This is a genomic window from Roseateles microcysteis, from assembly GCF_036880965.1.
Taxonomy (GTDB): domain Bacteria; phylum Pseudomonadota; class Gammaproteobacteria; order Burkholderiales; family Burkholderiaceae_C; genus JAUASW01.
Genome location: NZ_JBAJMV010000003.1, coordinates 224,759 through 282,290, shown reverse-complemented (window position 1 = coordinate 282,290; position 57,532 = coordinate 224,759). Strand labels below are relative to the sequence as shown.

Annotated in this window: 47 protein-coding genes (2 of these 47 cut by a window edge); 26 read left to right on the top strand and 21 right to left on the bottom strand. The window is 67.1% G+C overall.

Annotated elements, in window-relative coordinates:
• The 3 genes in view from V3596_RS10265 to V3596_RS10255 are tightly spaced (at most 14 nt apart) and all read right to left on the bottom strand, a layout consistent with a single transcriptional unit that may run on beyond the window.
• Window positions 1-181: the start of an ABC transporter permease gene (locus V3596_RS10265; RefSeq protein ID WP_334277625.1), read on the bottom strand. It extends 629 nt beyond the left edge of the window; only the first 181 of its 810 coding nucleotides appear in the window; it begins with the start codon at window positions 179-181; its stop codon lies beyond the left edge, outside the window.
• Complete coding sequence (locus V3596_RS10260; protein WP_334277624.1) at window positions 178-1,140, bottom strand: ABC transporter permease; 963 nt, start codon at window positions 1,138-1,140, stop codon at window positions 178-180. Before V3596_RS10260 ends, V3596_RS10265 begins: the two co-directional genes overlap by 4 nt.
• A 14-nt stretch (window positions 1,141-1,154) precedes the next feature.
• Window positions 1,155-1,856 (bottom strand): GntR family transcriptional regulator, encoded by a 702-nt coding sequence (locus tag V3596_RS10255; RefSeq protein WP_334277623.1) that lies wholly within the window; start codon window positions 1,854-1,856, stop codon window positions 1,155-1,157.
• 161 nt (window positions 1,857-2,017) lie between these two features.
• Here V3596_RS10255 and V3596_RS10250 point away from each other — a divergent pair, with 161 nt between their 5' ends.
• The 4 genes from V3596_RS10250 to V3596_RS10235 all read left to right on the top strand — a co-directional run bounded on the left by V3596_RS10250 (window position 2,018) and on the right by V3596_RS10235 (window position 7,829).
• Window positions 2,018-3,916: a HAMP domain-containing sensor histidine kinase gene (locus V3596_RS10250; protein WP_334277622.1), complete on the top strand. Its 1,899-nt coding sequence runs from the start codon at window positions 2,018-2,020 to the stop codon at window positions 3,914-3,916.
• Between the two features lie 335 nt (window positions 3,917-4,251).
• Window positions 4,252-4,875 (top strand): Lcl C-terminal domain-containing protein, encoded by a 624-nt coding sequence (locus V3596_RS10245; protein ID WP_334277621.1) that lies wholly within the window; start codon window positions 4,252-4,254, stop codon window positions 4,873-4,875.
• A 56-nt stretch (window positions 4,876-4,931) separates the two neighbouring features.
• Window positions 4,932-7,016, top strand: coding sequence for an SH3 domain-containing protein (locus V3596_RS10240; protein WP_334277620.1), 2,085 nt, complete (start codon window positions 4,932-4,934; stop codon window positions 7,014-7,016).
• Between the two features lie 15 nt (window positions 7,017-7,031).
• A complete protein-coding gene (locus V3596_RS10235; protein WP_334277619.1) occupies window positions 7,032-7,829 on the top strand; it encodes a hypothetical protein in 798 nt (265 codons plus the stop codon).
• Between the two features lie 78 nt (window positions 7,830-7,907).
• Here the strand turns inward: V3596_RS10235 and V3596_RS10230 are convergent, their stop codons facing one another.
• The 4 genes from V3596_RS10230 to bufA2 all read right to left on the bottom strand — a co-directional run bounded on the left by V3596_RS10230 (window position 7,908) and on the right by bufA2 (window position 10,506).
• The gene (locus tag V3596_RS10230) at window positions 7,908-8,441 is read right to left on the bottom strand and encodes a peroxiredoxin (RefSeq protein WP_334277618.1); all 534 of its coding nucleotides are present in this window, start codon (window positions 8,439-8,441) and stop codon (window positions 7,908-7,910) included.
• 33 nt (window positions 8,442-8,474) lie between these two features.
• On the bottom strand, window positions 8,475-9,254 hold the full coding sequence (locus V3596_RS10225) for a DNA-binding domain-containing protein (RefSeq protein ID WP_334277617.1): 780 nt from the start codon (window positions 9,252-9,254) through the stop codon (window positions 8,475-8,477).
• Window positions 9,251-10,096, bottom strand: a complete 846-nt coding sequence (gene bufB / locus V3596_RS10220; RefSeq protein ID WP_334277616.1) for an MNIO family bufferin maturase — start codon at window positions 10,094-10,096, stop codon at window positions 9,251-9,253. The genes V3596_RS10225 and bufB overlap by 4 nt, the downstream gene beginning before the upstream one ends.
• Window positions 10,097-10,245: 149 nt before the next feature.
• Window positions 10,246-10,506, bottom strand: coding sequence for a BufA2 family periplasmic bufferin-type metallophore (bufA2, locus tag V3596_RS10215; RefSeq protein ID WP_334277615.1), 261 nt, complete (start codon window positions 10,504-10,506; stop codon window positions 10,246-10,248).
• A gap of 256 nt (window positions 10,507-10,762) precedes the next feature.
• On the opposite strand from bufA2, the gene V3596_RS10210 reads away from it, so the two are divergent.
• From V3596_RS10210 to V3596_RS10190, 5 genes are all read left to right on the top strand, one after another.
• Window positions 10,763-11,644 carry an N-acetylmuramic acid 6-phosphate etherase gene (locus V3596_RS10210; RefSeq protein WP_334277614.1) on the top strand — a complete coding sequence of 294 codons (882 nt, stop codon included), beginning with the start codon at window positions 10,763-10,765 and terminating at the stop codon, window positions 11,642-11,644.
• 8 nt (window positions 11,645-11,652) lie between these two features.
• Entirely contained in the window at window positions 11,653-11,943 is a 291-nt protein-coding gene (locus V3596_RS10205) for a transposase (RefSeq protein ID WP_334277613.1), read from the top strand.
• A complete protein-coding gene (locus V3596_RS10200) occupies window positions 11,940-13,223 on the top strand; it encodes an MFS transporter (protein ID WP_334277612.1) in 1,284 nt (427 codons plus the stop codon). The genes V3596_RS10205 and V3596_RS10200 overlap by 4 nt, the downstream gene beginning before the upstream one ends.
• Before the next feature lie 73 nt (window positions 13,224-13,296).
• Window positions 13,297-14,427, top strand: coding sequence for an acyltransferase family protein (locus V3596_RS10195; protein WP_334277611.1), 1,131 nt, complete (start codon window positions 13,297-13,299; stop codon window positions 14,425-14,427).
• 4 nt (window positions 14,428-14,431) lie between these two features.
• Entirely contained in the window at window positions 14,432-15,961 is a 1,530-nt protein-coding gene (locus V3596_RS10190) for a glycoside hydrolase family 10-like protein (RefSeq protein WP_334277610.1), read from the top strand.
• Here V3596_RS10190 and V3596_RS10185 read toward each other — a convergent pair.
• Together V3596_RS10185 and V3596_RS10180 are read right to left on the bottom strand one after the other, a co-directional pair.
• Window positions 15,949-16,494 carry a GNAT family N-acetyltransferase gene (locus tag V3596_RS10185; protein WP_334277609.1) on the bottom strand — a complete coding sequence of 182 codons (546 nt, stop codon included), beginning with the start codon at window positions 16,492-16,494 and terminating at the stop codon, window positions 15,949-15,951. The genes V3596_RS10190 and V3596_RS10185 overlap by 13 nt on opposite strands.
• 8 nt (window positions 16,495-16,502) lie before the next feature.
• A complete protein-coding gene (locus V3596_RS10180) occupies window positions 16,503-17,687 on the bottom strand; it encodes a serine hydrolase domain-containing protein (RefSeq protein WP_334277608.1) in 1,185 nt (394 codons plus the stop codon).
• A 180-nt stretch (window positions 17,688-17,867) separates the two neighbouring features.
• On the opposite strand from V3596_RS10180, the gene V3596_RS10175 reads away from it, so the two are divergent.
• The 7 genes from V3596_RS10175 (at window position 17,868) to V3596_RS10145 (ending at window position 26,718) form a co-directional block, all read left to right on the top strand.
• A complete protein-coding gene (locus V3596_RS10175) occupies window positions 17,868-18,815 on the top strand; it encodes an N-acetylglucosamine kinase (RefSeq protein ID WP_334277607.1) in 948 nt (315 codons plus the stop codon).
• Window positions 18,812-19,666 carry an N-acetylmuramoyl-L-alanine amidase gene (locus V3596_RS10170; protein WP_334277606.1) on the top strand — a complete coding sequence of 285 codons (855 nt, stop codon included), beginning with the start codon at window positions 18,812-18,814 and terminating at the stop codon, window positions 19,664-19,666. Before V3596_RS10175 ends, V3596_RS10170 begins: the two co-directional genes overlap by 4 nt.
• Window positions 19,666-20,676 (top strand): ABC transporter permease subunit, encoded by a 1,011-nt coding sequence (locus tag V3596_RS10165; protein ID WP_334277605.1) that lies wholly within the window; start codon window positions 19,666-19,668, stop codon window positions 20,674-20,676. The genes V3596_RS10170 and V3596_RS10165 overlap by 1 nt, the downstream gene beginning before the upstream one ends.
• The gene (locus V3596_RS10160; RefSeq protein ID WP_334277604.1) at window positions 20,673-21,554 is read left to right on the top strand and encodes an ABC transporter permease subunit; all 882 of its coding nucleotides are present in this window, start codon (window positions 20,673-20,675) and stop codon (window positions 21,552-21,554) included. The genes V3596_RS10165 and V3596_RS10160 overlap by 4 nt, the downstream gene beginning before the upstream one ends.
• Window positions 21,554-22,555 (top strand): ABC transporter ATP-binding protein, encoded by a 1,002-nt coding sequence (locus V3596_RS10155; protein ID WP_334277603.1) that lies wholly within the window; start codon window positions 21,554-21,556, stop codon window positions 22,553-22,555. Before V3596_RS10160 ends, V3596_RS10155 begins: the two co-directional genes overlap by 1 nt.
• Entirely contained in the window at window positions 22,548-23,516 is a 969-nt protein-coding gene (locus V3596_RS10150; RefSeq protein ID WP_334277602.1) for a peptide ABC transporter ATP-binding protein, read from the top strand. Before V3596_RS10155 ends, V3596_RS10150 begins: the two co-directional genes overlap by 8 nt.
• Window positions 23,517-23,709: 193 nt before the next feature.
• Window positions 23,710-26,718, top strand: coding sequence for a TonB-dependent receptor (locus tag V3596_RS10145; protein WP_334277601.1), 3,009 nt, complete (start codon window positions 23,710-23,712; stop codon window positions 26,716-26,718).
• A gap of 287 nt (window positions 26,719-27,005) precedes the next feature.
• Here V3596_RS10145 and V3596_RS10140 read toward each other — a convergent pair whose 3' ends face one another.
• Window positions 27,006-28,877, bottom strand: coding sequence for a sensor histidine kinase (locus V3596_RS10140; protein ID WP_334277600.1), 1,872 nt, complete (start codon window positions 28,875-28,877; stop codon window positions 27,006-27,008).
• Window positions 28,861-29,523: a response regulator transcription factor gene (locus tag V3596_RS10135; protein WP_334277599.1), complete on the bottom strand. Its 663-nt coding sequence runs from the start codon at window positions 29,521-29,523 to the stop codon at window positions 28,861-28,863. The genes V3596_RS10140 and V3596_RS10135 overlap by 17 nt, the downstream gene beginning before the upstream one ends.
• A gap of 187 nt (window positions 29,524-29,710) precedes the next feature.
• Between V3596_RS10135 and V3596_RS10130 the strand changes: the two genes are divergently transcribed.
• Both V3596_RS10130 and V3596_RS10125 read left to right on the top strand, forming a co-directional pair.
• Window positions 29,711-30,397 carry a helix-turn-helix transcriptional regulator gene (locus tag V3596_RS10130; RefSeq protein ID WP_334277598.1) on the top strand — a complete coding sequence of 229 codons (687 nt, stop codon included), beginning with the start codon at window positions 29,711-29,713 and terminating at the stop codon, window positions 30,395-30,397.
• 71 nt (window positions 30,398-30,468) lie between these two features.
• The gene (locus tag V3596_RS10125) at window positions 30,469-33,828 is read left to right on the top strand and encodes a ligand-binding sensor domain-containing diguanylate cyclase (protein ID WP_334277597.1); all 3,360 of its coding nucleotides are present in this window, start codon (window positions 30,469-30,471) and stop codon (window positions 33,826-33,828) included.
• 30 nt (window positions 33,829-33,858) lie between these two features.
• On the opposite strand, the gene V3596_RS10120 is transcribed toward V3596_RS10125, so the two are convergent.
• Together V3596_RS10120 and V3596_RS10115 are read right to left on the bottom strand one after the other, a co-directional pair.
• Entirely contained in the window at window positions 33,859-34,767 is a 909-nt protein-coding gene (locus tag V3596_RS10120) for a DUF2145 domain-containing protein (protein ID WP_334277596.1), read from the bottom strand.
• A complete protein-coding gene (locus V3596_RS10115; RefSeq protein WP_334277595.1) occupies window positions 34,767-35,225 on the bottom strand; it encodes a hypothetical protein in 459 nt (152 codons plus the stop codon). Before V3596_RS10115 ends, V3596_RS10120 begins: the two co-directional genes overlap by 1 nt.
• Window positions 35,226-35,379: 154 nt before the next feature.
• On the opposite strand from V3596_RS10115, the gene V3596_RS10110 reads away from it, so the two are divergent.
• From V3596_RS10110 to V3596_RS10090, 5 genes are read left to right on the top strand one after another with little or no spacing between them, the layout of a single operon-like run.
• On the top strand, window positions 35,380-36,966 hold the full coding sequence (locus tag V3596_RS10110; protein WP_334277594.1) for an ABC transporter substrate-binding protein: 1,587 nt from the start codon (window positions 35,380-35,382) through the stop codon (window positions 36,964-36,966).
• A 9-nt stretch (window positions 36,967-36,975) separates the two neighbouring features.
• Complete coding sequence (locus tag V3596_RS10105) at window positions 36,976-37,881, top strand: LysR family transcriptional regulator (RefSeq protein WP_334277593.1); 906 nt, start codon at window positions 36,976-36,978, stop codon at window positions 37,879-37,881.
• Window positions 37,878-38,480 carry a M15 family metallopeptidase gene (locus tag V3596_RS10100; RefSeq protein ID WP_334277592.1) on the top strand — a complete coding sequence of 201 codons (603 nt, stop codon included), beginning with the start codon at window positions 37,878-37,880 and terminating at the stop codon, window positions 38,478-38,480. The genes V3596_RS10105 and V3596_RS10100 overlap by 4 nt, the downstream gene beginning before the upstream one ends.
• Window positions 38,481-38,510: 30 nt before the next feature.
• A complete protein-coding gene (locus tag V3596_RS10095; RefSeq protein ID WP_334277591.1) occupies window positions 38,511-39,572 on the top strand; it encodes a S66 peptidase family protein in 1,062 nt (353 codons plus the stop codon).
• A 5-nt stretch (window positions 39,573-39,577) separates the two neighbouring features.
• Window positions 39,578-40,495 carry an alpha/beta hydrolase gene (locus V3596_RS10090; protein WP_334277590.1) on the top strand — a complete coding sequence of 306 codons (918 nt, stop codon included), beginning with the start codon at window positions 39,578-39,580 and terminating at the stop codon, window positions 40,493-40,495.
• Between the two features lie 23 nt (window positions 40,496-40,518).
• Here the strand turns inward: V3596_RS10090 and dacB are convergent, their stop codons facing one another.
• Both dacB and V3596_RS10080 read right to left on the bottom strand, forming a co-directional pair.
• Window positions 40,519-41,955 carry a D-alanyl-D-alanine carboxypeptidase/D-alanyl-D-alanine endopeptidase gene (dacB, locus tag V3596_RS10085; protein WP_334277589.1) on the bottom strand — a complete coding sequence of 479 codons (1,437 nt, stop codon included), beginning with the start codon at window positions 41,953-41,955 and terminating at the stop codon, window positions 40,519-40,521.
• Window positions 41,952-42,875 (bottom strand): ornithine cyclodeaminase family protein, encoded by a 924-nt coding sequence (locus V3596_RS10080; protein WP_334277588.1) that lies wholly within the window; start codon window positions 42,873-42,875, stop codon window positions 41,952-41,954. Before V3596_RS10080 ends, dacB begins: the two co-directional genes overlap by 4 nt.
• Before the next feature lie 278 nt (window positions 42,876-43,153).
• Here V3596_RS10080 and V3596_RS10075 point away from each other — a divergent pair, with 278 nt between their 5' ends.
• Window positions 43,154-45,979, top strand: a complete 2,826-nt coding sequence (locus V3596_RS10075) for a TonB-dependent receptor domain-containing protein (RefSeq protein ID WP_334277587.1) — start codon at window positions 43,154-43,156, stop codon at window positions 45,977-45,979.
• Between the two features lie 102 nt (window positions 45,980-46,081).
• On the opposite strand, the gene V3596_RS10070 is transcribed toward V3596_RS10075, so the two are convergent.
• The 6 genes from V3596_RS10070 to V3596_RS10045 all read right to left on the bottom strand — a co-directional run bounded on the left by V3596_RS10070 (window position 46,082) and on the right by V3596_RS10045 (window position 52,717).
• A complete protein-coding gene (locus V3596_RS10070; RefSeq protein WP_334277586.1) occupies window positions 46,082-46,978 on the bottom strand; it encodes a S66 peptidase family protein in 897 nt (298 codons plus the stop codon).
• 4 nt (window positions 46,979-46,982) lie between these two features.
• On the bottom strand, window positions 46,983-48,212 hold the full coding sequence (locus V3596_RS10065; protein ID WP_334277585.1) for a serine hydrolase: 1,230 nt from the start codon (window positions 48,210-48,212) through the stop codon (window positions 46,983-46,985).
• Entirely contained in the window at window positions 48,209-49,462 is a 1,254-nt protein-coding gene (locus V3596_RS10060; RefSeq protein WP_334277584.1) for a D-amino acid dehydrogenase, read from the bottom strand. Before V3596_RS10060 ends, V3596_RS10065 begins: the two co-directional genes overlap by 4 nt.
• A gap of 121 nt (window positions 49,463-49,583) precedes the next feature.
• On the bottom strand, window positions 49,584-50,471 hold the full coding sequence (locus V3596_RS10055; protein WP_334277583.1) for a hypothetical protein: 888 nt from the start codon (window positions 50,469-50,471) through the stop codon (window positions 49,584-49,586).
• A gap of 10 nt (window positions 50,472-50,481) precedes the next feature.
• Entirely contained in the window at window positions 50,482-51,675 is a 1,194-nt protein-coding gene (locus V3596_RS10050) for an amino acid aminotransferase (protein ID WP_334277582.1), read from the bottom strand.
• Window positions 51,676-51,754: 79 nt separating this feature from the next.
• Window positions 51,755-52,717, bottom strand: a complete 963-nt coding sequence (locus V3596_RS10045) for a LysR family transcriptional regulator (protein WP_334277581.1) — start codon at window positions 52,715-52,717, stop codon at window positions 51,755-51,757.
• A gap of 587 nt (window positions 52,718-53,304) precedes the next feature.
• Between V3596_RS10045 and V3596_RS10040 the strand changes: the two genes are divergently transcribed.
• Window positions 53,305-56,250: a TonB-dependent receptor plug domain-containing protein gene (locus V3596_RS10040; protein ID WP_334277580.1), complete on the top strand. Its 2,946-nt coding sequence runs from the start codon at window positions 53,305-53,307 to the stop codon at window positions 56,248-56,250.
• Window positions 56,251-56,404: 154 nt separating this feature from the next.
• Window positions 56,405-57,532, top strand: the 5' portion of a protein-coding gene (locus V3596_RS10035) for a potassium transporter Kup (RefSeq protein WP_334277579.1). It continues 759 nt past the right edge of the window; 1,128 of the gene's 1,887 nt are visible here — the first part of the coding sequence; the start codon lies at window positions 56,405-56,407; its stop codon lies beyond the right edge, outside the window.

Here is a 57,532-nt window from a genome sequence, read left to right as displayed (position 1 = left end):
GGAGGCTCAGCACGTCGCGACCCAGCGCGTCGGTGCCCAGCCAGTGGTTGGCGCTGGCGGGCAGCAGCCGGGCCTGCATGTCCACTTCGACAAGCGATCCCGGCGTCCAGAAGAAGGAAAGGGCGGCCACCGCCAGCACGCACAGGCTCAGGGTCGCTCCGATACGCAGGGCCGCCTTCATAGCCGGCCTCCGCCACGCAGCCGCGGATCGATCCACAGATAGAGCAGGTCGACGATGAAATTGATGACAAGCACCGCCGCCACCAGGAACATCACCGCGTTGCGCACCAGGGCGAGGTCGCGGTTGGCAATGGCCTGGAAGATCAGGCGGCCGAGGCCGGGCAGGGTGAAGACGTTTTCCACCACGATGGCTCCGGCCAGCAGATTGGCGAACTGCAGACCGGCGATGGTCAGCACCGGCAGCAGTGCATTGCGCAGCACCGGCCCCCACAGCAGCGCACGCCGGCTCATGCCCTGGGCCCGCGCATTGCGGACGAAGTCGTCGCGCAGCAGTTCGACGAGGGCCGAACGGCTGACGCGTGCCAGGATCGCGCCCTGCACCAGTGCCAGCGCGAGCGCCGGCAAGAGCAGGGCTTGCAGTGCGGCCGTCCAGCCGCCTTCGCCGCGCCAGCCCGGGAAGCCGCCGGCCGGCAGCCATTGCAGCTGCACCGAGAACAGCAGCGTCAGCAGGATGCCCAGCCAGAAGCTGGGCAAGGCGATGCCCAGCTGGCTGATGCCCATCACCAGGAGATCGCCGGTGCGGCCCTGGCGGCTTGCCGCGAACACGGCCGCCGGCAGTGCGACAGCCAAGGCCAGCATGAAAGCGAAGAACGACAGCGGCAGCGTCACCGCCAGCCGCTCAAGCATCAGCGGCCACACCGGCGCGCCGCCATAGCTGGCACTCTCGCCCAGCTCGCCCTGCAGGAGTCCGCCTGTCCATTGCAGGTAGCGCTGGAGGGCGCTCTGGTCCAGCCCGAGCTGGCGGCTCAGGGCCTCGACCGCTTCAGGCGCAGCATCCGGCCCCAGGAGCACCTGGGCCGCGTTGCCGGGCAGCAGGTCCAGGAGGCCGAAGATCAGCGCCGAGGCGGCTGCCAGCGTGGCCAGCAGCCAGAGCAAGCGACGCAGCAGGGCCAGGCTCATCGCTCTGCTGCTCTTCAGCGCCGGCGCGGTGGCAGGCTGGTGGGCGGGTCCTGCTGGTAGCGTGCCGCCTGCTTCAGGCAGCCCAGCGTGGCGCGGATATGGCTGCGGGCGGCTTGCTCGGCGGCGTCGCCATTGCCGGCCGCGATGGCTTGGGCGATGGCGCGGTGCTCGGCAATGGCCGGATGCGCGCGGTCCTTGGAAATCAGCACGGCCGGCGCGAAGACCTGCGAGGTCTTGCGCACCAGGGCCATCTGGCTGTCCAGGAACTCGTTGTCGGCCAGCTCCACGATGGCCGCGTGGAAGTCGACATTGCTTTGCGCATAGTCGCTGGGCGACCAGGGCGTGAGTGCCGCTTCCTGGCGCGCCAGCAGCGGTGTCAGCAGCTCGGCGGCGCGCTCGCTTCCGCGCTCGGCGGCCTGGCGCGCGGCCAGCGCATCGAGCATCTCGCGCATCGCATAGGCATCCATCAGCCGGCGGTGGTCGGCCCGGGCGACGCAGACGCCGCGCACGCTGTCGGCCTCCACCAGGCCTTCGGACTGCAGCATGCGCAAGGCTTCGCGCAGCGGCGTGCGGCTGACCTTGAGGTCGGCTGCCAGTTGTACCTGTCGCAGCATTTCACCGGGTGGGTAGTGGCCCATGTAAATCCGCTGGCGCAAGACCTGCGCCACTTCATCGACGAGCCTCACGCGGCCTCGCCATTCGGTCTGTTCTGTCACTTGTCCCTCGACATCCCGTCCCGGGCCTGCTGCATTCTTGTTGATGCTGATTGGCGCCGGAATGGTTGGATACTTGGCTTACCCTTGGGCGCGAATGATAGCCGCCATGCGCTGACACCAGCGCAGGCATCCAGGGCGAGTGCTGAAGCAAGGTTTTCAAGATGCTGCTGGACGAGTTCGATCTCCTGCTGCGCTCTCTGGACGAGTCTCTGGACGCTGTCGACGTTCAGACGGCGCGGCGTCTGCTCGACAACCTCAAGGACCTCGCCTTCGACGATTCTCGCCACGCCCGCCTGGCCTGTCGCCAGCTGGTGCTCGAGATGCACAGCCGCGAGCAGGAGCCCGAGCTTGATCCGGCCTACGCGCTGCTGAATGCGGCCCGTCGTGCCCTGGACCTGCCGGCCCAGGCCGACGCCCTGGTGGCGCTGGCCCGCCTGCAGTCGCGAGCGCGCATGGTGACGCAGGCGCTGGAGTCCTTTGGGGAAGCCGAGGCGCTGTACGAGCAACTCGGCGACCCCGCAAGCGTCGCCCTGGCCAAGGTGCGCGCCAGCAGTGCCCTGTACGAGGGCGAGCTGTTCGCCGAGCTGTTGCAGCGCTTCGAACCTCTGGCCGCCGACCTTGGGCAGCTGGCCCTGCTGCCGTCCGCCGCGAGGCACAGCCTGATGACCAACATCGGCGCGGCCTACTCCTTCCTGGACCGCTATGAGGAAGCTGCCGCCATCTCGCAGCGGCTCTATGAGGAGTCGCTGCAGTCGGGCACGCCGACGGCGCGGATGCGCGACACGGTCAATCTGGCGAACCAATACCTTTGGCTGGGCAAGCTGGATGCGGTTGAACGGCTGCTGCGCGAGGCGGGCGAACTGCTGGCTGGCGGCGAGGTGCTGGAGCGGCAGCAGATCTTCTACTTCCAGAATTGCGCCCTGCTGGCCTGGAAGCGCGGCCGGCACCTGGAGGCCTTGCCCTTGTTTGATCGGGCCTGGGCGCTGGCCCTGCCGCATCCGATGATGCCCATCCGCGGCCGCATCCTGATGCGCAAGGCCGAATGTGCCGAAGAGGCCGGTCTGTTCGAAACCGCGCTGGCCGCACGCAAGGCGCAGGTCAGCCTGGTGCAGGAGCGGGCCCGCCACCAGGCCAGGTCCTTCGGCCTGACGCTGGAGCGCGTCAGCAGCCATGCCCGCATGCAAGGTCAGAACGAGTACCTGCGCCGCCAGGGCAGCCAGCTGGAGCGCGAGCTGGCCGAGGCGCGCGATGCGCTGGAGCTGAAGGTCGAGCAGCGCAATCGCGAGCTGGAGCGCGCCGTGCGCATGCTGCTGGAGCGCGAGAAGCAGGCCGCCCTGACGCACCTCGTGGCCGGCGTGGCTCATGAGCTGAACACGCCGCTGGGCAACGCGCTGCTGGCGATCGGCACGATGGCCGCAGTCATCGACCAGAACAAGCAGGCTTTTGAGGAGGGGCGGCTGTCGCGGCGAGATATCCATGAGTTGCACGGCGGCCTGGAAGAGGGCCTGGCGCTGGCTCAGCGCGGCCTGGAGCGCGCGAGCGCCCTGGTGCGCAGCTTCAAGGCGCTCGCGCTGGAGCAGGCCGGTATGGAGCCGGTCGACTTCCATCCGAGCGATGTGGTCGAGAACACGCTGGCCGTGATGGATCGTGGCTTGCGTGAGGCCGGTGTCGAGGTGGAATTGCAATGCCCGGGCGGTCAGGTGCTGCATGGCAACCCCGGCGCGCTGGGCCAAGTGCTGGCCCAGCTGTTCGAGAACAGCCTGGTGCATGCCTTCAGGGGTTGGCAGGGCGAGCGGCGCTTGCGCATCAGTGCCAGCCTGCAGGGCGACGACTACTGCCTGGAGGTCGGCGACAGCGGACACGGCATTGCGCAGGCCAACCGCCCCCGCGTGTTCGATCCCTTCTTCACGACGCGGCTTGGCCAGGGCTCCTCGGGCCTCGGGCTGCACCTGGCTTACCGCCTGGTGACGCAGCGCCTGGGCGGTGAGATCCGTCTGCTCGAAGCGCCGGGCGGTGGCGCGCTGTTCGAACTGCGCTTGCCGCGCCGGCTCAGCCACTGAACCTGGCGCAGCTGCCGCAGGCAAGACCTGCCCCCCTTCGGAGGGGCAAGGCATTCCTTCCGTGCATGGATGCCCCTCAATTCGTGATGAAGTTCACAGGTTTGCCCTATGTACCAATTGGTCTAGTGGCGACGACCATTGCTGCGAGTTGGCACTGATCATCAGGGTTAGCTCCTGGCGACGCTCATGCGTCGACCTCAATGTCGCGCTTGCTGCTCGCTGGCTTGCTGGCCCTGTGCCCGCATGGACGCGCTCGTCTGCTGCATGTCGCGTTTCGGCCCTTGAGGCGCCCGGCCTGACCGGTGTGCCGGGCGCGCTTTTGGAACGAGATGACCATGACGATGAAGACCCTGAAATCTGCATTTGCCTGCCTCGCACTGGGTGCCCTGCTGGCACCCGCCCAGGCCTCGCTGCAACTGCGCGGCGGCAACAACGACATGGTGTACGACACCGCCACCGGCCTGACCTGGGTGCGCAATGCCAGCCTGGGCGGCATGCGCAGCTGGTCCGATGCCAAGGCCTGGGCCGAGGCGTTGGAGTTCGGTGGCCGCGATGACTGGCGTCTGCCGGGCCTCACACCGGTCAATGGCACAGCGCTCAATCTCGATTTCTCGGATGACGGCAGCACCGACAGCGGCTTCAACAACAGCGGCTTGAACAGCGAACTGGGCTACCTCTTCTACACCAGCCTGGGCAACAACGCCTTCGACGGACTGACCCAGACCGGCCCCTTCCAGGATCTTGCCGCCTGGGCTTACTGGACCGGCACGGCCTCGCTCTATGAAGGCGAGGCGATGCACTTCTTCACTGCCTTTGGCGACCAGGGCAGCTCCTCCACGGACAACCTCTATTACGCCTGGGCGGTGCGCGTCGGTGATGTGCCGGAGCCGCAGACCGCGGGGCTGGCGCTGGCTGCCCTTGCCGCGCTGTCGCTGACCCGCCGCCGCAGCCGCCGTTGATCGGCCTGGCAGCGTTTCGCTTCCCCCATCCACCTCCGCTCAGGGAGTCCTGTGCCATGAAGAAACTGCTATCTCGTCTCGCCCTGCTGGCCTGTGGCCTCTTGGGCCTGGGCCAGGCCCAGGCCGGCTATACGCCGACGATCGACTTCTGGGAATGTGCCAACAAGGTCGGCGGTACCTTCACGCACGGCCGCGTGCCCAGCGGCTGTGATGTGGCCTCGTTCGGCCCCGACAGCTTCGTGCGCGGCAATTACGGCCAGGCCATCTTCAACGATGCGGCCTACAACACGGCCAACTCGAGCGACCCGATCAGCGTGGCCGAGCGCAAGCGCTACATGCAGGAGATGTACCCCATCATCCGCGATGCAACGGAGCGCTATCTGAAGGCGCGCAAGCCCGGCGTGCTGCCCGATGAACTGGCGGCCTATCAGCGCGGCGTCTTTGCCCTGCTGCGCCAGGAGAGCTTCTGGTCGCATTACCGCGACGCGCAGCTCGCCGCCGGCCAGGCCTTCCTGCTGAAGATGGTTCGCGGCGACAACGGCCATGGCCACGGGATGATGCAGCTGGATGACCGCTACCACCTGGTACCGCTGCAAGAGGGCAAGGGCTGGAACATGCTCCAGAACTTTACCTACGCGATCGACATCTACTACGACGCCTGGCAAAAGGCGCCGGCAAGCTGCCTCGGCGGCGCCACAACCGGGACCGGCACGCAGGCGCAGATCGACGAGTACTGGCGCAGCCGCGCGCGCTCGGCCTGGTCGGCCTACAACGGAGGCCCGACCAAGGTCTGCCGCTGGCAGAACACGGCCGATGCCAATGTGGCCAAGGACAATGGCTATCGCGACAACTACGACCTGCGCCGCTGGCTGCCGGACGTGAGCGACCTGAACAAGGTCGCCAGCATCGACGTGCCCTGCCTGATGGACATGGGCGCTTCCTGCCCGTTGCCCACCTCGGGCGGCCCCTTGCCAAACACGCTGATGAAGCTCGGCAGCGCCGCCTGCGTGCTGGTGGGCGACAAGCTGGAATGCGTGGACGACATGCGCGACGCCGCTTGCCTGGGCTCGCGCACCACGTTTGACGACAGTGTCGCCACCACGATCTACGCCGCCGCCGTCTCCGGCCGCGCTCGCGTCGATCACAACCGCCATCAGCTCTGCCGTGCCGGCACGCCGGGCCTGCAGTCGCTGGGCAGCGCGATTGCTACCAGCAGCCCGCTGGAACTGCGCTCGGCCGTTGGCGGCATGGTGCTGGGCACCTTGCCCGCCGGCAACTACCAGGTGCTGGACTTCGAAGTGCGCGGCGTGCTGAAGCAGGACCGCTACTACCGTGTTCGCGGCGCATTGACCACCGGCGCGCAGCAGGACGGCTGGATCCTCGCTGGCGACAGCAGCAACCACGCCGGCATCGCGGCCGCCGCGGCGCCCACCGCTGCGGGCGCCATTGCCTATCCAGGCGACTGGGTGGCGGTCAACGTCACCACCAGCCTGAACCTGCGCGCCTCGCCGCCCAGCGGCACCGTCCTCACCACGATGCCTCGCGGCGCCGTGGTGCAGGTCAAGGAGGTCTATGGCACGGCATCTGCCAACAATCTCTACTACCGCACCGAGTACCTGGGCAAGGATGGCTGGTTCTTCGCCGGCAATCTCTACCCGAGCTCGACGCTGGCCAACTGGGCGATTCCGGCTGCGACGCCGGCCTCGCCGACCAAGCATGCACATTGCCCGGCCGGCACGCGCTACGACATCCACAGCCGCCAGTGCATGAGCGCCAGCGCGGTCTACGGCCCGTTCACGGCCGCAGCGACCCAGGCCTGCCTGGACAGCGGTGCCGGCGCGGTCTGCACGGCCGGTCGCGGGGTGGTGGTCGACGGTGCCCTGCTGCAAGTGCAGCTCTGGAACAAAGCGACCAACACGGCGGCTGTCGGCAATGGCGACTGCCCGCGCGGCGCCTCGCGCTCGGTCGCGCATCGATTCCATTGCACGGAAGCCGTGGTGCGCGGCGGTGCGCCCGAGACCGATGTCTACGGCCCGTTCGGCACGACGCTGGTCAATGCCTGCCTGGCCGCCAATGCCAACGCCGCCTTCTGCCGCAGCAACCGCTGGCCCGGCAGCGTCTACACGGCATTGCAGCCCTGACGAAAGAGGTGCGGCATGAACGCGAGGCAGCGAAATGCGCTGATGGCTGCGGTGCTCGTGCTGGCTGCGGCAGTGGCTGCCTTCGCCTGGCTGGGGCCGGACGCCGCGGTCGCCGAGCAGCCAGGCCCGAGCCAGCTGCTCGCCTCACCGGGCTCGGCCACGGCAGTCATGCCTTCCGCCGCTGCGGCGCTTGACGCAGCCAGTGCGGCGGCTTCAGCGGCAGCGCCGGGCCAGCTCGCCGTTGCTGGCACCATGCCCGCGGCAGCCGCGCTGAGGCTGCTCAAGCAGTGCTACTACGCCGACAACTGCGGCCTGGCCGGCAGCGAGGGGCTCGATGCCCATTTCGCGGCGTCGCGCGCCATCGTTGCCCAGCTCAAGGCCTTGCCGGCGCAGGCCAGCACGGCCGAGCAGGCACAGCTGGTGCGGGAGTTCCTGGCCTTTCCTGATGGGCATGTCCAGGCCGAGGCCCTGGCCATGGCAGCGCGCCTGCCGCCCGACGCGGCCACGGTGCAGGCCGCGGTGGCGGCGCTGCGCGAGAGCTACGACTCGGTGCTGTTCCAGAAGGCCTTCCCTGTCCTGCAGCAATGGCAGCGGCAGGGCTTGAGCGTGGGCTATGAGGACATGCTGGCCGAGGTGCTGCACACCGGCGGCTGGCATGCCGCTCAGGCCGTGGCGGAGAACCTCACGCCCTTCCTGACCGACAGCAATTTCGCTCGCTTCGAAGCGCTGCGCGGCCAGCTGGCCGAGGGCGCCCGCAAGGCGGCCCTGACCCGCTCGCTGGCCGACTATCGCCTGCAGCAAACGGGTGGCTGAACCTGCACTCATGATCCGGAAGGATCATGAGGCTGGCGAAGGCCTGGACGCGATACCGGCGGCCGGGCCGGATAGGCCTCAGCGCTTGGCCTTGAGCTGCTCGGCCGCCTTCAGCATGCTCTCGATATGGCCCTCGGGCTTCATCGCAGCGTGGACCGCGGCGATGCGGCCATCGCTGCTGATCAGGTAGGAGATGCGGTCGGCCATGTCGATGGGCTTGAGCAGCTTGGCGTCGTAGTCCCTCATCACCTTGGCACCGGCATCGGCGGCGACGGCGAACTTGTTGCGGCAGGCCTCGACCGAAAACTTTTTCAGGGTGTCGATGCTGTCGTTGGAGATGCCGACCACGGTGGCGCCGAGGGCCTCGAACTTCTCGCTCGCCTCGGCGAACAGATGGGCCTCGACGGTGCAGCCGCTGGTGAAAGCCTTGGGATAGAAGTACAGGACCACCGGCCCCTTCTTCAAGGCCGCAGCCAGGCTGAACTTGTAGGGCTGGCCGCCGAGTGCGGCTTCGGCCGTGAAGTCAGGCGCCGGGGCACCGACGGGCAGGGCTGCCTGGGCCAGGCCGGCGATCATCAGCGCGGAAAGAGTCAGGGCATGCTTGAAGAACATCGGAAATCCTGCAGCGGTAGGGAAGGTGCCGCATCATGCCTCGCCAACGAAAATTTCGCTGGACAGCAACTCGTCGGCCAGCCATTGCTGCAGGCAGGCGATGACGGCGGCGGCAGCGCCTCCTTCGCCCTGGCTTTGCGCGGCTTGCTCGCAAAGGTCGGCAAAGCTGGCGCCACCCTGCAGCGCTTGCAGCAGCGAGGCCTCCAGCGGAGGAAAGGTCCGCCAGCGCGTCTCCAGCCCCTGGCGCCAGACCAGCAGGACATGCGGACCAGCCACCGGCGCCGCCAGCTCGGGCAACTCGGTGTCGCACTCGGCGGCCCGCAGCGCCGCCCATGCCGGCTCGATCACCCAGTCCATCTCGAGCAGGCCCGTGCCCGGCTGCAGATGGAGCCGCAGGCCCGGCCAGCTTTCGCCGGCGAGTGAGGCCAGGTCGGCCCCTGCCAGCGGGGTGTTGTCGGCGGCATCAAAGGCTGCTCGCAGGGCCCAGTCCATGCGGGCGATGTCGATGAGGGAAGGGTGTTCCACCTGCGCCGCACCGGCGCCAGCCATGAAGCCGGCCAGGCCGTCGCCGAACCAGCGGATCGAGCGGTGGCGGGAGGGCTGGGCTTCGATATAGGCCAGGGCCAGGGCCTCGAAGGCCGCGTCGCCCATGGCCCGGTACAGCACCTCGTGGTTGTCGCGCAGCGCGGCTATCAAACGGGCGCGGTAGGCATGGGCATAGACATCGATGCGCGAGCCGGCCTTCAGGAGACCGGCCGCATCGCCGCCCGTCCGGATCGCCAACTGCAAGGCTTGCTGCAGCGCTGCATTCATGCCGGCACCAGCGCTTGTGCCAACGTGGCGGCGGCCAGGGCGCGCGCCTGGTCCAGCTCGGCGAGCAGCTCGGGCAAGGGCGGCATGTGGTCGTCGCGTTCGATCATGCTGGGGCGCGGGCCCATGCGGCGCAGGGTGTAGGCATAGAGCTGCCACACCGCATTGCAGATCGGGTGGTCGTGGGTGTCTATCACCAGCCCGCCCTGGTCCTCATGGCCGGCCAGATGAATTTGCACGACGGACTCGGCCGGGATGGTGTCGATATAGGCTTGTGCATCGAAGCCGTGGTTGCGGCTCGACACATAGACGTTGTTCACGTCCAGCAGCAGACCGCAGCCGCTGCGCCGGGCCAGCTCGGCAATGAACTGCGCCTCACCCTGCGCGTCGGCTTCGAACTGCAGGTAGCTGGAGACGTTTTCCAGCACGAGCCGCCGGCCGAGCAGCTCCTGCACCTGCGCGATGCGCGGCAAGAGATGCTCCAGCGTCGCGCGGTTCAGGGCCAGCGGCAGCAGGTCGTGCAGGTTGCGATGGTCGACGCCGGTCCAGCACAGGTGGTCGGAGATCCAGGCGGGCTCGATGCGATCCGCCAGTGCGCGCAGCTCGCGCAGGTAGCCCAGGTCCAGCGGGTCGGCGCTGCCGATGGACATCGACACCCCATGCATCACCACCGGGTAATCGCGCCGCAGGCGATCCAGATGCCACAGCGGCTTGCCACCGGGCACCATGAAATTCTCTGAAATGATCTCCAGCCAGTCGGGCTTGGAGACCAGATCGGTCTCGGCCAAGGCCGCGTAGTGTTCGACACGCAGGCCCAGGCCGAAGCTATTTGCAGGCAAGAGCATGTGATGGTGGAGGTCGGCGGTGTCTGGAATTGAATCATCCGCCGGGCCGCCCCAAGGATGATTCAAGCTGATGTCATGGCCGGGGGCTCCCCCGGCCATGATCGGCGTCCCCTCGGGGGACCGCCCGTGTACTCACGGGCGAGGGGTTGTCATTTTTCTACTTTGCCGCCGGCCTTGGTGCATTCGTCGGCGGTCTTCTTGCTGACCCAGCCCTGGCCCTTGCAGGCGTTGTGGCCCTTGCAGTCGCTCTTGGCGGTCTTGCATTCCGAGGTGCCCTTGCAGGCATTGATGCCCGAGCACTTGACCATGCCGTCCGCGGCTTGCACCGTGGTGGCCAGGCCGGTGGTGGCAAACAGGGCGGCCGCTGCGGCAGCAACACCGAGGCCGGTCTTCAGAATCTTGGCTTGCATATGCGTGTCTCCGAAAATGTGAGGAAGAGAGAGAACATTGAGAGATACAGGCCGGATGGCTGAACAGAACAGACCCGGCTTGCCAACTTGCGTCGGCGCAGGGCCGGCAGACCTTACACCTGAGCTCGCTGAGTGAGGGGATGCCACAAGATTTATGCAGTCTTGTATTGCCTGAAGTTATGACCTGAGTCTGCAAGCGCATTGGTCAGACCATTTGTAGACCATTAGAGTCCGGTCAACACTGAAAGCCCGCACCATGCTGAAGACCGAAACCCCCAGCGCCGCCCATCCGGACCTGGACCTCTACGAGCTGCCCCAACTGGTCAGCGCGTTCATCGAGGACCAGGTGGAGGCGGTCGACGCCGTGCGTCGCGCCGGGCCGCAGCTGGCTGCAGCCGTGGCAGCCGCCTTGCCGCGCATTCAGGCCGGTGGCCGCATCCTCTATGCCGGCGCTGGCACCTCGGGCCGTCTGGGCGTGCTCGACAGCGTGGAGCTCTACCCCACCTTCTCCTGGCCGCGCGAGCGCGCCGTGGCCGTGATTGCCGGCGGCCAGCAGGCCATGTTCGTCGCCATCGAAGGCGCTGAAGACGACGATGTGCAGGGCGCGGCCGACATCGCGGCCCTGAACCCCGGTCCCAACGACGTGCTGCTGGCGCTGGCCGCTTCGGGCGGCACGCCCTATGTGCTGGGCGCGATCCGCGCGGCCCGTGAGGCCGGCGCCCTCGCCATCGGCTTTGCCAACAATGCCGGCGCGCCGGTGACGGCCGCCGCCGAGCTGGGCATCACGCTGGACACCGGCCCCGAGGTCATCTCGGGCAGCACACGGCTGAAGGCCGGCAGCGCGCAGAAGATGGCGCTCAACACCTTCTCCAGCAGTCTGATGGTCAAGCTGAACAAGGTCTACGGCAATCTGATGGTCGACCTGAAAGCCACCAACGCCAAGCTCCTGCGCCGGGCCGTGGCGCTCACCATGCGCGCCAGCGGCGCCGACGAAGCCCTTGCCCGCGAGGTGCTGGCCAAGTGCGACAACCATGTGAAGGTGGCTCTGGTGGCGATCAAGAAGAACCTGACAGTCCAGCAGTCGCGTGAGCTGCTGGACGCCTCCGGCGGCAGCGTCCGGCGCGCGCTGAACGGCTGACCGAAACGATGCGACGCCTGCCGCGCTGCGAGTACACGCTGGGCTTCAAGCTGGAGGCGGTGCAACGCTCCGAGCAGTGCGGCATCTATGCGGCGGCGCGCGAACTGGGCCTGGCCGAGCAGACGCTGCGCAACTGGGTCAAGGCCCAGCGTGAGCGCGGGCTCTCCGAAGCCAGGGCGGTGACGCCGCAGCAGATGGAAGCCTCCCGACTGCGTGCGGCCGAAGCACGGAACCGCCTTCGTGCTCAGTGGCGGCAAGCGCCAATGCAACCCTCCACCGCCGCCACAATGCCCGCATGAACGACACCACCGCCGCATCGCGCAATCCCTGGGCCTGGATTCCCACGCTCTACTTCGGGCAAGGCATTCCCTACGTCGTCGTGATGACCCTCTCGGTCATCATGTACAAGAACCTCGAGGTATCGAACACCGACATCGCGCTGTACACCAGCTGGCTCTACCTGCCCTGGGTGATCAAGCCGCTGTGGTCGCCGCTGATCGAACTGTTCGGCACCAAGCGGATCTGGATCACGGCACTGCAGTTCCTCGTCGGCGTGGCGCTGGCCATGGTGGCACTCACCATTCCCGGCCCCGACTACTTCCGCATGACGCTGGCGGTGTTCTGGCTGATGGCCTTTGCCTCGGCATCGCACGACATTGCGGCCGACGGCTTCTACATGCTGGCCTTGAAGACGCATGAGCAAGCGGCCTTTGTCGGCGTGCGCTCGACCTTCTATCGCCTGGCCAATATCGGCGGCCAGGGCGGCCTCGTCTACCTGGCCGGCGAGCTGCAGGAACGCACCGGCAGCATGAAGACGGCCTGGAGCATCGTCTTCTTCGTCCTCTGCGCCATGTTCGTGGCGTTGGCGATCTATCACCAGTTCATGCTGCCCAAGCCGGCTCTTGACCAGAAGACGGCACGCGGCGACGACACGATGGCCGAGTTCTGGCGCGTGTTCGCCCGCTTCTTCAGCAAGCCCGGCATCTGGGTGATCCTCGGCTTCCTGCTGCTGTACCGCTTCCCCGAGGCGCAGCTCCTGAAGCTGGCCACGCCCTTCCTGCTCGACAAGCCCGAGCTGGGCGGCCTGGGCCTCTCGACCAAGCAGGTGGGCATCGCCTACGGCACCGTCGGCCTGATCGCCCTGACGCTGGGCGGCCTGCTGGGCGGCTGGGTGATCTCGCGTGTGGGCCTGAAGCGGGCGCTGTGGCCGCTGATCCTGATCATGCATGTGCCGAACGCGGTGTTCCTGCTGCTGGCCTTCGCGCAGCCGCACAACCTGTGGCTGGTGAGCACGGCACTGGCGGTCGAGCAGTTCGGCTACGGCCTCGGCTTCACCGCCTACCTGATGTACATGATCATGGTGGCCGACGGCCCCCACAAGACCGCGCATTACGCCATCTGCACCGGCTTCATGGCCCTCGGCATGATGCTGCCCGGCATGTGGAGCGGCTGGCTGCAAGCGCAGATCGGCTACCTCTGGTTCTTTGCCTGGGTGCTCATCGCGACCCTGCCTTCGTTTGCGATGGCCGCGCTGATCAAGGTGCCGGAAGCCTTTGGCAAGAAGGTGGCGGAGTCATGAGCGCCGCGCCGGGCCGCCCCAAGCAAGCTCGCTCCCGCTTGGCGGGACAGGCCGCAGGCCGAAGGGTGCACAAATGACTGGCAGGATCAACAGCCTCGATGCCTTCCGCGGTTTCACCATCGCGGCGATGCTGCTGGTCAACAACCCCGGCGACTGGGGCCATCTCTATGGCCCGCTGGCCCACGCCAAATGGCATGGCTGGACCTTCACCGACTGGATCTTTCCCTTCTTCGTCTTCATCAGCGGCATCTCGATGACGATCAGCCTGGGTCGCCGCGCAGCACTGGGCGACTCGAAGACAGCACTTCTGGTGCAGACGCTGCGCCGCGGCGCCACCATCATCACCATCGGCCTGCTGCTGAACCTGATCCCCGCGTTCAACTTCGCCGAACTGCGCATTCCCGGCGTGCTACAGCGCCTGGGCCTGTGCACCATGCTCGCCGCGCCCTTCGTGCTCTGGCTGAACTGGCGTCAGCAGCTCGGCGCCTTGCTGACCCTGCTGGTGGTCTACAGCTTCTTGCTGCTGGCGGTGCCGGTGCCGGACGTGAACGGCAACATCCTGATCGGCTCGCTCAACCCGGGTGAAGACACCGGTGCCTGGCTGGATCGACTGCTGATGGATGGCCACCTCTGGAGGCAGGCAAAGACCTGGGACCCGGAAGGCCTGCTCTCCACCGTGCCCGCCGTGGCCAGCCAGCTCGCTGGCGTGCTGGCCGGGCATTGGCTCGCATCCAGGCGCGAGCCGGCGGCCAAGGCCATGGGCTTCATGGTGGGCGGACTCGCCTGCCTGTGGATCGGCCAGGTGCTGGACGCCTGGCTGATGCCGATCAACAAGAGCCTGTGGACTCCGCCCTATGTGTTCGCAATGGCGGGCTGGGCCTGCCTGGTGTTCGGCACCTGCTACTGGCTGCTCGATGCGCAGCCTTCGGCCGCGATGCGCGAGCGTGTTGCCCGCTGGGCCAGGCCGTTGCTGGTGTTCGGCATGAATGCGCTGTTCCTGTTTGCCATCTCCGGCCTGATTGCCAAGCTGATGGGCTACTTCAAGCCGGGTGGCCTGTCGCTGAAGGCCTGGGCCTACCAGCCGATCCAGTCGCTGGGCCTTGCGCCGGTCAATGCCTCGCTGCTGTATGCGCTTTGCTTCGTGGCCGTGCTGTACGGCATCGCCCACTTCATGTGGTCCAAGAAATGGTTTGTGAAAGTCTGATGCCATGCTGACTCGCCGTTCCCTCGTCCTCTCCAGCGCCGCTGCGCTGGCCGCCTGCGCCGACCTGCCGACCACGGGCGGTGTCGCCCTGCGCGAGGCGCCGGACCTGACCTTGCAGCCGCCCGCAGCGCCGCGCGAGTTCCGCGCCGCCTGGGTGGCGACGGTGGCCAATATCGACTGGCCCAGCAAGAAGGGCCTGACGATGGAGCAGCAGCAGGCCGAGGCCCGCGCCATGCTCGACAAGGCCGTGGCCCTGAAGTTCAACGCCATCGTCTTCCAGATCCGCACGGCGGCCGATGCGCTTTACGACTCCAAGCTGGAGCCCTGGAGCGAATACCTCACCGGCACGCAAGGCGTGTCGCCGGGCTACGACCCGCTGGCCTTCTGGGTGGCCGAGGCCCATGCCCGCGGCCTGGAGCTGCATGCCTGGTTCAACCCCTTCCGCGCGCGCCAGAACTCCGCCAAGTCGGCCGCTTCGGCCACGCACCTGAGCCAGACGCATCCGCACTGGGTCAAGGCCTATGGCGACCAGCTCTGGATCGACCCGGGCGAGATCGAGGCCGGCGAGCACACGCTGGCGGTCTTCAAGGATGTCTTGAAGCGCTACGACGTCGACGGCCTGCACATCGACGACTACTTCTATCCCTACCCGATCGCCTTGCCCGGCCGCGCTGCCGACAGCAAGGAAGAGCTGGACTTCCCCGACGAGCCGAGCTGGCAGCGCTATGTGCAGGCCGGCGGCAAGCTGGCCCGCAACGACTGGCGCCGCCAGAACGTGGACCGCCTGATCGAGCGCATCTACGGCATGATCCGCTCGACCAAGCCCTGGGTGCGCTTCGGCGTCAGCCCCTTCGGCATTCCGAAGCCGGCGATCCGCAACGAGAACATCGCCGGCTTCAGCCAGTACGACAAGCTCTATGCCCATGTCGAGCTGTGGCTGAACGAAGGCTGGATGGACTACCTCGTGCCTCAGCTCTACTGGAGCCGTGTGCAGAAGGGCCAGGCCTTCGAGCCCTTGATGGACGTGTGGCTGGCTAACAACCCGATGAAGCGCCACGTCTGGCCGGGCCTGTTCACCAGCCGCATCCAGAACGACAAGCCCGAGAGCTGGGGGCCGGACGAAATCATCGGCCAGATCGACATCGTGCGCCGCCGCGCACCGGGCTCGGGCCATGTGCACTTCAGCATGGTGGCGATCACGCAGAACCGCAAGGGCCTGTTCGATGCCTTGCAGTCGGGCGGCTACCGCGATGCCGTCGTCGTGCCGGCCACGCCGTGGCTGGAGTCAGGTGCGCCGAGCATGCCGACCCTGGGCATCGAGCGGCAAGGTGCGCAATTGCTCTTGAAGCCAGCGCCCGGCGCCGGCAGCAAGCCGGTCAGCCGCTATGCGATCTGGCTGCGCGTGGGCGGCCAGTGGCGCTTCGAGGTCACGACCGGCATGCTGAGCGTGCCGGCCGCAGGCGTCGACGCCGTGGTGGTGTCGGCGCTGGACCGGGTCAGCAACGAGAGCGAGCGGCGCGGCTACAAGCTCTGAGCGGTTTGTCGATCCGCATGCACCTCGAAGTGCAGCAGGTCGAACCAGCTGTCGTTCAGCTGGAAGCAGCGCCTTGAATGTCCGAACTGCTGGAAGCCGCTGGACTGCAGCACGCGCCTGGAGGCCGGGTTCTCGGGCCGGCAGGTCGCTTCGACCCGCCACAGGCCGTGGCGGCCGAAGGCTTCGGGCAGCACGCACAGCACCGCGGCCTTGGCGATGCCGCGGCCGTTGTGGGCCTCGCCGATGCGGTAGCCCAGGGAGGCCGATTGGTAGCCCAGGCGCTGGATCTGGCTCAGGTTGATGCGGCCGACCAGCAGGCCGTTCTCGCGCACCAGGTATTGATAGGCGCGGTCCTGCTCGGCATCGAGCTGGGCTGCGCGGATGGCCCTGCTCACGCCATCTGGCGTGTAGAAGCTTTCGGGCCGCGGGTTGACCCAGCGCTCGAAGAAGCGGCGGTTCGTGAACTCGAATGCCTGCAGTTCGTCGTGGTCAGATGGCGCGATGGGCGCGATGGTGATGGCGGCGTTAGGCATGCGCCATGCTAGCGCGGCGCGACCACCGCCTCGGCGCGCAGGCCCGCTGCCTGCGCCGCCAATGTACCCAGCTGCTCGTACAGCGGCAGGGTGTTTGTCGGCCCGCCCTGGTGCACGCGATTGGCCAGCAGGATGGTGAAGCTGCGGCTGCCCGGGTCCAGCCAGAAGGCGCAGCCGGTGAAGCCGGTGTGGCCGAAGCTGGTTTTCGGGTACAGCTTGCCGCGCGGCCGTGAGAAAGGCGTGTCGATGTCGAAGCCCAGGCCGCGCTTTTCTTTCAGCTCGGGTGGCGATTGCGGCCGACTCAGCAGCGCCACGCTCTCTTCGCTCAGGAAGCGGCGGCCGTCCGGCAGCAGGCCGCCGGCCAGCAGCATGCGGGCATAACGAGCCAGGTCGCTGCTGGTGGTGAACAGGCCGGCATGGCCTGCCATGCCGCACATGCGCCGTGCCGTGGGGTCGTGCACCACGCCGCGCAGGATCTCGCCGTCGGCCAGCTTCTCGGTTGGCGCGATCCGGCTGACTGCCAAGCCGTTCCGCAGAGGCTGGTAGCCGCTGTCGGCCATGCCCAGGGGTGCAAACAGCAGTTGTCGCGCTTGCTGATCCAGCGGTGCTTCGCCCACGCGCTCGATGACCATGCCCAGCAGGATGAAGCCGATGTCCGAATAGACGAACTGCGCGCCCGGTGCCGCGCGCAGCTTCTGGCTGCAGGCCTGGCTCAGCGCGCCGTTCGACCCACTCCAGATCTCGCCATTCGCAAGCTTGGCGCCCATGCCGGGCGGCAAGCCGGCGGTGTGGGTCAGCAGATGGCGCAAGCTGATGCCGCGCCAGCTCTCATTGCCGCAGCCGGGCAGGTAGCGCTGCAGCGGCGCGTCGATTTCGAGCTTGCCTTGCTCGCGCAGCAGCTGCACCAGCGGTGCGGTGACGACCACCTTGGTCAGCGAGGCCGCATCGTAGATCGTCGCTTCGTCGGCCACCTCGGGCGCCGGGTACAGCGCGCGCTGGCCGTAGGCACGGTGATGGCTCTGGCCTTCGCGCTCGATCCACCAGACGCCGCCGGGCATCTGCTGCTTGTCGATCATGGCCTGGATGGCCGCATCGCCTTGGCGCAAGGGCTCGGCATCGAGCGGCCGCTGCGGCGTGACCGCGCAGGCGGCGAGGGCCAGGGAGATCAACGAAACAGCGAGCTTGCGGGCCAAGGCATTCCAACAGCAAGAATGGAGCTTCGATTGTGGTCGATGAGCTGGCGCCACTGCACTGCTGTGCTCTGCCAAATGGCGATGTGGCCATGCGGCCAGGTTATGTTGCGGGCCCGCATTGACATTGGCGCCCGCCTGGTCGCGCCCCTAAGCTGAGCCGGCTTTGCCGACCAGCCGTCCATGAACACTTCCATGCCCGCCACGAACCAGTCCAGCGCCCACGCGTTGGGCCTGGGCCTGGACGCCGGCGGCACACAAACGCGCTGGGCCCTGGCCGATGCAGACGGCAGCCTGCGCGCCGAAGGCCATGTCAGCGGTTTCAGCGGGCTCTTGCTGAACGACCCGGCCGGTCGCATCGCGCTGGCCCAGATCAGCCATCAGCTGGCCGCGGCCGTGCTGTCCCATGGCCGGCCATCGCGAGCAATTGCCGGCGTGACCGGCCTGTCCGAGCGGCCGCAGGCGCGCCAGATGGAGGACCTGCTTTCGCAGGCACTGGGTCTGCCGCCCTCAGCCATCCGCTGTGGCGGCGACATGGACATCGCCTACCGTGCCGCCTTCAAGCCGGGCGAAGGCTATCTGCTCTACGCCGGCACGGGTTCCATTGCCGCCTTCGTCGACGAACAGGGCCAGTTGCAGCGCGCCGGTGGCCGCGGCGGCTTGCTGGGCGACGAGGGCAGCGGCTACTGGATTGCCCGCGAAGCGCTGGCCGCCGTCTGGCGTGGCGAAGATGAAAACCCCGGCGGCTGGCAGGACTCGGCCCTGGCCCGCGCCCTGTTCGACGCCATCGGCGGCCATGAATGGTCCACCAGCCGCGCCTTCGTCTACGGTGCCGACCGCGGCGCCATCGGTCGCCTGGCCCTGGCCGTGGCCGAGGCCGCTCGTCAGGGCGATGCGCAGGCGCTGGCCTTGCTCGAGCGTGCCGGCCGCGAACTGGCACGGCCACTGCTGGCCCTGCTCAAACGATATGGTCGCCGTCCGGTCGCGGCAGCCGGCCGCGCCCTGCAATTGCATCCGATGATCGCCCAGGGCCTGCGCCAGGCGCTGCCCGAGGGCCTAGAGTTGCGTATCGTCCATCTGGAACCCCATAAAAGTGCCGCCATTCACGCGGCCCAAGGCTCATCACAATGAAGACTCGTTGGTCCAAGTACTCGCTGGCCGCTTCGGTGGCCCTGCTCCTCTCCGCCTGCGCCACCGGCCCGGTGATCGACACCAGCTATGTCTCGCAGAACCAGGACAGCCGTGCGCTCTTCCTGGTGCTGCACTACACGGTGATCGATTTCGAGAAGTCGCTGCGGGTGCTGACCACCGGCGGCCAGGTGTCCAGCCATTACCTGGTGCGCGATGAGCCGCCCACGATCTACCGCCTGGTCGACGAGAACCGCCGCAGCTGGCATGCCGGCGCCAGTTCCTGGACCGGCCACACCAACCTGAACGCCTCGTCCATCGGCATCGAGATCGTCAACGCCGGCTACGTAGACGGGCCGAACGGCCGTGTCTATGCCCCTTATCCGCAGAAGCAGATCGACCAGGTGATCGCACTCTGCAAGGACATCATTGCGCGCCACAAGATCCGCCCCGAGCGTGTGATCGGCCATGCCGACATCGCCCCCGGCCGCAAGCAGGACCCGGGCCCGATGTTCCCCTGGAAGCAGTTGGCCGACGCGGGCGTCATCCCCTGGCCCGATGAGGCCAAGCTGGACGCCAAACGCGCCGAATACGCGGCCAAGGAACTGCCGCCGGCCGAATGGTTCCAGGAGCGGCTGGCCAAGGTCGGTTACGCGCTGCCAAAGAGCGGCGAGATCGACACGGCCACCAAGGAAACGCTGGCCACGTTCCAGATGAAGTACCGCCCGAGCGACTTTGCCGGCAAGCCGGATTCGGAAACGGCTGCGCTGCTGGACGTGGTCACTTCGCCGGGCGGCATGGTGCTCAAGGGCGAAGCTGATCAGCCGCCGCGCCCTTACACCTCCCGCTGGTGATGCTGAAATTTCTTGCCCGGAAATTGCTGGGCCTCGTGCCCACCTTGTTGGGCATCACCCTGCTCGCCTTCGGCCTGATACGGCTGATCCCGGGTGACCCCATCGAGGTGATGATGGGCGAGCGCCGGCTCGACCCCGAGGCGCATGCGGCCCTGGTTCATCGGCTCGGTCTGGACCAGCCCTTGCATCTGCAGTACCTCGACTACCTGGCCAAGCTGGCCCAGGGCGACCTCGGCGAATCGATGGTCAGCCGCGAGCCGGTGGCCAAGGAATTCGCGGCGCTGTTTCCGGCCACGCTGGAGCTGGCCGGCGTCGCGCTGCTGCTGGCCATCATGCTGGGCCTGACGCTGGGCCTGCTGGCGGCGCTCAAGCGCGGCTCCCTGCTCGACCAGGGCGTGATGGGCGCGGCCACGCTCGGTCACTCGATGCCGGTGTTCTGGTGGGGCCTGATCCTGATCATGTATTTCTCGGTGGGCCTTGGGTGGACCCCGGTGTCGGGACGCCTGAGCGTGATCTATGAGGTCGAGCCGCACACCGGTTTCATGCTGATAGACAGCCTTTTCTGGGGCGAGCCCGGCGCGTTCGGCTCGGCCTGCCTGCACCTGCTCTTGCCGGGGCTGGTGCTGGGCACCAGCAGCATGGCCGTGGTGGCGCGCATGACGCGCAGCTCGATGCTGGAAGTGCTGCGCGAAGACTATGTGCGCACGGCGCGGGCCAAGGGCCTGTCGCCCAAGCGTGTGCTGGTCGTGCATGCCTTGCGCAATGCCCTGATCCCGGTGCTGACCGTGATCGGCATGCAGACCGGCAGCCTGCTGGCCGGCGCGGTGCTGACCGAAACCATCTTCTCCTGGCCGGGCATCGGCAAGTGGCTGATCGAGGCGATTGCGCGGCGTGACTATCCGGTCGTGCAGGCCGGCATCCTGATCTCGGCCACCACCTTCATCGCGATCAACCTCGTGGTCGATCTGCTCTACGGTGTGGTCAATCCGCGCATCCGGAGCGAGCGATGAGTGTTGAGAACAAGTTCCCTTCACCGGCCCGCGAGTTCTGGACCGGCTTTGCAGCGAACCGCGGCGCGCTGGCCGCTCTGGTCTTCTTCGCACTGGTTGCAACAGCCGCCTTGCTCGCGCCCTGGATCGCGCCGCATGACCCGGTGGAGCAATACCGCAGCCAGATGCTGGCGCCACCGGTCTGGGACGGCGGCAGCTGGCGCTTCGTCTTCGGCACCGACGAGCTGGGCCGCGACCTGCTCTCCCGGCTGCTGCATGGCGGGCGCGTGTCGCTGGGTATCGGCTTGGCGTCGGTGCTCCTGTCGATGATCCCGGGCGTGGTGCTGGGCTTGCTGGCGGCTTTCCATCAACGCTGGCTGTCGCCGCTGGTGATGCGCGTCATGGACATCATGCTGGCGCTGCCCGGCCTCTTGCTGGCGATCTGCGTGATCACGGTGCTGGGGCCAGGTCTTGTCAACACCGTGATCGCCATCGCCATCGGCGCGCTGCCGGGGTACACGCGACTGGCGCGAGCTGCGGCCCTGGCCGAAATCGAGCGCGAGTACGTGACTGCGAGCCGCGTGGCTGGCGCCGGCACCTTGCGCCTGATGTTCGTGGCCGTGCTGCCCAACTGCCTGGCACCGCTGATCGTCAATGCCACCTTGAGCTTCTCGGCGGCCATTCTCGAGACGGCGGGCCTGGGCTTTCTCGGCCTGGGCGTGCAGGCGCCGATGGCGGAATGGGGCGGCATGCTGTCTTCGGCACGCGACTACATCCAGCGCGCACCCTGGGTCGTGACCTTGCCTGGGCTCACGATCCTGGCCACGGTGCTGTCGGTGAATCTGATGGGCGACGGGCTGCGCGATGCGCTGGATCCGAAATTGAAGAAGGTCTCGTGATGTTGTCGATCCGCAATCTGCGCGTGCAGTTCGGGAACTTCCCGGCGGTGGATGGCGTCGATATCGACCTTGCCGCCGGCGAGCTGCTGGGCATCGTCGGCGAATCGGGCTCGGGCAAGTCGGTCACGATGCTCGCCTTGATGGGCTTGATCGAAGCGCCCGGCGTGGTGACGGCCGACAAGCTGGAGTTCCAGGGCCGTGACCTCTTGAAGCTGAATGCCGGCGAACGCCGCAAGCTGGTCGGCGCCGAGCTCTCCATGGTGTTCCAGGACGCACTGACCAGCCTGAACCCGAGCTACACGGTCGGCTACCAGATCGGCGAGAGCCTGAAGGCGCATCGCGGCCTGCGCGGCGCAGCGCTGGAGCGGCGGGTGCTGGAGCTGCTGGAGCTGGTCGAGATCCCGGACCCGAAGCGCCGCATCAAGGCCTATCCGCATGAACTCTCGGGCGGCATGAACCAGCGCGTGATGATCGCGATGGCCATCGCCTGCGAGCCCAAGCTCCTGATTGCGGACGAGCCCACGACGGCGCTGGACGTGACCATCCAGGCGCAGATCATGGACCTGCTCCTGCGCCTGCAGCGCGAGCAGGGCATGGGGCTGATCATGATCACGCACGACCTGGCTGTGGTTGCTGAAATGGCAAGGACCGAGCCCCCACGCGACACACAGCGTGTGCCGCTGCCTCTGGAGCGGCCCCTCGCCGGCGCGCGCGTCGCTGTGATGTACGCCGGTCAGGTGGTCGAGACCGGTCCTGTGCCCGGCCTGTTCGATTCCCCACACCATCCCTATACACAGGCCTTGCTCGCGGCCATTCCCGAGCACAGCCGCGGCGCGGCACGGCTGGCGGCCTTGCCCGGCATCGTGCCCGGCGCGCAAGACAGGCCGTCGGGCTGCCTGCTCTCGCCGCGCTGCCCGCGCGTGCAGCCGCGCTGCAATGCCGAGCGGCCGGCACTGGCGCAGGGCGTGCGCTGCTTCTTCCCAGGTGAGATGCATGGCTGACCAAGAGCAGATCCTGCTGCGCGCGCAAGACCTGGCCCGCCACTACAAGGTGAGCCAGGGCCTCTTCAAGCCCAAGGCCACCGTCAAGGCGCTGGACGGTGTTTCCTTCACCTTGAAGCGCGGCCGCACGCTGGCTGTGGTTGGCGAATCTGGCTGCGGCAAGTCGACGCTGGCGCGCCAGCTCACGCTGATCGAGTCGCCCAGCGCCGGCTCGCTGGAGATCGCTGGCGTCGATGCGGCCCTGGCTTCGAGGGATGTGGTGAAGACCCTGCGCCGCGAGGTGCAGATGGTGTTCCAGAACCCCTTTGCCTCGCTCAACCCGCGCCGCAGCATCCTGGCCACGCTGGACGAGCCGCTCTTGATCAACACCACGATGAGCAAGGCCGAAAGGCACGAGCGCATCGAGGCACTGGCGGCCAAGGTGGGCTTGCGCAGCGAGCATCTGCGGCGCTATCCGCACATGTTCTCGGGCGGTCAGCGCCAGCGCATCGCGATTGCGCGGGCCATGATCCTCAACCCTGGCATCGTGGTGGCGGACGAGCCGGTGTCCGCACTCGACCTGTCGATCCAGGCGCAGATCCTCAACCTCTTCATGGACCTGCAGGCCGAGTTCCAGACCGGCTATGTTTTCATCTCGCACAACCTGTCGGTGGTCGAGCATGTGGCCGACGAGCTGATGGTGATGTACCTCGGCCGCGCCGTCGAGGTCGGCGACAAGGCGACGATCTATGCCCGGCCCCTGCATCCGTACACGCAGGCACTGATGAGCGCCACGCCCGCGCTGCGGGCAGCAGACCGCCGCCAGCGCATCGTCATCAGGGGCGAGCTGCCCAGCCCTCTGAACCCGCCCGGCGGCTGTGCTTTCCACAAGCGCTGCCCGCTGGCGCAAGCTCGCTGTGCGGTTGAGGTGCCGCTGCTGCGCGCTGTTGAAGGCAGGCAGCTGGCCTGTCATCTCGTCTAGTTTTCTTTGAATGAAGCCGCCCATCGCGCGGCCGGGTTCCTAGGGTTGACCCGAGGTTTTCGGGCATTCTTTACCTTGGCTATAACCGCGATACATACAACGGCGACACAAAGTAACTGTTGCAGAGGCGGCAGCAGGACGATGCTCAGCAACTAGACCAATTGGCCTAGTTGGCCACACCGGAGGCAAGTCCATGATCCCGTCGTTCAAGCCCACACCCCTGGCTCAGGCCGTCTCGCTGGCCCTGCTGCTGGCCGGCAGCAGCCTGGTTGCCGCCCAGGGCGCGCCCGCTCAAACCGAAGCCGAGGCCAAGAAGGCCGCGGATGCCAAGAAGCAGCTGGAGACCGTGCAGGTGACCGGCATTCGCGCATCGACCGAGCAGTCGCTGCTGATGAAGCGCGACGCCTCGGCCAATATCGATGTGATCACGGCGCTGGACGTGGGCAAGATGCCCGACAAGAACCTGGCCGATTCGCTGCAACGCGTCGTCGGCGTCTATGTGCGCACCGACTACGACGAGGCCGAGAAGGTCTCGATGCGCGGTACCAATCCGGACATGGCCCTGATCCTGTTCAATGGCCACACGGTCAGCGGCGGTGACTGGTATCTCGCCGACCAGAGCTCCAGCTCGCGCAGCACGTCGCTGAGCCTGATGCCTTCGTCGGTGCTGAATGCGGCCACGGTCTACAAGACCTCGCAGGCCAACATCGTCGACGGCGGCCTGGCCGGCACGATCAACGTGACCACCCGCAAGCCGCTCGACCAGAAGAAGAGCTTTGGCGGTGTGGTCAGCGTCGGCGGCGTCTACGCCGACCTGCCGAAGAAGACCAGCCCGCAGCTGAACGCCAGCTTCAACTGGAAGAACGAAGCCAACAACTTCGGCGTCATTGCCCAGGCCTTCGCCGAGAAGCGCTATGTGCGCCGCGATTCCGTCTCGCGCGCTGGCTACGGTGCCAATTCCGGTTGGGACGTGATCAATACCAGCATCATGAAGGGCATCACGGATGCATCGCTGGCGGGCACCGGCTACAAGGCGTCCGACCTGGAGGGCGTGCGCCTGCCGGGCAGCATGGCCGTGGAATTCGTCGAAGGTGTGCGCGACCGCAAGGGCGGCATGTTCGCCGTGCAGGCACGGCCGACCAATCAGTTCGAAACCGGGCTGACGGGGTTCTACTCCAAGATGAACTCCAACAACTTTGGCCGCGCTGCGTACAGCAACATCCAGAGCATGCTGCGCGGCCTCAATGGCGTGCAGGGCGCCACGACGCCGGTCACGAGTTCGGGCGGCAAGCAGGTCTTCGCCGAAATCAAGAATCCGGTGATCGTCACGGAGACGACGCTTTATGGTCACGAACTGAAGGTGCTCAAGAGCGCCGACATCTTGTTCCCGACCGGCACGACACCACAGCTGGTCGGTGAGAACGAGGGCTTCTACCGCAGCGGTGCCGCGGCGAGCAGCGGCTTCCTCGACTGGGACTTCAAGTACGACTTCGGCCGTGGCCTCGTGGTCAAGGGCCTCTTGAGCACCACGCGCGGCGTCGGCACGACCGACCAGGACCGTGGCTATGGCTTCGCCCGCTACGGCACGGGCATGTCGTACAAGCTCAACGGCCTGGAAGAGGCACCTGACTTCCAGTTCTACGGCACCGGCGCCAACGTGCCTGTCCTGAACGCCGACGGCAGCGGCTACAAGCTGGTGGCCGCCAACGGCGCGAACAAGCACCACACCGTGGATCGCGAGAAGAGCTTCGCCCTGGACGCCGAGTACACGCAGGACAGCGGCTTCTTCACGACCCTGAACCTGGGCATGCGCCATGCCGACCATCACCGCGACTACCGCCGCACGATCAAGGCGGTTCACACGGCAGCGGTGCCGCAATTCGACCCGGCCCTGGCCGTGTCCTACCCGAGCGACTTCGGCAAGTACCTGGACGGCGGCAACTGGGACCGCAGCGGCTTCTACTTCCCGAGCAATGTGCTGGTCGACTACTTCAACGCACGCAACAAGGAAACGACGCCCGAGTGGGAACGCTTCGTCAGCTCCGAGATCTCGGTGCGTGAGCGCCAGACCTCGTTCTACGCGATGCAGAACCTGGAAGGCGCTGGCAACAAGTGGTCCGGCAATATCGGCCTGCGCTTCGTGCGCACCGAAGTGGATGCGCAAATCCCGACACCCATCCCCTCGGGCATCTGCGCCCGTACCGAGCCGGGCAAGACGCCGGTGCCTTGTGCCGCGTTCCCCGACGCCATCACGACGGCCGGCAATGCACTGTCCTACTACGACGGCGCGGTCTGGAACCCGACCGGCCAGACCTGGTACAAGAAGGCCACCAACCGCGTGTTCGACAACGTGCTGCCCAGCATGAATCTGCGCGTGGAGCTGGCTGACAAGCTGATCGGCCGCCTGGGCCTGAGCCAGACCATCGGCCGCCAGAATTACAACGTCTATGGCGCCGGCCTGTCCGGTCAGACCTGCGGCGCTGCCGGTTGCACGGTGAACGGCCCGAACCCGGACATGAAGCCGCTGACCGCCCGCAATGCCGACCTTTCGGTGGCCTGGTACTTCGCTCGCCGCTCGATGGTCTCGATCAGTGCCTACACCTCGCTGATCGAAGGCTATGCCAAGACCGGCCTGGTCAAGCAGGACTCGACCATCGACCTGTACGACACCGCAGCCAATATCATGCGCACGTACTTCATCCAGTCGTCGCAGCAGCAGAAGGCTGTCATCCGCGGCGTCGAGCTGGCCTACGAGCAGCCGATCGGTGCGGGCTTCGGATTCCAGTCCAACGTCAGCATTGCACGAACCAAGGTCGAGGATGGCCGCCCGATGACGGGTGCTTCGAAGTTCTCCGGCAACCTGGGCGTGTACTTCGAAAACGACGACTTCAGCGCGCGTCTGGTCTACAACTATCGCGACAAGTACGTGGCCAGCTCGACGGCACCGGCACCGACGACGAACAGCCAAGGCCTGTCGGTGATCAACGGCGTCGCCATGCCCACGGCACCGACCATGGCGGCCCCGGTCTCCAATGTTGCAATGTCGATGAACTACAACCTGACCAAGGAACTGCAGCTGTCGTTCAACGCAACCAATCTGACCAACCCGGCCCGTGCGACCTATCGCTACAGCGAAGCCGAACAGCAGAAGCTGGACGTGAGCGGTCGTCAGTACTACCTGGAAGCACGCTACAAGTTCTAAGGCTTGTTGGCCCCTCGCCCGGATGCACCTCGCTGAACGCGGGTGCAGCCGGCCGGCCAATCGGCAAGCATGCCGATTGGCGCTTGCCAGCCGCGATCCAGCGCGCAGGCGCTCGATCGGTGCGGGCTCGCTCCCCCGAGGGGACGACCATGAATGCGGCATCGAGCCGCATTCATGGGCAAGCGGGCCGGCTTGGGGCGGCCCTGCGCTCGGCCCAAATGCCGAAATACCGACCCGGTCAACCGCGAAAGCGGCTGGCCGGGTCGATCTTCTTCAGGCTGTGCTGATCAGCCTGCCGGCTGCGGCCAGTCGATGGCCACGCAGGTGCCGCCCTCGGCGCCCTGGCCGATGTGCAGCACGGCGCCGATGCTGGCCGCCCGGGCGCGCATATTGGCCAGGCCGTGGCCGGCCGGCGTGCCTTCGGGTGCCGCTTGCGGCCCGATGCCGTCGTCAATCAGGCGCAGCTGCACTTCGGCCGCATGGCCGTCGCGGGCGGGCAGCCAACGGGCGCTGACGGTCACCTGCCGGGCCTGCGCATGCTTGAGCACATTCGTGAAGGCCTCCAGCAGGATGCGCTGCAGTTGCAGCACCGCCTGTGGCGCGAGTTCCGCCAGGGGCGGCAGGCTGGCCACGTCCCAGACCACGCGCAGGCCTGCGGCCTGCAAGCGCGGCTGCAGCCGGTAGCGCAGAGTGGCCAGCACGGTGGTCAGGTCGGCATCCATCGGCTGCAGCGAGTCGACGGCCATGCGCATCTCGTCCAGCGCATGGCGCACCTGGGCTTCGAGCTCGCGGCGGTCTCCGCCGCCCTCATGGCTGACCATGTTCAGCAGCCCGACGAGCTGCGAACCGATGCCGTCATGGATCTCGCGCATGATGCGCTGGCGTTCGTTCAGCACCGCCTGCTCCTGCTGCTTGCTGCGCAGCGCCTCAAAGGCCTGGCGCAGATGCTCCTCTCGCTCGGCCACTCGCTCGGCCAGGTGCTCGTTGAGCGCGCGATAGTCGGTCACGGTGTGGCTGTAGCGGGTCACCACGACCCAGGCGAGCACCAGCACGAAGCCGAACAGGGCATGCGGTGTCAGTTGCCGGCTCACCTCGCCCAGCCAGCCGGTGCGCACCAGGAAGAAATCGTGCACGCCCGCGGCCACGGCCAGGGCGCCACTGAGCACCACCAGCCAGGCTATCGCCTGCCGCTCCAGCCAGGCCACGCGCAGCACCATGGCCAGGCAGGCCACGCTCAAGCCCAGCATCAGGCCCAGGGCCAGGGTCCAGAAATGGCGCTGCAGAAGCAGAAAGGACAGGCAGGCCAGCACCGCCATGACCGCCAGCACGAGCATGATGGCGCGCACCATCCAGCGCGGGTTCTTGCCCAGCACCAGCACGATGAAGCGGTTCAAGAGCACGATCTGGCAGCCATAAGCGAGCGCCAGCACGGCGCCCCACAAGGGCCAGGGCACCAGCGCGTCAGGCCAGACCGCATCCAGGGGCCGCAGGACACCGGCCAGGGCCGCCAGGCAGAAGCAGCCGAAGACCGGGTCACGCTGGCGCCACCACAGGCCGGCGGTCAGCCCGCCCATCAGCAGGAAGCTGGCCACATAGGCGGCTGGCAGGACCTGGTCGAACAGCTGCCAGCGCGCCTGCAAAGCCTCCGCCTCGGCGGGCGGACCCAGGCGCAGCGAACCGAGCAGGGCGCCGCGCAGCGCCTGGGCCTGCAGCTCCACGCGCAGCTCGTTGCGGCCTTCGTTCAGGAGCTCCACCGGCAGCATGACCAAGTGGCTCTGCCTGGAAACATCCTGCGAAGGGCGCCTGCCGATGACGGCCAGCCGATGGCCGTTGAGCGTCAGTGCGGCCTGGTTGCCAATCCGGTCGATCAGCAGGGCCAGCGCCTGCCTGCCCTCGGGCAGCTGCAGGCGCAGGAGCGCACGGCCGGCCTGGCCATTGCGCTGCTTGTCCCAGCGCACGGGCAGGGCCATGGCCTGTTCGGCGCTCGCGGTCTCGCCCTCGGCCTGCAGGCTGACGCAGGCGTTGTCGACCCGCCACCAGCCCGCCATGGCGGCATCGCTGCGCGCGCGGCCCGGCTCGCAGGCCGCCGCCTGGCCACAGCTCATCAACAGCCCGGCGAGGAGCAGGGCGGAGCGCGCGGGCCTAGCGAAGAAGCCCATACTGCCTGGCTTCGTACACCGCCTCGCTGCGGTTGTGCACGCCCAGCTTGCCGTAGATATTGCGCACATGGGTCTGCACCGTGGTCACCGAGATGCTCATCTGCTGGGCGATCTCGGCATAGGTGAAGCCGCGGGCAATCAGGTCCAGCACCTCGGTTTCGCGCCGTGACAGCGCCTCCGGCTGCTGACCTTCGCGCTGGGCCGGCGGCGGCTGATCGGCGCGCCAGCGGGCCAGCAGCTGGCGGGCGATGATGGGTGTCATCGGTGAGCCGCCGGCATGCAGGCTCAGCACATGGGTGGCAAGGTCGGCTTCGGTGCCGTCCTTCAGGAGGTAGCCGCGCGCGCCGGCCTCGAAGGCGCGCAGCATATTGGCCTCGTCGCCGAACATGGTGATCACCATCGCCGCGCAGGCAGGCTGCATGCGGCAGCAGCGCTGGATCAGTTCCAGGCCCGACAGGTCGGGCAAGCCCAGGTCGACCAGCAGCACATCCACCGGGTTATCGACGAACCACTGGAGCAGCTCACTCGCCGTGGACGCGCTGAAAACCAGGCGCAGGGAGGGCTCGGCACTGATGACATGGCACAGCCGTTCGCGGGTGCGGCTCTCGTCCTCGACCAGGGCGACAGTGATGGCGGCGGCTTGCATGGCGGCGATATTGGCAGGGCGGGATCGACAATGCCAGCACCGGGCCTTCCTGCAAACTGAGGAGGATCCCCAGTCCTGGCGACGGCAATCCGTGGCGGCTCCTCATTTCGAGGGATACGCCGACTTAGGCAAATTCCTAACACTGTGCGTCCACGACAAGGCGATCACGCCTGCACAGGGAGCTTTCATGCTGAATCTTCTGGATCGTTCGGGCCCGGACGCGGGCCTGCCTGGCGCGGCTTTCATTGAACGGAGGCGCTCGACGGCCAGTCGAGCGACACAGGGCCAGGGGCTCTTCGGCGCGCTGGCCGGCACTGTCCTCGATGAGCTCGACTCCCCGGTGTTGCTGGTGGACGCCGAACTGCGGCTCCAGCATGGCAACCGCATCGCCCGATCGCTGCTGGCCCGGCGCGATCCCTTCCTGATCGAGGCTGGCCAGCTGCAGCTGCGAAGCGAATGCCAGCAGGCCCAGCTGCGCCGGGCGGTCGATGCCGCGGTAGAGCGCGGCCGCCGCAGCCTCATCACTACCCGGGCCGACCGCGGCAATCAGCCAACACTGGCCGTGCTGCCCACCGGCCAGGGAAGCAAGCTGGCCCTGCTGGTGCTGGCCAGGCCGACGCTGTGCCAAAGCCTCACGCTGCAGGCCTACGCCCGCGAGCAGGGGCTGACGGAAGGCGAGCGCGAGGTGCTGGGCGCCCTGTGCGCCGGCTGCTCGCCGGAAGAGATCTCCCAGCAGCGGCAGGTGGCCCTGTCGACGGTGCGCACCCAGATTGGGGCCATCCGGGCCAAGACCGGCGCCCGCGACATTGGCGCCCTGGTGCGCAGCATGGCCATGCTGCCGCCGCTGGTACATGCCTTGGTGGAGGGGCATTGATTCACGCTCTTTGGCGCCTTGCCAACGTGGGGCTTTGAGCCCGGGCCCCGGCTCGGTCACAATCGCCCACCGTGTCAAACCCAGCCCCTGCTGTATCCCTGCTGCGATCCTGGTTGCGCGCGCTGCCCGCCGGCGCTGTGCTGGGCATCGCTTTGCTGCTGCCCGCCCATGCGGGCCCGCAGGCGCCCGGGCAGGCGGCGCAAGCCGCTGCGCAACGCTGGTCGCAACTGACCGAGCTGAGCTTCCGTCATCTGCGCCAGGACGATGGCCTGCCTAACGAGATCGCCACGGCGGTGGCCGAAGACGGCTCGGGCTATCTGTGGATAGGCTCCCTGGGTGGCCTGGCCCGCTGGGACGGATACCGTTTCCGCATCTACCAGACTGACAGCAAGCGCCCCGGTGCGTTGCCCGACAGCTATGTGCAGACGCTGCACGGCGACCGCAAGGGCCGGCTGTGGGTGGGCACCAATGGCGCGGGACTGGCCCGTTATGAGCCGACCACCGACAACTTCGTCAGCTATCCCGCCGGCCCCAATGGCCTGGCGCATGTCAGCGTGCGCGCCATTGCCGAGGATGGCGCCGGCGGCCTCTGGATCGCCAGCGAAGGTGGGCTGGACCACTTGAACCCTGAGAACGGCGCCGTGCGCCGGGTCTTGCCGACCACCGGCGCCGATGCGCCAGGCAGCCGCGTGGCGGCCGTGATGCAGGACAGCAAGGGCGGCCTCTGGGTTGGCACCGAGCGTGGCCTGTTCCACCGCCCAGCGAATGCCAGGCGATTCGTCGCCTTTGCCCTGCCTGCGCAAGGCCGTCAGCCGGAGCCGCAGGCGCTGACCGAAGATGCCGCCGGGCGGCTGTGGATAGGCACGCTGCAGCATGGCGGCTTCGTCATCGACCCCGATGCCAGCCACGCCCAGGCCCTGGACATGGCGCTGCCGGGCCTGCCGCCCCTGCAGGTGCAGCAGGTGGTGACGATCAACGAAGTGCGGCCGGGCGAGGTCTGGCTCGGCACCCTGAGCCATGGCATCGTGGCCATCGACTCGGCCACGCTGCGCGGCCGGGCGATCACGCACAAGCCGGCGCTGCCCGTCAGCCTGGCCGACAACTCGATCCGCGCGCTCTACCGCGACCGTTCGGGCCTGCTGTGGGTGGCAACCAACCGCGGCCTGAGCCGGCACGACCCGAGCCAGCGCGCGGTGCTGACCATGTATGGCGCGCCGACCTGCCCCAACCTGCATTGCAACGAGGTTTCGCTGTCCAACGAGGTCAGCTGGATCCTGCCCACGGCGGATGGTCGCATCTGGCTGGGCACGCACAAGCGCGGCGTCGAGATCATCGACCCCAGCGGTGCCCGCGTCGCCTGGCTCAAGCCCGATGCCACCAAGCCCGAGACCGCGCTGCCGCAAGACATCGTGGTGGCCCTGGAGCAGGCGGCCGATGGCTCGGTCTTCATCGGCACCAAGCGCGGCCTGTACCGCGCCAGTGGCGACGGCAGCCAGGTGCGCCGGGTCACCCTGGCCGGGCGCGATCCGAACGCCTCCACCTGGGCCTTGCTGGCTGATGGCGACACCTTGTGGATCGGTGGCCAGTCCGACGGCCTTTGGGCGCTGGACCTGATGAACGGGCGCGCCCGCGTGGTGCTGCCCGAGCCGGTGCGGCAGCTGAGCGACCAGCGCATCTTCACGCTGGCGCGAGGGCCGGGCGGCAGCCTCTGGATCGGTACCCGCATGGGACTGAACCGCTTCTTTCCCGCCAGTGGCCGAGTGCAGCGCATCGTGCCCGAAGCGGCGCGGCCGGACAGCCTCTCGTCCGGCTTCATCACCTCGCTCTATACCGACCGCCAGCAGCGCCTCTGGGTCGGCACCTATGGCGGCGGCATCAACATCCTCGAGAGCAGCGCCGAGCCGCTGCGCTTCCGCCATGTCGGCAAGGCCCAGGGCATGCCGGACGAGAACATCAACTCGCTGCTGGAAGACCGCAGCGGCCTTGTCTGGGCCAGCACCGACAACGGCCTCGCGCGCATCGACCCCGCCACGCTGAAGGCGCAAGGTCTGCGCCGCGCCGAGGGCGTCGAGTTCCTGACCTACTGGACGGGCTCGGCCGCGCGCACCAATGCCGGCGAGCTGCTGTTTGGCGGTGCAGGCGGCATGTCCATCGTCCGCCCCGAGCAGTTCAAGGCCTGGACCTACAAGCCGCCGGTGGTGCTCACCGCCTTGCGCCTGGGTTCGGAATGGCTGGACCCGCAGCAGCTGGCCACGCTGCCGACCGGTCCGCTCAAGATTGCCGCCGACGCCAACAGCCTGGCGGCCGAAATCGCCGCACTCGACTACTCGGCGCCCGAGCGCAACCGCTACGCCTACAAGCTCGAGGGCCTGGACAAGCAGTGGGTGGAGCTCGACGCCGGCCAGCGCCAGCTCAGCTACAACAACCTGCCGCCGGGTCATTACAAACTGCTGCTGCGCGGCGCCAACCGGGACGGCGCCTGGGCCGAGAAGGAGCTGAACCTGCCGCTGCATGTGCTGCCGGCCTGGCACCAGACCTGGTGGTTCCGCGTGCTCGCCTCACTGCTGGTACTCACCGGCGTGGTGCTGGTCGTGCATCTGCGCACCCGCTGGCTGCGCGAGCGCCAGCAGCAGCTCAAGCACCTGGTGGCCGAACGCACCGCCGAACTGGAAAGGCTTTCGCTGGCCCTGGCCGAGAAGTCGCGCGTGCTGGAGCGCGCCAGCATCAGCGACCCGCTGACCGGCCTGCACAACCGCCGCTTCCTGACCGAACACATCGACACCGCGCTGGCCGCCAGCCTGCGCCGCGTGCGCGAGGCCAAGCTACACGCAAACGAGCCGCCGCCCGACTGCGACACGCTGTTCTTCCTGATCGACGTTGACCATTTCAAGCGCGTGAACGACCAGTACGGCCATGCCGCCGGCGATGCGGTGCTGGTCCAGTTCGGCCGCCGGCTGCAGCAATTGATGCGCGAGTCCGACTATGTGGTGCGCTGGGGTGGTGAGGAATTCCTGGCCGTGGCCCGCGACACCAACCGCAGCCGCGCCGCCGAGCTGGCCGAGCGCATCCGCGGCATCATGGCCGATACGCCCTTCGAGCTCGACGACGGCCGACTGCTGCGCGTCAGCTGCTCGATAGGCTTTGCCTCCATGCCCTTCATCAGCGACAAGCCCAAGGCGCTGGGCTGGCAAGACGCCGTCAAGCTGGCCGACCAGGCCTTGCTGGGCGCCAAGCGCAGCGGCCGCAATGCCTGGGTGGGCCTGCAAGCCACCCCGTCCACGCCGGACTTCCGCCTCGCCGAGCATCTGCAGACGGGCTTGCATGCACTGCTGTGGGCCGGCCAGCTGGAGCTGCTCAGCTCCAAGCCGCCGGTACTCGTCAGCGCGGCGCTCTCGCCCGATGCGGCGCAGCCCACGGGCGATACGCGCTAGCCAGGGCAGGGCCGCCTTGGCGCGGCTCGCTCAGTAGGGCAGCACCTGATCCTGCTCACCGGCCTTGCAGCCCTCGGCCACGGGCTCCCAGCCGCGGTGGATCACGATCTGCTCGCGGTTGTGGCAGAACTCGATGCGCTGCGCCTGCGGCCAGCGTTCGCGCACAAAGCTTTCGATCGAATCGGGCAGGCTCACCTGGTAGCGCTTGGCGGCCAGGTCTTCGGCGGGATGGTCGTCGCTGTGCAGCCAGGGAATGAGCTGCGAGAGCCACATCAGGGCGCGCCAGCCGACATCCACCGCGCGCGGCCTGTAGCCTTGCGCCTCCAGCCATTGCAGGGCTTGCTGCCGAGGTGAGGTTGCGGTTTCGGCTTCAGCCTCGGCTGAGGCGCCCCAGGCGGTGGCCAGCAGCTCCACCAGCCATTGATTGCAGTTCTGGTACTGCAGGCTCCACGCATAGGCATTGGCGCTGTAGCGCTCGCCCAGCAGCGCGCGGGCGCGGGCGTCGTCTAGGCCGGCGCGGGCCAGTGGCTCGGCGGCCTCGGCCGGCAGGAGCACGACGGAGGCATAGCCCAGCGCCGGGTCATGCGTGCCGAGCAGAAAGCCGCTGAGCCCTTCGTCGTACAGCCGGGGCTTCTTCGCTTCGCAGTCGTAGTAGAGCTGGCGCACCGACCAGGGCGCGTTCGTGTTGTCCTTCAGGCTCAGGCCGGCATGCGAGTAGCGCAGGCCGAAGCGGGCCAGGTCCAGGCCGGAGCGGGCCACCAGCGCCAGGGCCTGGCCCGAGCCCTGCAGCTCGGCCTTGATGACGGCGGCGAAGCGGATCAGGCGGTCCTGCTCGCTCGCGCTGGCCTCGGGCGGCTTGCTGCAGAGTTGCAGGCTGCCTGCCTGGCAAGTGAGAGTCGCCGCCGTCAGCAGTGCCGCGGCGGCGAGGGTGCGCAACATCAGACGGGGCGCGCCTTCAGCTCGCGATGCCAGTCATCTTCCAGCACCAGGAAAAATGCTTTCGCTGTGGCGGTATTCGAGAACTCCAGGCCGTAGGGCCGCTGGACCGCCGTGATCTGGGCACCGGCGGTGATGACGCCGGCCTTGTCACCGGTCTGGCGTGGCAGGATCAGCACGAACTCGCCGCCTTGCGGAGCCAGCGCCTGCAGACGCAGGCGCAGATGCGTGGGGCGGTTGGGCGTTTCGGCCACCTCGATGACCTTGTAGTCACCGGCTGCAACCTTGTCGCCGCCGCCGCTGCTGCTGTGGCTGCTGCGTTCGATCGAGTCCGACACGCTGCCCGAGGTCGAGGAGGCGCTGTTGGAGGCCGAGGAGGCAATCGAGGAATCGGCCTGGGCGCTGGCGCTGGCCAGGCAAAGCACCGCGGTGCCCAAGGTGAAGATCAGCGTTCTGGACATGCTTGCCCTTGGTGAAATGCGATTCGGGCGAGGATACCGCGGCGCCTGTCCGCCAGGCCATGAGTCAAAGTTATAGTCAGAGCCGGTGTTCTCACTTGTTGTACCTCGGGGCGCTTCCAACAATGGCCGACCCCATCAGACCCCCGCTAGCGCCATGAAGTTGCTGCAGTTGCTGTTCCGTGTCGCCCTTGGCGCAGCGCTGCTCGCGGGCCTTGCCGTGCAGGCCAAGCCCCTGGTGTTCTGCAGCGATGCCAGCCCGGAGGGTTTTGACCCGGGCCTCTGGGACAGCGCCTCCACCAACACGGTCACCCACCAGATCTTTCAGGGCCTGATCGGCTTCAAGCGAGGCAGCACCGAGCTGGAGCCGGCACTGGCCACGCGCTGGGAGATCGCGCCAGATGCGCGCAGCATTACGTTTGAGCTGCGCCGCGGTGTGCGCTTCCAGACCACGGCCTTCTTCAAGCCGACGCGCGAGTTCAATGCGGACGATGTGCTGTTCACGTTCGGCCGCTTTACCGACCCCGGGCATGCATTCAACAAGGCGTTCCCAGCCAACTTCATCTATCCGTCCAACCTCGGCCTGGCCAAGCTGATCGAGGGCATCGACAAGCTGGATGAGTACCGCATCCGCTTCCGGCTGCGCCAGCCCAATGTCACCTTCCTGGCCAATTTTGCGATGGCCTGGGCCGGCATCCATTCGGCGGAATACGGCGCCAAGCTGCTCCGCGAAGGCCGGGCGCGGCAGATCAATAACCTGCCGGTGGGCACAGGGCCTTTTCGCTTCAAGTCCTATGCCAAGGACGATGTGATCAGGCTGGAGGCCAACCCCGACTACTGGGGCCAGCCCCAGCGCAGCGAGAAGCTGATCTTCGCGATCAGCCGCGAACCCAATGTGCGGGTGCAAAAGCTCCTGGCCGGCGAATGCCATGTGGCGGCCGCGCTGCGCGACGTGGACCTGGCCGCGCTCGACAAGCGGGCCGATGTGGTGACGGTGGCCAAGGCGCCGGCCCTGAACATCTCCTACCTGTCCTTCAACCTGCGCAAGCCGCCGACGGACCAGCGCCTGGTCCGCGAGGCACTGGACATCGCCATCGACCGCGACAGCATCTTCAAGGCCCTGTTCCCGCGCGGCGATGCCTTGCAGGCAGTCAGCGCCTTCCCGCCGGCCATCCCCGGCTACAACAAGGCGCTGAAGAACGAATACAACCCCGCTCGTGCCCGCGAATTGCTTGCGCAGGCCGGCTTTGCCAAGGGCCTGGACATCGAGCTCTGGGCATTGCCCGTGACGCGGCCGACCAATCCCAATGGCCAGCTGATGGCGCAATTGATCCAGCAGGACTGGGCGCGCATCGGCGTGCGCGCCAGCATCAAGACCTATGAATGGGGCGAGTACCTGAAGCGCGCCAACAACGGCGAGCACAGCGTCTACATGAGCGGCTGGGCCGGTGAATCCGGCGATGCGGACGAGTTCCTGACGCCCAATCTGTCCTGCGCGGCCAACACCACCGGCGTGAAGTTCTGCAACCGCGAGTTCGAGGCGCTGATCGACGCGGCCCGCGCCACGCCGGATGCGCAAAAGCGCCGCCAGCTCTATGAGCAGGCGCAGGTGATCTTCAAGCGCGAGCGGCCCTGGATCACCATGGCGCACTCGACCGTCTACATTCCGATGCGACGCGATGTACAGGGCTTTGTGATGTCGCCCAACGGCAGCGTCGATTTCGAAAACGTCTACAGGAACTGAGCAGCAAGCATGCGACTCCGCCATATCGAGGTCTTCCACGCCGTGATGCAGGCCGGCACCATCAGCGGTGCCGCCCAGCTCCTGCACATCTCGCAGCCCGCGGTCACCAAGGTGCTGCAGCATTGCGAACTGCAACTGGGCATGGCCTTGTTCGACCGCGTTCGCGGCAAGCTCTATCCGACGCCGGAGGCCCAGCGCCTCTTTATCGAGATCGACAAGCTCAATCGCGACCTGGTGGCGATACGTCGGCTGGCTGCCAATCTGCGCAGCGGCGAATCCGAGCTGGTGCGCCTGGTGGCCACGCCAACGCTGGGCGCGGCGGTGATACCGGCGGCGATGACGCATTGGGTGCGCGCCTTCCCGGCCAGCCACTGTTCCCTGGCCACCAATCACACCCGGGAAATCGTCTCGGCCCTGCTGCTGGGCGAGGCCGACCTGGCGTTGTCATTGCAGGACCCCCGCCATCCCGGCATCAAGGCCGAGGTGATTGCCAGCGGCCAGATGATGGCCCTGTGCCCGGTCAGCTCGCCGGAGGCGCAAGGTCTGGGCCCCTTGTCGGTGGCCGAGATCCAGACCGAGCTGGTGGGCCTGGCCGGTGACGACCCGCTGGGCAATGTGGTGCACAACGCCGGCGAGGCGCAGGGCGCCCATCTGCACAGCCGCATCACGGTGCAAACCTATCAGCTGGCGCGCACGCTGTGCGAGGCCGGTGTCGGCGTGACCGTGGTGGACCCGTTCACCGCTGCTTCCGCCAACCGTGATCGCGTACGCCTGCGGCCGCTGGCCCCGGCCATCCCGGTGCAGCTCTACCTGCTGACCGCTTCCAATGCACCACTGGCGCAGACCGCGCGCCGACTGGTCAAGTACCTCAGCGAGGCTGCGCAGCAAAGCCTGCACTCGCTCGTAGCATCATGATTCCCTGCGAAGAGATCGCCAGCCACCCGGACTTCCGCGCGCTGGCCAGCCTGCCCGATATCGAGGTGGACCTGCGCTATGCCGGGCCTGACAACTTCGTCGGCCGCAATGTCTATGGCGGTCTCGACTGCGCCTGGCTGCGCCGCGAGGCTGCCGAGGCGCTGATCAATGCTTCCGAATGGCTGGCCCGCCAGCGCCCGGGCTACCGCTTCCTGGTGCTCGACGCGCTGCGGCCGCAGCGGGTGCAGGAGACGCTCTATGCCGAGCTGGCCGGCACGCCGCTGGCCATGTACCTGGCCCATCCCGAGCGCGGCTCCATCCATTCCTTCGGCATGGCGGTGGATTTGACCGTGCTGGACCCGCAAGGCGCCGAGGTTGACATGGGCACCGGCTTTGACGAGATGACCCTGATCTCGCACCCCGACCACGAGGCCGATCACCTGGCCCTGGGCCTGCTCACGGCGGCGCAAGTCACCGAGCGCGGCTGGCTGCGCGCCGCGATGCGGCAGGCGGGCTTCCACGGCATCAGCACCGAGTGGTGGCATTTTGATTTTGGTGACCGCATCGCCGTGCGCCGCGACCTGCCGCGCGTACTTTAGGCGTTAATTCAGACCTTAGGAATTGAATCCATGACCCCGCCCCGTCGCCAGTTTGTCCAGTCTCTCGCTGTCGCCGCTGCCGGCGTTGCGGCTTTGCCTGTTGCCGCCCAAGCTGCTGCTCAACCTGCAGCCCAGCCCGCGCCGCTGCTGGCGCGCCGCCTGCGCCCGGGCGACACCATCGCGCTGGTCAGCCCGGCCAATGCCACCTTCGAGCGCGAGCCCATCGAGCTGGCCACCGAGGCGCTGCAGGCGCTGGGATTCAAGGTCAGGCATGGCGCGAACTTGCGCGCCCGCTACGGCCAGTTCGGCGGCACCGATGCGCAACGCGCCGGCGACATCAACGCGATGTTTGCAGACGACTCGGTGGCCGGCATCATCGCGATGACCGGTGGCTCGGGCTGCAACCGCATCGTCGACAAGCTCGACTACAAGCTGATTGCCGCCAAGCCGAAGTTCTTCGGCGGCTTCTCCGACCTCACCTCGCTGGTCAACGGCATGCAGCGCCAGACCGGCCTCGTCACCTTCCACTGCCCGGTGGCCAGTTCGCAATGGAACGGCTACAGCGTGGCGGCCTTTCGCTCCCTGGTGATGGAAGCCGAGGCAGCGCTGCTGAAAAACCCGCCGCCAGAGCGTAGCGACAACATCATCCCGACCCAGTACCGCACCCGCGCGCTGCGCGGCGGCAAGGCACGAGGCCGTTTGGTGGGCGGCAACCTGGCGGTCCTGAGCTCGCTGATCGGCACGCCCTATGCGCCCGAGTTCCGCGGCGCGATCCTCTTCCTCGAGGAGATCAACGAATACATCTACCGGGTCGATCGCATGCTCTCGACGCTGCGCCTGGCCGGCGCCCTGAACCAGGTGGCCGGCGTGGTGCTGGGTCACTTCACCAAGTGCGAGCCGGGCGACAACAACTATGGCGTGCTGACGCTGGACGAGGTCTTCGACGACTACTTCCTGTCGCTCAATGTGCCGGTCTATCGCGGCGCGCAGTTCGGCCATGTGTCGCGCAAGCTGACGATTCCTGTGGGTGGCGAAGCCGAGATGGATGCCGATGCCGGCACCATCCAACTCCTGCGTCCGGTGGTGCTGTGATGACGATGAAGAAGACATTTCTGGCCCTGGGTCTTGCACTCCTGAACTTCGGTGCGCAAGCACAGCAAAGCGCCAGTGATTTCGCCTGGAGCGTGGGCCCCGAGACCGAGGTGCGCGCCAATCTCGTCTACTCGCTGGCCAGCGGCCAGGAGTTGAAGCTCGACCTCTACCTGCCCTGGCCGCGCAGCAAGGCCGTGCCGCTGCTGGTGCATTTCCATGGCGGCGGCTGGATTGCCGGCGCGAAGGAAGGCTCCACGCTTCACCTGCTGCCCTATCTGGCTCAGGGCTATGCCGTGGCCTCGGTGCAATACCGGCTGGCCAAGGTGGCGCCGGCACCGGCAGCGGTGGAAGACGTGCGTTGCGCGCTGCGTTACCTGGCGATCCGAGCGAACGATCTGAAGCTCGACCCGCAGCGCATCGTCGTGACCGGCGGCTCGGCCGGCGGCCACCTGGCCCTGATGGCCGGCATGCTGCCAGCCGGCAACCGCTTCGACCGCGGCTGCGCAACACCCGAGCAGGACCGCTGGGTCAACGGCAAGGAGCCGGCGGTGAAGGTGGCGGCCATCGTCAACTGGTTCGGCATCACCGATGTCGGCGATCTGCTGCAAGGCGCCAATGCCAAGCACTACGCCATCGAGTGGTTCGGCGCGATGCCCGACGAGCAACGCGCCCGGCTGGCGCGCGAAGTGTCACCGCTGAGCCTGGTGGCACGCGACAACCCGCCCATCATCACCATCCATGGCGATAACGACGGCCTCGTGCCCTACAGCCATGCCCAGCGCCTGCACGAGGCGCTGAACAAGGCCGGGGTGAGCAATCAGCTGCTCACCATGCCCGGTGGCGGTCACGGCGGCTTCGGCCGCGAAGCGCAGCTCAAGGCCGCGGCGGCAATCCAGGCCTTCCTGCAGAAGCAGGGCCTGTAGCGCTGCGGCGCCGGGCCCGGCGCTCAGCGCCGCGCCAGCCAGTCGATCAGCGCATCCAGCACCGGCCGGCCCTTGGCGGCGGCCTTCTCGTCATTGACCATCGCGGCCACGATCCACATGCGGCCCTGGCTGTCCGGCACGAAGCCGGCCAACGCCACGGCATCGCGCAGCGTGCCGGTCTTGAGCCGCGCGCGCTGGGCGGCCGGGCTGTCCTTCAGTCGCCGGGCCATGGTGCCGTCATAGCCGGCAACGGGCAGCGCCTGCTGCAGCTCGGGCAGCCACTTGCCGTCGTTGGCGGCGAGCAGCAGGGCGGCCATCTGCGCCGGACTGATGCGCTCGATTCTTGAAAGACCCGAGCCGTTCTCCAGCACCAGGCCCTCGGTGGCGATGCCATGCTCGGCAAACCAACTGCGCACTGCGCGGTCGGCCGCCGCGAAGGTGGTTTCTTCCGGCGTGGCGGCCTGCGCGCCCACGCTCAGGTAGATGAGGCGGGTCAGCGGGTTGTCCGAGCTTTTCATCATGCCGCGCAGGACTTCGGTCAGCGGCCGGCTGCGATGCGCTGCCAGCACGCGGGCACCAGCCGGCGTTGCGCCTTCGACGTCGCCGGCAGCGATCTCGCCGCCCAATTCGCGCCACAGCTGACGCACTGCGGCGGCCGTGACGGCCTGGCGCTCGTGCACATTCAACTCGGGCTTCTGGCTGCAGTTCTTCGGGAAGGCGCCTTGCAGGATCGCCGTCTTGCCGTCCGCGCTGACGCGCGGAATCTTCCAGCCGTCTTCCCAGTCCTTGCAGGCCTTGTCGTTCAGGCCGAGGGCGCTGGCATCCACGGCGAGGCCCGACCAGCTGGGTCCCACACGCGCCGTGACCCGCTCGCCATCGGCTTGCAGATGGAAGTCCAGCATCGCGCCATTCAGGTACAGCGCGTCCGGGATCACGTTGTACTGGAACTCGGGCTGCTCATCGAAGGGCGGCTGACCCGTGTCGAAGCGGGCCGGCCGGAACAGCGTGCGGTCGACCACCAGGCCGCCCTGGATGACGCGCAGCCCCTGCTCGCGAACCTTGCGCAGCATGGCCTGCAGCTCGCCCCAGTCGAGGTCGGCGTCGGCCGCGCCGCGCAGATAGAGCGGGCCGGCCAGCACATCTCCTTGCACGGCCGCGTCGGCGAGCAGCTCGGTGCGTCCGCGCCAGTTGGGGCCGAGCTTGTCCAGCGCGACGATGGTCGTGACCAGCTTCATGGTCGACGCCGGCGACATGGGCCGCTGCGGCTGCAGGCGCAGGCCGCTGTCGCGTGCATCGAGCGGCAAGGCGACCGCGGCCAGAGCGCTGTCCGGCATGCCGGCCTTGCCGAGGGCTTCGCGCACCGGCGGCGGAATCTCGTTGCTGACGCGAAATGAGGCACAGGCGCTCAGGAGGAGGGCGCTGCCAAGCAGCGCGGTGGAGCGCAGCAAATGGTTCTTCATGCTTGCAATGCCTGGTAGACCTGGTGGGCGATGGCCACATCCTCGAGGCCGATGCCGACGCTCTTGTAGACCACGATGGCGTCGGCGCCAACGCTGCGCGGTGGCTCGGCCAGCAGCGCGCCCAGCTCGACCACGCGCTCAGCAGCGATCACCCCCGGCGCGGCGCGGCAGAACTCACCGGCCTCGCCGGTGGCCGCCGGCTTCCATTCGACGACCAGCAGAGCCGCGCGGGCCAGCAGGGCGTCGTCAAGCTCGCGAGCCGCCGGCTTGCTGGAGCCCACGGCGGCCACCAGGGCGCCCGGTCGTACCAGCGCGCCATCGAACAGCGGCTCGCTGGCGCGTGTGCAGGTGACGATCACATCGGCTTGCGCGGCGGCGCTGGCCGCGTCAACGGCAACGGCGCTGACTTCAAATCGTTCGGCCAGTTCCGCGGCCAGCTCGCCGGCACTACTGCGGGCGCAGACCAGCACCCGCTGGAAGGGCCGCAGCGGCAACAGTGCCTCGGCGTGCGCCCGCGCCTGCGTGCCGGCACCAAAGATGGCCAGCACCTTCGCGTCCGGCCGGGCCAGCGCCTCGACGGCCACGGCCGTGGTGGCCGCAGTGCGCAGCCGGGTCAGCTCGTTGGCCTCGATGCAGGCCAGCGGCAGGCCGGTTTCGCTGCTGAAGAGGTTGATCACGAACTGGAACTGGCCGTTGCGGGTCGAGTAGACCTTGGTACCCAGCACGCCCATCTGCGGCAGCACGGCGCCCATGGCGCTGACCATCAGCGCGGCGCCATCAGGGGAGTTGGCCGCGGCCCGACCGCGCGCGAGCACGGCGCCCTGGCCCTGGCCGAACTGCACAAAGGCCTCGCGCAGCGCGGCACTGGCTGCGGGCAGGGTCAGCACGCTGGCGACCTGTTCTTCGGAAATGACTTGCATGGCAACGCGCCCAATACGGCAAAGCTGGGAATGGCTGCCAATGTAGGGCGTGATGCACCATTGCGGCACGAAATTTGCGCCGCAAGGGCTAGCAGCTTGGGCGCCCTGCATTCCCTGCAGTTATGAGTTGCCGTCAAGCATTCAGTGCACAACGCGCAACAGCTGCGGAGGAGCCCTATGGCGGCGTCCGTGGCGCTCCCCGATCATCGGATGCGAATCGCAACATTCGGCCATGTTCAGCAATACGGACCCGGCCCGGCATCACCAGGAGTAGCAGCATGAAATTGAACAAGCTCGCACGCAGCCTCGCGCTCGTTGGCATCGGCACCCAGCTGATCGGCGCCGCCATGGCGCAAACCACGACCACGACGCAGAAGGTCGAGAAGGTCGAAGTGACCGGCTCCAGCATCAAGCGGGTCAACCAGAACGCCCTGCCGCTGCAGGTGATCACGGCGGACGAAATCCGCAATTCCGGCTCGCAAACCGCCGAAGAACTCTTGAACTCCCTGGGCGAAAACTCGGCCAACGTCGACAACGCCACCTCGCGCAACAGCGTGTTCGGCGCCGACCAGGACCGCCTGACCGGCGGCTCGTCCTTTGCCAACCTGCGCGGCCTGGGCCCCACGGGCACCCTGGTGCTGCTGAACGGCCGCCGCGTCTCGACGCATGGCATGTCGGGCGGTGCGGTCGACCTGAATGCGATCCCCATCGAGGCGGTCGAGCGGGTCGAAGTGCTGAAGGACGGCGCATCGGCCATCTACGGCACGGACGCCATCGGCGGCGTCATCAACTTCATCCTGAAGAAGAATTACCAGGGCGCGGCATTGCGGGTCAACCTGACCAATCCGATGCAGTCGGGCGGTGGCCAGACCAAGCGGGCCTCGATCTCGGGCGGCTATGGTTCGATGGAGAAGGACCGCTTCAACGTGATGGCCAGCCTCACGATGGACCGAAACACCATCCTGCGCGGCATCGACCGGCAGTGGGCCAGCGGCTTCAACCCGGCCTGGGGCCTGAGCCCTGACACCACCAGCGCCCCGCATGCCAACATCATTGCATCGGCCGGCACCGCACTGACCTCCGCCGGCACGACTGTGGGCACGGGCGACGCCACCAAGTACACCAACCTGAACCTGCTGGCCTACCGCAACCAGTGCGACCAGGTGCCGTTCGGCGTGGCTCTTTCCCCCAACATCACGCTGTGGGACAAGTTCGGCTACACCAAGGCCAACGCGCAATTCCGCTGCGCCACCGACTACGGCCGCCAGTTCATGCTGTCGCCGCCGAAGGAGGGCTACAACGCCCTGGCGCGCGCCACCTTCGCCGTGACCGACACCGACACGGCCTTCGTCGAGTTCAATGGCTCCCGCACCGATGTGCGCTCGGAGTTCACGCCCTATCAGTTCAGCACCAGCACCAATGCCATCACCAACTACCCGGTGAACGGCCCCTACTACCTGAACATGAAGGCGTTGATCGGAGCGAATGACTTCGACCCGACCAAGCCGATCGCCTATCGCCTGCGCATGTGGGACTGGGGCTACCGTACGGTCGAGAACCGTTCGGAGAACAAGCGCGCGGCCGCCGGTCTGGACGGTGAGGTCTTCGGCTACGACTACAAGCTGGGCGTCTCCAAGGGTGAGGCCAAGGGCTCGGCCTACCTGTACGACGGCTATGCCTACACGCAAAAGCTGGTCGACCTGCTGGCCAGCGGCAAGTACAACCCCTTCCTGTTGCCGGGCCAGAGCCAGACCCAGGAAGTGATGCAGCTGATCGAGGCCACCAAGGCCCGCGGTCGCATCTTCGGCGGCAAGACCAAGGTGACGCAGTTCGACGGCGGCCTGTCGGGATCGCTGCTGAAGCTGCCTGCCGGCTCCCTGGACTTTGCTGTCGGCTTTGACTACCGCAAGGAGTTCTACGGCTTCTCAGGCTCCGAAGAGGCCTCGATTGCCTGCCGCGATACCTTCTCGGCTGCCAACCTGCTCGTCAAGAATGCCGTGATGGGCTGCGCCAGCAATGCACGCTCGCCGGATCAGGAACGCACGATCAAGGCCGCCTACGCAGAGTTGCTGGTGCCTGTGTTCAAGAACCTGGAACTGCAACTGGCTGTGCGTACCGACAAGTACTCGCAGATCGGCAGCACCACCAACCCCAAGATTGCGTTCAAGTTCACGCCGATGCGTGGCCTGCTGTTCCGTGGTTCGGCCAACACCGGCTTCCGCGCCCCGACGCCGCAGCAGCTGAACCTGGGCATGCTGGAGAACACCCTGACCGGCGTTTTCAACGACCCGGTGCGCTGCCCGACCGATCCGACACAGTGCGCGCGCAGCGGCGTGCTGTACCGCACCGGTGGCAATGCCTTGCTCAAGCCCGAGGAAAGCAAGCAGGCCACCTTCGGCGTGGTGTACGAGCCGATGAGCAATCTGCAGGTCTTCGCCGACTACTGGCAGGTCAAGCTGGATGATCGCATCCGCACGCTCAGCGTGACTCAGATGATCACGAACTACGACCTGTTCAAGGACAACTTCGTTCGTGACCCCGCCACCGGCAATGTCAGCTACATCCAGGCCGGCTGGGTCAATGCTGCCTCCAGCGAAACCAAGGGCCTCGACATGGGGGCTGTGTTCACCAGCTCGCTCGAAGGCGGGCGCCTGACTGCCAAGCTGAACCTGACCAAGATGATCAGCCACAAGGAGCGCCTGATCGACACGGCGCCTCTGGTTCAGTATGTCGGCAAGTGGAGCTCGACCACGCTGTACCTGCCCTGGAAGGGCAGCGCCAGCGTGGCCTACAAGAAGGGCTCGTTCAACACCACGCTGTCGGCTACCTACAAGGACAGCTACGACGACGAGGACATGAGCGCCTACCGCAGCACTGGCGAGACCAAGCGCACCATCGGCAGCTACACCACGTTCAACCTGTTCACGACCTACAGCGGCTTCAAGAACATGACGATCACCGGCGGTATCGTGAACCTGTTCGACAAGCAGCCGCCGTTCACCTGGCACAACGTTGACAGCGTGATCGGCGCAGGCTGGGATCCGCGCGTGGCTGACCCACGCGGCCGCACGCTGTCGGTCTCGGCCAAGTACGAGTTCTTCTAAGCCGACCAGCGCCAGCTGCCCGGAGCGGCTGGCCAAACAGAAAAGCCCCGCCGGTGTGCAGCCGGCGGGGCTTTGCTTCTTGCGGCCCTGTGGGCGAAGTGATCAGCCGACCAGCGTCAGGCGCCGCTGCTGCACATCCATGCGCACGCGCAAGCCGATGGGCACGGTCTGGTTGGGGCGGCCATGGCCCGAGGGCCAGCCGGCGAGCACCGGCTTGGCCAGCGGGCGCAGGTAGTCGGCCAGCACCGCGTCCGGCGATTCGGCGTCGCTGAAGCTGCCGACAAGGAAGCCGGCCGCGGCATCGAGCACACCGGCCAGGCGCAGTTGCGCCAGCAGCCGGTCGACCCGGTAGGGCTCTTCGGCAATGTCCTCGAAGAACAGGATCGCGCCTTCGGCGCGCGGCGCCCAGGGCGTACCCAGCAGGGCGGTGAACACGGCCAGGTTGCCGCCGATGAGTCGGCCGCTGGCCGACTGGCCTTGCGAGAGCGGATGGGCGGCGACAGCGGGCGCTATCGTGTCGCCGCTGCGCAGGCCGCGCTGCAGCAGGCCGAACAGGGCCAGCGCATCGGCGCGGGCGTCCGCGTGCAGCAGGTCGGAGGCAGGCATCGGCGCATGCAGCCCTCGCAGGCCCAGCGTGTCGCGCAGGCCGTGCAGCGAGGTGATGTCGCTGTAGCCAATGAGGAGCTTGGGGTGACGGCGCATCAGTTCGACGTCGATCTGGTCCAGCAGCCTGGCGCAGCCGTAGCCGCCACGCAGGCACAGCACCGCATCCACTTCCGGGTCGGTGAATGCCGCATGCAGGTCGGCCAGGCGCTGGGCATCGCTGGCGGCCAGGAAGCCCAGATGGTTGGGCCCGGCACAACCCGGAAAGATCTTGGCCTTGAAGCCGTGGCCGGCGAGCAGCGCCGGCACCTGCTCCAGCGCGCCCGGCTTGGGCGGGCCCGCCGGCGCAACGATGCCCAGTGTGGCGCCTGGCGGCAGGGCGGGTATCAGCATCATGGATTCAGTCTCCCATCCATTGGCGCAGTCGCGTGTCCACAGCCGCGCCGAGCGCCGGCAGGCGCCAGGTGGTGGCGCAGGGCTCGCCCGGCGAATAGCGCCGGCCCAGGCTGCTGGTCAGCGCGATCAGGTAGTGACGCCTGGAGGGAGCGATGCCGCGCACGATGCCGGCATCGGAACAGTAGTTCTCGGTGTTGCCGGTCTTGTGGGCAAACAGCAGGTCGCTGCGGGCCTGCTCGGGCCGCAGGTCGGCCGGGAACACCAGCTCGTCCGACAGCCGGGCCGAGCCGTCCGTCTGCAGCCAGCGCTGGGGCAGGCGCGCCGGCAGGCCGCGCACGTGGCCGGGCACACCAGCCAGCACGCCGCTGGAGAGAATTTCATGCAGGCCCTGCTCGCGCAGGCAGTGCAGGACGACGGCGCGGCTGGCCGGGCTCAGGAGCGGGGCCAGGTCTTGCTTCAGCCAGGGCGCCGGCGGCGCGTCTTCGTCGAGCAGCCAGAGCAGGCGCAGCGTGTCCCAGGCCGTCATCTGCAGCTGGCCGACACCCGCGCCGTCGCTGTTGCGCCAGCCGCCATCGGGCCGGGTATTGCAAAGGCGCAGGCTGTGCAGGCCGTGGGCGGCGAAAAGCAGGTGCAGCTCGTTGCGAACTTCGCTGTCCCGCTCGCGGCGAATCGCGCCACGGGCATGCAGCAGCGCGACGAGGGCCGAGGTGGCGTCGTTGCAGCTGATCACCGTCATGTCGAAAGCCCAGTCGCGCACCGTGCGGCTGCGGCCCTGCCAGGCCCAGGCTTGCTCCCAGTTCGCGTGACCCTGGTCGACTTGATGGGCCACGCCCACCAGCACCATCAGCTTGATCAAGGAGGCTGGATAGGGCGCGACGAAGCGCGGCTGGCCCGCGCTGCCGGCCAGCGTCTGCCAGGCAAGCTGGGACCAGTCGCTGCCGGGCAGCCAGGCGACGGAGCGGCCGTCCTGGTCGAGCTGGTCGGCCTGGTAGTGGACATTGCACACCGCACCTGCCTCGCCGCTGAACTCGGCCACCAGGCCTCGGGGATGCTCGCGCGAGAACAGCACATTGGCGAACACCGGCGCGGCCGCCGGCGGGAAGGCGGCGATCGCCAGGTCGATGCTGGGCATGCAAGCCGCGGGTGCGCCGTTTTGCAGCTGGTCGGCGCTGTGCTCGAAGCCCTGCTCGCGCACCGCGCCAAGCAGGGCCTGCGCGAGCTGCCCGCCGTTCATGCGGGCTGCAGCTGCAACCCGTCCAGGGCCACCGGACTGCTGCGGCCCGAGATCAGCTCGGCCACGATGTCGGCCGTGGCAAAGGAGAAGGTGAAACCCAGCGCGCCGTGGCCGACATTGAGCCAGAGATTGCCGACCGGCGTTGCGCCCACGATGGGCGCGCCCGAGGGCGTGGCGGGACGCAGCCCGGCCCAGGCGACGGCCCGGTCGTAGTCGGCCGCCTTGGGGAAGGTGGCTCGCACCGTGCGCTGCAGCGATGCGATGCGATGCGGGTCGATGCTTTCGTCTTCGCCCACCAGGTCGACCATGGCGGCCACGCGCAGCTGGTCGCCGATGCGGGCATAGAGGATCTTCTTCTCGAAATCGGTGACGCTGACTTCTGGCGGGCGGTGCCCGCTGCCGATGGGCGCGGTCAGGCTGTAGCCCTTGAGCGGGTACAGCGGCAGCTTGATGCCCAGCGACTGCGCGAGCGCGCGGCTTTGCAGGCCGGCGGCGAGCACCACCTGGTCCGCGGCGACATCGCCCTGGCTGGTCTTGACGGCGGCGACGCTGTTGCCCCGCTGCACGAAGCCGGTCACCTCAGCCGTGACGAAGCCGCGGAAATTGCCGTGTGCCTTGAGCGCCTGGGCCAGTTGCAGGCAGAACTGCTTGCAGTCCGCCACCGCCTCGCCGGGGGTGAAGATGCCGCCGGCCATCTGGGTGTCGCTGTCGGCCAGGGCCGGCTCCAGCGCCACGCATTCGTCATGGTTGAGTGCCTGCTCCAAGCCGCCCGCCTGAGCCTGGATGCGGCCAGCCACGCGGGCGAACTCCTCGTTCTTGCGATAGACCACCAGCTTGCCCGGCGCGCGCAGCGCGATGTCGTCGAGCTCGGCGGCCTCATGCAGGCGGGCAAAGGCCGACTGGCTGAAAGCGCCCAGCGCCAGCAGCTTCTCGGTCATGCGGCGGTTCACCGGCCCGCGGCAGGCACGCAGGAAGTCAAGCAGCCAGGACCACTGCTGCCAACTGGCTTCGGGCTTGAAGCGCAGCGGGCCATCGGGATCGAGCAGCCAGCGCATCGCCTTCAGCGGCACGCCCTCGTCGGCCAAGGGCGAGACATAGCGATAGCTCAACTGGCCGCCATTGGCATGGCTGGCGCCGCTGGCGACCTCGCGCTCCTTTTCGATCAGCGTGACCTGATGGCCCCGCTCGGCCAAGGCCCAGGCCGAGGTCAGGCCGACCACGCCACCACCAATCACCACAACATGTTTCATCCGACCCCTGGCCCGGTTCCAAGCGATTACAGCTTTCGCAGCGTAAGGAACAGAGGGGCTCAGGGCCAATGAAAGCGGCGGCGGCGCCTATAACCGTTTCGCATGATCAGGCGGCCGGGGCTCAGGGCTTGGCCGGCGCTGGCTTGAACGGGCCGTTGCGCCGCTGAAGCAGCTGTTGCAACTGAACCGCATGGCGGCGCTGCTCGTCGGCACTCATCACCGCATCGACCTGCTTGCGTATCAAGGCCATGCCTTGCGGCGTCGCAAAGGCATGCTCGATCGCCTGGATCGCGAGCCGCCCCCAGGGCGTTTGCGGGCAGGCGACGCCGGAGTACACCGGCTCGGAGGCGCCGGCAATCGTGTAGACGTCCAGCGAGGCGAGGTCCGGCGATTGCCGGGCCATCTGCTCGACGCCTTGCGGATGCTCGATGGTGTAGTGCGCCCGGCCGCGCGCCAGCATGGTGGGCAGGGTGGCGCCGAAATCAGCAGCCGAGTAGAAGCTGACGGCGTCGGGGTCTCGGGGGCGCGCCGCCAGCATGTTGTCGATCACCTCGCCGTAGCTGCGCCCTTCCACCAGGGCGCCAGCCAGAGCCTGGATGTGCAGGAGGCGCGGCAGCTCCACTTCGCCAGCAGGGTTCAGCGGCAAGGATTGTCGAACGCCGTGCGTGACGATCAAGCGTGGCGGCAGGCTCATGGCCGCGAGGCTGAAGAAGGCGATCTGCGTACGCTCCTTGGTGAGGAGTGTGGCCACATGGCAGGCCTTCTCGCCCGCGGCGATCATCTGCCAGCTGCGCTTGGCATTGGCCTGGATGGTCTTGCTGGCCTTGGGCAAACCGAGCTGCCCGTCCAGGAACTGGATCAACAGCTCGTTCTGAGCGCGCGAGTCGGAGTGCGCAGGCGCGCTGCTGAGCCAGGTGATGCTGTCCAGCCGTTCGGCGGCCATGGCGAGCCTGCCCACCAGCGCCGCGCTGGCCAGCAGCATGAAGATCCCGACCCGCTTGCCGTCCATGGGGCCAGTATCAGCTCAACACAGCCGCGAAAGCCCGCGCCGTCGCTTCAACATTCTTGGTGTTGAGGCCGGCCACGCACATGCGGCCCGAGCGCAGGATGTAGACGCCGAACTCGCTTCTCAGCCGATTCACCTGCTCCGGCGTCATGCCGGTGTAGCTGAACATGCCGCGCTGGGTCAGGAAGTAGTCGAAGTTGCCACCGGGCAGCTTGGCCGCCAGCACCTCGTAGAGTGCATTGCGCATTGCATGGATGCGCAGGCGCATCTCGGCCACTTCGCCTTCCCACAGCGAGCGCAGTTGCGGGTCGCTCAGCACGCGGGCCACCACCTGGCCGCCGTGCAGCGGTGGGTTGGAATAGTTGCGGCGGATCATGAACTTCAGCTGGCCGAGAACCAGCTGTGCCTGCGCCGCATCCGGGCAGACCACGCTCAGCGCGCCACAACGCTCGCCGTACAGGCTCATGCTCTTGGAGAAGCTGTTGGCGATCAGGAAGGACAGGCCGGCGTCGGCCATCGCGCGCACGGCAAAGGCGTCTTCATCGAGGCCATCGCCATAGCCCTGATAGGCCAGATCGAGGAAGGGCAGCAGCTCGCGTTCCTTCAGCACCGGGATCAGCTCGTCCCACTGCAGCGGTGTCAGGTCGACGCCGGTCGGGTTGTGGCAGCAGGCATGCATCAGCACCACGCTCTTGGCGGGCAGCTCGCGAATGGCTGCCAGCATGTCGGCAAAACGGACGCCGCCGGTGGCTGCGTCGTAGTAAGGATAGGTCTTGACCTCGATGCCCGATCCTTCGAAGACGGCGCGGTGGTTGTCCCAGGTCGGGTCGGAGACGTAGATGGCGCTGTCGGGGAAGTAGCGCTTGATGAAGTCGGCACCGACCTTCAGGCCGCCGCTGGAGCCCACGCTCTGAATGGTGACGATGCGGCCTTGCTTGCGGGCCGGGTGCTCGGCACCGAACAGCAGCACCTGCACCGCCTCGCGGAAGTTGGCCGCGCCTTCCATCGGCAGATAGGGGCGGGCGCCGGCATCGGCCACCACGGCCAGTTCGGCCTTGCGCACGGAGTCCAGCATCGGGATGCGGCCGTCGTCGTCAAAGTAGATGCCGATGGAAAGATTGATCTTGTCCTGTCGCGGGTCCTTCTGGAAAGCCTCGTTGAGGCTCAGGATGGGATCGCCTGCGTAGGCGTCGACGTGCTTGAACATGGGGCCGGGCTCCTGGCGGATCGTGAATCGGCCCATTATCGACGGCGATGCCCCGAATTCCCGGGCGGCGCTCCTTGACCTAGACAGGCGACTGCGCCGCCTCCAGCAGCAGCTCCTTGAAACGCTCCACCATGGCGGCCTGCGGCTCGCGCAGGTGCCATACGGTCAGGTCCGACAGGCTTTGATCCACGGTCACCGGCAGGATCACGAGCACGCCCGTCTGGGCCGCCAGCTTGGCCACATGTTGCGGCATGACCGTGAGCAGTGGCATGCGTTTCATCAAGCTCAGCGCCAGCATCAGGTCGCCGGTCTCGATCACATTGGTCGGCAGCGGCAGGCCGAGGTTCTGCCACATGCGGTCCTGCAGCGCCCGCGAGCGGGTGCCCGGCAGCTCCCAGATCCAGGCCTGCTGCGTCAGCAATTCCCAATCCAGCTCGCGAACCTTGGCCAGCGGGTGATGGCTGCTGATCGTCAGCACCTGCGACTGCTCGATCAGGCGCAGGCCTTCGAGGTCGGCGGGCAGCTCCTGTGGCGGCACGCGGGCGATCACCAGGTCCAACCGGCCCTCGCGCAGCTCGGCGAACAGGCTGCTGAGCGCGTGGGTGCGCACGCTGATCGTGACCTTGGGCTGCTCCTGCTTCATGGCCACGATGGCCTCGGGCAGCAGCTTGGCCAGTGCAGCATTGGTTGAGCCGATCAGCAGCTCGCCGGAGGCGCCGCGCACGATGGAGCCGAGGTCTCCGGCGCCGCGGCGCAGGTCTGCATCCAGCTTTTGCGCCAGCTCAACGAGCCTTTGGCCGCAGGCGGTGGCGCGCAGGCTGCGCCCGCGACGGGCAAACAGGGTCTGGCCCATGCCCGACTCGATCTCGCTCAGCGCCTTGCTGATGGCCGGCTGGGTGACAAAGAGCGCCTGCGCTGCCGCACTCAGGCTGCCGGTTTCATGCAGGGCCAGCAGCACGCGCAGGTGGCGCAGGCTCATCCGGCGCAGGACGAAGTTCTCGGCCTCCTCGGGGCTGTTCTTGCTCGCATTCGGGGTTGCCATCGGGAAACTGTAGCAAAGCGCCCCGTTCGACCTGGATCTGATCTTTGCGTTGCTGGCACCCCCTCCTTTGGGGGAGGGCTGGGCCTGGCGGGCCTGAAACAGGGCCGGCATGAGTGATTGGAAAGTTTTCCAGAAAAGAATTCATGCGGGATCTGAGGGTTGTCGTCGGCAATTCCGACCTGGCTGGCCAGCCAATGGAGGTCGCGGGAGCTGGATCGCCCGCCGGGCTGAATCCAAAGCAGACCGCATAGGTGCTGGCGCGCTGCTGGTGCGGCTTGAAAATTAAGTAATAACCCTTGGTATTGGGTCGATTCAGCCGAATTTTGGTGAAGGCGGGAGTGCTTGGGTCAGCGTCGTCAAGTGCCAGTTGGCTCGCCGTTGTAAGCCTGGAACGACGGAGTCATCGGCAATTCACACTGCTTTACCATTTGCCGCTTGGCCTGTGCGTGGCTCACCACGGTGCCTTTACCCCTGATTTCAGGCATTTCGCAGTCGGCCCAGGTCGACCCCGGCCGAACGTTGCCGCGCCAAACGCGGGGCAGACCGCGACTGCGAAAAATCTAGTTGAGCTTTTGAAGGAGCGATACATGCAATTCCGTCCTACCGCACTTGCCCTGGCCGTCGTCGGTCTGGTTTCGCAAGCGCAGGCCCAGCAGGCCGCACCGGCTGCCGAACCGCAAAAGATCGAGCGCGTTGAAGTGACCGGCTCGATGATCAAGCGCACCGACCGCGAAACGCCGTCGGTCGTTCAAGTGATCACCGCCGAAGACATCAAGAACTCCGGCTACTCGAACATTGAAGACCTGCTCAAGGCCAACAGCTCGGTGGACCTGGGTTCGGTGGGTGACGGCGCCGCCAGCGGCTTCGTCTCCGGCGTTGCTGCCATCTCGCTGCGTGGCCTGGGCGCCCAAGGCACCCTGACCCTGATCAACGGTCGCCGCCTGGCACCGGTCGGCGCCGTCGACATCAACTTCGGCCGCGGCAACCTGGTCAGCGTCAACACGATTCCGAAGGGCGCGATCGAGCGCATCGAAATCCTGAAGGATGGCGCCTCCGCCATCTACGGTTCTGACGCCATGGCCGGCGTTGTGAACTACGTGCTGAAGAAGGAATACCAGGGCGTTGAAATCGGCGGCTCCGTCGGTGCCAACGACCAGGGCGCTGGCAAGAACCAGAACGTCAACGTGTCCTTCGGCTTCGGCAATCTGGACACCCAGAAGTTCAACATTTTCGGCGGCCTGGACGTGTTCCATCGCGACCGCGTCGGCTACAACGAGCTGAAGAACGTCGGCGACCTGGCTCTCTACGACAAGTGGAATGCCGACCAGGGCGTGCTGCCCAGCTTCTTCCCGAGCAGCCGCAACTCGTTCTACGGCAACTACTACGCCGTCCCGACCGCACTGACGACCGCCAACTCCAACGTTGACGGCACGTCCTTCCTGGGCACGCTGAGCGCCTGCCCGGACGACCTGACGGTGGGCAAGGGCATCGCCACCAAGTCGCCGGTCAGCACGGCTGTCTACCCGGTGGGCCAGTGCCGCTTCAACACCGACGCCTACGCCGAAGCCATCGCCAAGCAGGACCGCGTTGCCGGCTCCCTGCGCGCCAACTTCCTGCTGAACAGCGACACCACGGCCTACGCCGACCTGATGGTCTCGCGTACCAAGACCGTGCAGCGTGCGTCGCCCTACGCCCTGACCTCCAGCCTGGTTTCGTCGGCTGACCCGCGTGCCGCCACCTGGCCGCTGCCCACCGGCTCGATCCTGTCGCAGAGCGCCATCATCCTGCCGATCGGCCATCCGGACAACCCGACCAATGGCACCTCGGCACCGCGCGCCGTGCAAGTGCTGTACCGCTTCGATGACGTGCCGCAAGACGTCATCTCCGACCTGAAGGCTGCCCGCTTCACCGCCGGCGTCATCGGCGTGTTCGCAGGCTGGGACTATGACGCAGCGCTGGTCTACAGCCGTCAGGACAACGAAGCCATCCGTACCGGCCGTATCCTGGCCTCGGGCCTGAACAAGGCCATCTCGGCTGGCGGCAGCGCCTACCACTTCGGCAAGAAGAACGACGCCGCCGGCATCGCTTCGATCTCCGCGGACGCTTCGAACGAAGGCCAGGGCGAAGTCACCTCGCTGGACGTGCGTGGCAGCCGCGAGCTGTTCAACATGGCCGGCGGCAAGGCTGCCATGGCCGTGGGCCTGGAAGCTCGCCGTGAATCGCTGAGCTCGACGCCTGATGAAAACTACCAGAAGGGCGACTACATCGGCCTGGTGGGCAACTCGACCAAGGGCACGCGCGACATGTACGGCGGCTTCGCCGAGCTGCGCCTGCCGGTGCAGAAGAACCTGGAAGTGCAAGCCGCCCTGCGTGGCGAGCACTACAGCGACTTCGGCAACTCGACCACGGGCAAGCTGGGCTTCAAGTGGAGCGCACTGCCGAGCACGCTGGCCATCCGCGGCACGGCCGCCACCGGCTACCGCGCGCCGTCGATCTCGCAGATCGGCGACTCGTTCGTGATGAGCTTCCACTCGAACACCGCCGAACGTGCCATCGACCCGCTGCGCTGCGACCCGGTCACGCTGAAGAGCAAGTCGACGATCCCGGCCCAGTACCGCGATTGCAACCTGCTCGGCTACACCGCCGGCATCCCGACGACGGAACGTACCGGCAGCCTGGCTACCATCGTTGCCGCCAACCCGAAGCTGAAGCCGGAAACCTCGCAGTCCGCCACCCTGGGCTTCCTGTTCTCGCCGACCAACTCGATCGACCTGTCGATCGACACCTGGTACTTCAAGCGCAGCAAGGAAATCCGTGTCCAGGGCGGTATCGACGTGGTCAATGCCTACAAGGCTGATCCCGCTGGCAACGAGCAGTACGTGCTGCGCGACACCAACCAGGCCACCTGGCTGCGTGATGGCGCTGGCAACCTGATCGCCAACAGCGGCCCGATCCTGGCCCTGAAGCGTCAGTACGGCAACTTCAACTACACCATCACCTCGGGCGTCGACTACGAGCTGAACATCCGCCTGCCGGCCAACCAGTTCGGCAAGTTCAAGTTCAAGATCGAAGGCACCTACACCGGTCGCTACGACCAGAAGGTGCTGGACACCTCGCCGGTCAGCTACTGGGCTGGCACGACCTCGTCGCTGCTTCCCAAGACCAAGGCTTCGGCCCGTGTCGATTGGAGCAAGGCTGACTGGAACGCCTGGGCACGCTTCAACCATACCGACGGCCTGTGGAGCAACACCACGTCCGCCGCTTGCCAGACGGCTCCGGCTACCAGCACCACGCTGGGCATCCCGAGCCAAAACGGCTGGTGCACGTCGGGTGGCGAGAACACCCTGGACCTGGGCATTGGCTACAAGGGCTTCAAGAACCTGCGCCTGAATGCCAGCATGCTGAACGTGACCAACCAGTACACGGCCACCAACGCTGGTCAAGTGCCTGCCATGTGGACGTTCTACGACCTGAACACGACGCCGATGTTGGGCCGTCGCTGGAGCATCAGCGCGACCTACAGCTTCGAGTAATCGACGCAGCGCTTGTCGCGAAGGGCCGGCACCTCAGGGTGCCGGCCCTTTTTCTTTGATGCGGCCGCATGATGCAGCGCACAAACGCGCACACGCGGTAGCAAAATAGCGCTTTTCGACTCGACGTGGCCTCGCGCGGCTGCGCGACCCACCCGTGAGTTCTCCCACTACGGCGCATCGTTCGCCGGCGGCACTGGCCGCACTGACCCTGGCTGCGCTGGGCGTGGTCTATGGCGACATCGGCACCAGCCCGCTGTATGCGCTGAAGGAAGTCTTCCATGGTGGCCATGTGCCACTGACGCCCGAGAACATCCTCGGCGTGCTCTCTCTCCTGTTCTGGACCATGACCACGGTGGTCTCGGTCAAGTACGTGCTGCTGATCCTGCGCGCCGACAACAATGGCGAAGGCGGCCTGATCGCCATGTTGGCCCTGGCCACGCAGGCAGTGAAGGACAAGCCGCAGTTGCGCCGCGGCCTGATGCTGGTGGGCCTCTTCGGCACGGCCATCTTCTTCGGCGACGCGGTGATCACGCCTGCAATGACGGTGCTGGGCGCGGTCGAAGGTATCGATGTCTATGCGCCGCAGTACCACGATGCCATCGTGCCGATCTCGCTGATCGTGCTGGCGGGCCTGTTCTCGGTGCAGCGCTTTGGCACCAGCGGCGTGGGCAAGTTCTTCGGGCCGGTGATGTTGATCTGGTTCGCCAGCCTCACGCTGCTGGGCCTGCCGCAGATCATCGAGAACCCCAAGGTGCTCGCGGCCATCAACCCGATGTACGCCCTCGATTTCTGCCTGCACTACGGCTGGATCGCCTTCATTGCGCTGGGCGCCGTGGTGCTGGTCGTGACTGGCGGCGAAGCGCTCTATGCCGACCTCGGCCACTTCGGCAAGAAGCCGATCCGCATCGCCTGGTACAGCATCGTGATGCCGGCGCTGGTGATCAACTACTTCGGCCAGGGGGCCTTGCTGCTCGAGCGGCCTGAGGCGATCAAGAACCCCTTCTACCTGATCGCGCCTTCCTGGGCCGAGCTGCCCCTGTTCGGCCTGGCCACGCTGGCCGCCATCGTCGCTTCGCAGGCGCTGATCACGGCGGCGTTCTCGGTCACGAAGCAGGCGATCCAGCTGGGCATCCTGCCTCGCATGCGCATCGTGCACACCTCGGTGCGCGACACCGGCCAGATCTATGTGCCCTTCATCAACTGGGGCCTGTTTGCCTTTGTGGTGCTGGCCGTGGTTTTCTTCGGCTCGTCCAGCAAGCTGGCAGGCGCCTATGGCGTGGCC

Coding starts and splice junctions, on each gene's coding strand:
- V3596_RS10260 (WP_334277624.1), bottom strand. CDS start 1,140: ATGAGCCTGGCCCTGCTGCGTCGCTTGCTCTGGCTGCTGGCCACGCTG.
- V3596_RS10250 (WP_334277622.1), top strand. CDS start 2,018: ATGCTGCTGGACGAGTTCGATCTCCTGCTGCGCTCTCTGGACGAGTCT.
- V3596_RS10245 (WP_334277621.1), top strand. CDS start 4,252: ATGACGATGAAGACCCTGAAATCTGCATTTGCCTGCCTCGCACTGGGT.
- V3596_RS10240 (WP_334277620.1), top strand. CDS start 4,932: ATGAAGAAACTGCTATCTCGTCTCGCCCTGCTGGCCTGTGGCCTCTTG.
- V3596_RS10235 (WP_334277619.1), top strand. CDS start 7,032: ATGAACGCGAGGCAGCGAAATGCGCTGATGGCTGCGGTGCTCGTGCTG.
- V3596_RS10230 (WP_334277618.1), bottom strand. CDS start 8,441: ATGTTCTTCAAGCATGCCCTGACTCTTTCCGCGCTGATGATCGCCGGC.
- V3596_RS10225 (WP_334277617.1), bottom strand. CDS start 9,254: ATGAATGCAGCGCTGCAGCAAGCCTTGCAGTTGGCGATCCGGACGGGC.
- bufB (WP_334277616.1), bottom strand. CDS start 10,096: ATGCTCTTGCCTGCAAATAGCTTCGGCCTGGGCCTGCGTGTCGAACAC.
- bufA2 (WP_334277615.1), bottom strand. CDS start 10,506: ATGCAAGCCAAGATTCTGAAGACCGGCCTCGGTGTTGCTGCCGCAGCG.
- V3596_RS10210 (WP_334277614.1), top strand. CDS start 10,763: ATGCTGAAGACCGAAACCCCCAGCGCCGCCCATCCGGACCTGGACCTC.
- V3596_RS10205 (WP_334277613.1), top strand. CDS start 11,653: ATGCGACGCCTGCCGCGCTGCGAGTACACGCTGGGCTTCAAGCTGGAG.
- V3596_RS10200 (WP_334277612.1), top strand. CDS start 11,940: ATGAACGACACCACCGCCGCATCGCGCAATCCCTGGGCCTGGATTCCC.
- V3596_RS10195 (WP_334277611.1), top strand. CDS start 13,297: ATGACTGGCAGGATCAACAGCCTCGATGCCTTCCGCGGTTTCACCATC.
- V3596_RS10190 (WP_334277610.1), top strand. CDS start 14,432: ATGCTGACTCGCCGTTCCCTCGTCCTCTCCAGCGCCGCTGCGCTGGCC.
- V3596_RS10185 (WP_334277609.1), bottom strand. CDS start 16,494: ATGCCTAACGCCGCCATCACCATCGCGCCCATCGCGCCATCTGACCAC.
- V3596_RS10175 (WP_334277607.1), top strand. CDS start 17,868: ATGAACACTTCCATGCCCGCCACGAACCAGTCCAGCGCCCACGCGTTG.
- V3596_RS10170 (WP_334277606.1), top strand. CDS start 18,812: ATGAAGACTCGTTGGTCCAAGTACTCGCTGGCCGCTTCGGTGGCCCTG.
- V3596_RS10165 (WP_334277605.1), top strand. CDS start 19,666: ATGCTGAAATTTCTTGCCCGGAAATTGCTGGGCCTCGTGCCCACCTTG.
- V3596_RS10160 (WP_334277604.1), top strand. CDS start 20,673: ATGAGTGTTGAGAACAAGTTCCCTTCACCGGCCCGCGAGTTCTGGACC.
- V3596_RS10155 (WP_334277603.1), top strand. CDS start 21,554: ATGTTGTCGATCCGCAATCTGCGCGTGCAGTTCGGGAACTTCCCGGCG.
- V3596_RS10150 (WP_334277602.1), top strand. CDS start 22,548: ATGGCTGACCAAGAGCAGATCCTGCTGCGCGCGCAAGACCTGGCCCGC.
- V3596_RS10145 (WP_334277601.1), top strand. CDS start 23,710: ATGATCCCGTCGTTCAAGCCCACACCCCTGGCTCAGGCCGTCTCGCTG.
- V3596_RS10140 (WP_334277600.1), bottom strand. CDS start 28,877: ATGGGCTTCTTCGCTAGGCCCGCGCGCTCCGCCCTGCTCCTCGCCGGG.
- V3596_RS10135 (WP_334277599.1), bottom strand. CDS start 29,523: ATGCAAGCCGCCGCCATCACTGTCGCCCTGGTCGAGGACGAGAGCCGC.
- V3596_RS10130 (WP_334277598.1), top strand. CDS start 29,711: ATGCTGAATCTTCTGGATCGTTCGGGCCCGGACGCGGGCCTGCCTGGC.
- V3596_RS10120 (WP_334277596.1), bottom strand. CDS start 34,767: ATGTTGCGCACCCTCGCCGCCGCGGCACTGCTGACGGCGGCGACTCTC.
- V3596_RS10115 (WP_334277595.1), bottom strand. CDS start 35,225: ATGTCCAGAACGCTGATCTTCACCTTGGGCACCGCGGTGCTTTGCCTG.
- V3596_RS10110 (WP_334277594.1), top strand. CDS start 35,380: ATGAAGTTGCTGCAGTTGCTGTTCCGTGTCGCCCTTGGCGCAGCGCTG.
- V3596_RS10105 (WP_334277593.1), top strand. CDS start 36,976: ATGCGACTCCGCCATATCGAGGTCTTCCACGCCGTGATGCAGGCCGGC.
- V3596_RS10100 (WP_334277592.1), top strand. CDS start 37,878: ATGATTCCCTGCGAAGAGATCGCCAGCCACCCGGACTTCCGCGCGCTG.
- V3596_RS10095 (WP_334277591.1), top strand. CDS start 38,511: ATGACCCCGCCCCGTCGCCAGTTTGTCCAGTCTCTCGCTGTCGCCGCT.
- V3596_RS10090 (WP_334277590.1), top strand. CDS start 39,578: ATGAAGAAGACATTTCTGGCCCTGGGTCTTGCACTCCTGAACTTCGGT.
- dacB (WP_334277589.1), bottom strand. CDS start 41,955: ATGAAGAACCATTTGCTGCGCTCCACCGCGCTGCTTGGCAGCGCCCTC.
- V3596_RS10080 (WP_334277588.1), bottom strand. CDS start 42,875: ATGCAAGTCATTTCCGAAGAACAGGTCGCCAGCGTGCTGACCCTGCCC.
- V3596_RS10075 (WP_334277587.1), top strand. CDS start 43,154: ATGAAATTGAACAAGCTCGCACGCAGCCTCGCGCTCGTTGGCATCGGC.
- V3596_RS10070 (WP_334277586.1), bottom strand. CDS start 46,978: ATGATGCTGATACCCGCCCTGCCGCCAGGCGCCACACTGGGCATCGTT.
- V3596_RS10065 (WP_334277585.1), bottom strand. CDS start 48,212: ATGAACGGCGGGCAGCTCGCGCAGGCCCTGCTTGGCGCGGTGCGCGAG.
- V3596_RS10060 (WP_334277584.1), bottom strand. CDS start 49,462: ATGAAACATGTTGTGGTGATTGGTGGTGGCGTGGTCGGCCTGACCTCG.
- V3596_RS10055 (WP_334277583.1), bottom strand. CDS start 50,471: ATGGACGGCAAGCGGGTCGGGATCTTCATGCTGCTGGCCAGCGCGGCG.
- V3596_RS10050 (WP_334277582.1), bottom strand. CDS start 51,675: ATGTTCAAGCACGTCGACGCCTACGCAGGCGATCCCATCCTGAGCCTC.
- V3596_RS10045 (WP_334277581.1), bottom strand. CDS start 52,717: ATGGCAACCCCGAATGCGAGCAAGAACAGCCCCGAGGAGGCCGAGAAC.
- V3596_RS10040 (WP_334277580.1), top strand. CDS start 53,305: ATGCAATTCCGTCCTACCGCACTTGCCCTGGCCGTCGTCGGTCTGGTT.